Source organism: Allocellulophaga tsushimaensis, from assembly GCF_055383085.1.
Genome location: NZ_AP039451.1, coordinates 3,979,327 through 4,036,997, shown reverse-complemented (window position 1 = coordinate 4,036,997; position 57,671 = coordinate 3,979,327). Strand labels below are relative to the sequence as shown.

The 57,671-nt window shown below is 31.4% G+C and carries 47 protein-coding genes (1 of these 47 running past the window's edge); 15 read left to right on the top strand and 32 right to left on the bottom strand.

Annotated elements, in window-relative coordinates; translation table 11 throughout:
* The 5 genes from ACZ451_RS17275 to ACZ451_RS17255 all read right to left on the bottom strand — a co-directional run.
* A protein-coding gene (locus ACZ451_RS17275) for a 3-hydroxyacyl-CoA dehydrogenase/enoyl-CoA hydratase family protein (protein ID WP_464214658.1) crosses the window boundary here: on the bottom strand, positions 1–735 show its 5' portion. 1,671 nt of this gene lie to the left of the window's left edge; 735 of the gene's 2,406 nt are visible here — the first part of the coding sequence; the start codon lies at positions 733–735; its stop codon lies off the left edge, out of view.
* 14 nt (positions 736–749) lie between these two features.
* A complete protein-coding gene (locus ACZ451_RS17270) occupies positions 750–1,196 on the bottom strand; it encodes a MarR family winged helix-turn-helix transcriptional regulator (RefSeq protein WP_464214657.1) in 447 nt (148 codons plus the stop codon).
* Between the two features lie 134 nt (positions 1,197–1,330).
* On the bottom strand, positions 1,331–1,567 hold the full coding sequence (locus ACZ451_RS17265) for a hypothetical protein (protein WP_464214656.1): 237 nt from the start codon (positions 1,565–1,567) through the stop codon (positions 1,331–1,333).
* A 32-nt stretch (positions 1,568–1,599) separates the two neighbouring features.
* Entirely contained in the window at positions 1,600–3,372 is a 1,773-nt protein-coding gene (locus ACZ451_RS17260) for an AMP-dependent synthetase/ligase (RefSeq protein WP_464214655.1), read from the bottom strand.
* Positions 3,373–3,717: 345 nt separating this feature from the next.
* On the bottom strand, positions 3,718–5,460 hold the full coding sequence (locus ACZ451_RS17255) for a helix-turn-helix domain-containing protein (protein ID WP_464214654.1): 1,743 nt from the start codon (positions 5,458–5,460) through the stop codon (positions 3,718–3,720).
* Between the two features lie 359 nt (positions 5,461–5,819).
* Here ACZ451_RS17255 and ACZ451_RS17250 point away from each other — a divergent pair, with 359 nt between their 5' ends.
* Positions 5,820–7,028 carry a serine hydrolase domain-containing protein gene (locus tag ACZ451_RS17250; protein WP_464214653.1) on the top strand — a complete coding sequence of 403 codons (1,209 nt, stop codon included), beginning with the start codon at positions 5,820–5,822 and terminating at the stop codon, positions 7,026–7,028.
* Between the two features lie 64 nt (positions 7,029–7,092).
* On the top strand, positions 7,093–8,277 hold the full coding sequence (locus ACZ451_RS17245; RefSeq protein ID WP_464214652.1) for an alpha/beta hydrolase-fold protein: 1,185 nt from the start codon (positions 7,093–7,095) through the stop codon (positions 8,275–8,277).
* A 132-nt stretch (positions 8,278–8,409) separates the two neighbouring features.
* Here ACZ451_RS17245 and ACZ451_RS17240 read toward each other — a convergent pair whose 3' ends face one another.
* Both ACZ451_RS17240 and ACZ451_RS17235 read right to left on the bottom strand, forming a co-directional pair.
* On the bottom strand, positions 8,410–10,716 hold the full coding sequence (locus tag ACZ451_RS17240) for an ATP-binding protein (protein WP_464214651.1): 2,307 nt from the start codon (positions 10,714–10,716) through the stop codon (positions 8,410–8,412).
* Between the two features lie 413 nt (positions 10,717–11,129).
* Positions 11,130–12,860, bottom strand: coding sequence for a helix-turn-helix domain-containing protein (locus ACZ451_RS17235; protein ID WP_464214650.1), 1,731 nt, complete (start codon positions 12,858–12,860; stop codon positions 11,130–11,132).
* 296 nt (positions 12,861–13,156) lie between these two features.
* Here ACZ451_RS17235 and ACZ451_RS17230 point away from each other — a divergent pair, with 296 nt between their 5' ends.
* Positions 13,157–14,581, top strand: coding sequence for a serine hydrolase (locus ACZ451_RS17230; RefSeq protein WP_464214649.1), 1,425 nt, complete (start codon positions 13,157–13,159; stop codon positions 14,579–14,581).
* 11 nt (positions 14,582–14,592) lie between these two features.
* On the opposite strand, the gene ACZ451_RS17225 is transcribed toward ACZ451_RS17230, so the two are convergent.
* The 3 genes from ACZ451_RS17225 to ACZ451_RS17215 form a co-directional block, all read right to left on the bottom strand.
* On the bottom strand, positions 14,593–15,249 hold the full coding sequence (locus ACZ451_RS17225) for a mycothiol transferase (RefSeq protein WP_464214648.1): 657 nt from the start codon (positions 15,247–15,249) through the stop codon (positions 14,593–14,595).
* Positions 15,250–15,278: 29 nt separating this feature from the next.
* Positions 15,279–18,977, bottom strand: coding sequence for a phosphoribosylformylglycinamidine synthase (purL, locus tag ACZ451_RS17220; protein WP_464214647.1), 3,699 nt, complete (start codon positions 18,975–18,977; stop codon positions 15,279–15,281).
* A 98-nt stretch (positions 18,978–19,075) separates the two neighbouring features.
* Positions 19,076–20,287 carry an RsmB/NOP family class I SAM-dependent RNA methyltransferase gene (locus ACZ451_RS17215; protein WP_464214646.1) on the bottom strand — a complete coding sequence of 404 codons (1,212 nt, stop codon included), beginning with the start codon at positions 20,285–20,287 and terminating at the stop codon, positions 19,076–19,078.
* 143 nt (positions 20,288–20,430) lie between these two features.
* On the opposite strand from ACZ451_RS17215, the gene ACZ451_RS17210 reads away from it, so the two are divergent.
* On the top strand, positions 20,431–21,603 hold the full coding sequence (locus tag ACZ451_RS17210; RefSeq protein WP_464214645.1) for a cytochrome-c peroxidase: 1,173 nt from the start codon (positions 20,431–20,433) through the stop codon (positions 21,601–21,603).
* A 48-nt stretch (positions 21,604–21,651) separates the two neighbouring features.
* A complete protein-coding gene (locus ACZ451_RS17205; RefSeq protein ID WP_464214644.1) occupies positions 21,652–22,674 on the top strand; it encodes a WD40/YVTN/BNR-like repeat-containing protein in 1,023 nt (340 codons plus the stop codon).
* A 133-nt stretch (positions 22,675–22,807) separates the two neighbouring features.
* Here the strand turns inward: ACZ451_RS17205 and ACZ451_RS17200 are convergent, their stop codons facing one another.
* From ACZ451_RS17200 to ACZ451_RS17165, 8 genes are all read right to left on the bottom strand, one after another.
* Positions 22,808–23,260, bottom strand: coding sequence for a hypothetical protein (locus ACZ451_RS17200; RefSeq protein ID WP_464214643.1), 453 nt, complete (start codon positions 23,258–23,260; stop codon positions 22,808–22,810).
* The gene (locus ACZ451_RS17195; protein WP_464214642.1) at positions 23,247–23,780 is read right to left on the bottom strand and encodes a hypothetical protein; all 534 of its coding nucleotides are present in this window, start codon (positions 23,778–23,780) and stop codon (positions 23,247–23,249) included. Before ACZ451_RS17195 ends, ACZ451_RS17200 begins: the two co-directional genes overlap by 14 nt.
* 5 nt (positions 23,781–23,785) lie before the next feature.
* A complete protein-coding gene (locus ACZ451_RS17190) occupies positions 23,786–24,328 on the bottom strand; it encodes an RNA polymerase sigma factor (RefSeq protein WP_464214641.1) in 543 nt (180 codons plus the stop codon).
* Between the two features lie 114 nt (positions 24,329–24,442).
* Positions 24,443–26,263 carry an ABC transporter ATP-binding protein gene (locus tag ACZ451_RS17185; RefSeq protein WP_464214640.1) on the bottom strand — a complete coding sequence of 607 codons (1,821 nt, stop codon included), beginning with the start codon at positions 26,261–26,263 and terminating at the stop codon, positions 24,443–24,445.
* 4 nt (positions 26,264–26,267) lie between these two features.
* Positions 26,268–27,974, bottom strand: coding sequence for a phospho-sugar mutase (locus tag ACZ451_RS17180; RefSeq protein WP_464214639.1), 1,707 nt, complete (start codon positions 27,972–27,974; stop codon positions 26,268–26,270).
* Between the two features lie 20 nt (positions 27,975–27,994).
* Positions 27,995–28,972 (bottom strand): glycosyltransferase family 2 protein, encoded by a 978-nt coding sequence (locus tag ACZ451_RS17175; RefSeq protein ID WP_464214638.1) that lies wholly within the window; start codon positions 28,970–28,972, stop codon positions 27,995–27,997.
* 30 nt (positions 28,973–29,002) lie between these two features.
* Entirely contained in the window at positions 29,003–29,527 is a 525-nt protein-coding gene (locus ACZ451_RS17170) for a DUF4199 domain-containing protein (RefSeq protein WP_464214637.1), read from the bottom strand.
* Between the two features lie 75 nt (positions 29,528–29,602).
* On the bottom strand, positions 29,603–30,103 hold the full coding sequence (locus ACZ451_RS17165) for a DUF4199 domain-containing protein (protein WP_464214636.1): 501 nt from the start codon (positions 30,101–30,103) through the stop codon (positions 29,603–29,605).
* A 166-nt stretch (positions 30,104–30,269) separates the two neighbouring features.
* Here ACZ451_RS17165 and ACZ451_RS17160 point away from each other — a divergent pair, with 166 nt between their 5' ends.
* From ACZ451_RS17160 to mtaB, 3 genes are all read left to right on the top strand, one after another.
* Positions 30,270–30,524 (top strand): type B 50S ribosomal protein L31, encoded by a 255-nt coding sequence (locus ACZ451_RS17160; RefSeq protein ID WP_464214635.1) that lies wholly within the window; start codon positions 30,270–30,272, stop codon positions 30,522–30,524.
* A gap of 85 nt (positions 30,525–30,609) precedes the next feature.
* On the top strand, positions 30,610–31,785 hold the full coding sequence (locus tag ACZ451_RS17155; protein ID WP_464214634.1) for a GlmU family protein: 1,176 nt from the start codon (positions 30,610–30,612) through the stop codon (positions 31,783–31,785).
* 222 nt (positions 31,786–32,007) lie between these two features.
* Entirely contained in the window at positions 32,008–33,333 is a 1,326-nt protein-coding gene (mtaB, locus tag ACZ451_RS17150; protein ID WP_464214633.1) for a tRNA (N(6)-L-threonylcarbamoyladenosine(37)-C(2))-methylthiotransferase MtaB, read from the top strand.
* Between the two features lie 104 nt (positions 33,334–33,437).
* On the opposite strand, the gene ACZ451_RS17145 is transcribed toward mtaB, so the two are convergent.
* Complete coding sequence (locus ACZ451_RS17145; protein ID WP_464214632.1) at positions 33,438–33,731, bottom strand: GNAT family N-acetyltransferase; 294 nt, start codon at positions 33,729–33,731, stop codon at positions 33,438–33,440.
* 170 nt (positions 33,732–33,901) lie between these two features.
* On the opposite strand from ACZ451_RS17145, the gene ACZ451_RS17140 reads away from it, so the two are divergent.
* Both ACZ451_RS17140 and ACZ451_RS17135 read left to right on the top strand, forming a co-directional pair.
* Positions 33,902–34,579, top strand: a complete 678-nt coding sequence (locus ACZ451_RS17140) for an alpha/beta hydrolase (RefSeq protein ID WP_464214631.1) — start codon at positions 33,902–33,904, stop codon at positions 34,577–34,579.
* 28 nt (positions 34,580–34,607) lie between these two features.
* Positions 34,608–35,549, top strand: a complete 942-nt coding sequence (locus ACZ451_RS17135) for a lytic transglycosylase domain-containing protein (RefSeq protein WP_464214630.1) — start codon at positions 34,608–34,610, stop codon at positions 35,547–35,549.
* A gap of 7 nt (positions 35,550–35,556) precedes the next feature.
* On the opposite strand, the gene ACZ451_RS17130 is transcribed toward ACZ451_RS17135, so the two are convergent.
* Entirely contained in the window at positions 35,557–36,126 is a 570-nt protein-coding gene (locus ACZ451_RS17130; protein WP_464214629.1) for a DUF2892 domain-containing protein, read from the bottom strand.
* 207 nt (positions 36,127–36,333) lie between these two features.
* On the opposite strand from ACZ451_RS17130, the gene rpmH reads away from it, so the two are divergent.
* The 3 genes from rpmH (at position 36,334) to ACZ451_RS17115 (ending at position 41,011) form a co-directional block, all read left to right on the top strand.
* Positions 36,334–36,495 carry a 50S ribosomal protein L34 gene (gene rpmH, locus ACZ451_RS17125; RefSeq protein WP_084696363.1) on the top strand — a complete coding sequence of 54 codons (162 nt, stop codon included), beginning with the start codon at positions 36,334–36,336 and terminating at the stop codon, positions 36,493–36,495.
* A 100-nt stretch (positions 36,496–36,595) separates the two neighbouring features.
* Positions 36,596–39,451 (top strand): carbamoyl-phosphate synthase large subunit, encoded by a 2,856-nt coding sequence (gene carB / locus ACZ451_RS17120; RefSeq protein ID WP_464214628.1) that lies wholly within the window; start codon positions 36,596–36,598, stop codon positions 39,449–39,451.
* Positions 39,452–39,685: 234 nt separating this feature from the next.
* Positions 39,686–41,011: a hypothetical protein gene (locus ACZ451_RS17115; protein ID WP_464214627.1), complete on the top strand. Its 1,326-nt coding sequence runs from the start codon at positions 39,686–39,688 to the stop codon at positions 41,009–41,011.
* Positions 41,012–41,264: 253 nt separating this feature from the next.
* On the opposite strand, the gene ACZ451_RS17110 is transcribed toward ACZ451_RS17115, so the two are convergent.
* From ACZ451_RS17110 to gndA, 7 genes are all read right to left on the bottom strand, one after another.
* Positions 41,265–41,483 carry a DUF6515 family protein gene (locus ACZ451_RS17110; RefSeq protein WP_464214626.1) on the bottom strand — a complete coding sequence of 73 codons (219 nt, stop codon included), beginning with the start codon at positions 41,481–41,483 and terminating at the stop codon, positions 41,265–41,267.
* A gap of 68 nt (positions 41,484–41,551) precedes the next feature.
* Positions 41,552–42,193, bottom strand: coding sequence for an HAD family hydrolase (locus ACZ451_RS17105; protein WP_464214625.1), 642 nt, complete (start codon positions 42,191–42,193; stop codon positions 41,552–41,554).
* Between the two features lie 20 nt (positions 42,194–42,213).
* Positions 42,214–42,915, bottom strand: a complete 702-nt coding sequence (locus ACZ451_RS17100; protein ID WP_464214624.1) for a hypothetical protein — start codon at positions 42,913–42,915, stop codon at positions 42,214–42,216.
* A gap of 383 nt (positions 42,916–43,298) precedes the next feature.
* Entirely contained in the window at positions 43,299–46,034 is a 2,736-nt protein-coding gene (locus ACZ451_RS17095; RefSeq protein WP_464214623.1) for a DEAD/DEAH box helicase family protein, read from the bottom strand.
* A 10-nt stretch (positions 46,035–46,044) separates the two neighbouring features.
* A complete protein-coding gene (locus tag ACZ451_RS17090) occupies positions 46,045–46,617 on the bottom strand; it encodes a hypothetical protein (protein ID WP_464214622.1) in 573 nt (190 codons plus the stop codon).
* A 92-nt stretch (positions 46,618–46,709) separates the two neighbouring features.
* Positions 46,710–47,792, bottom strand: coding sequence for an SGNH/GDSL hydrolase family protein (locus ACZ451_RS17085; RefSeq protein WP_464214621.1), 1,083 nt, complete (start codon positions 47,790–47,792; stop codon positions 46,710–46,712).
* Positions 47,793–47,883: 91 nt separating this feature from the next.
* Positions 47,884–49,296 (bottom strand): NADP-dependent phosphogluconate dehydrogenase, encoded by a 1,413-nt coding sequence (gndA, locus tag ACZ451_RS17080; RefSeq protein ID WP_464214620.1) that lies wholly within the window; start codon positions 49,294–49,296, stop codon positions 47,884–47,886.
* Between the two features lie 212 nt (positions 49,297–49,508).
* On the opposite strand from gndA, the gene zwf reads away from it, so the two are divergent.
* Both zwf and pgl read left to right on the top strand, forming a co-directional pair.
* Positions 49,509–51,047 (top strand): glucose-6-phosphate dehydrogenase, encoded by a 1,539-nt coding sequence (gene zwf, locus ACZ451_RS17075; protein ID WP_464214619.1) that lies wholly within the window; start codon positions 49,509–49,511, stop codon positions 51,045–51,047.
* A gap of 37 nt (positions 51,048–51,084) precedes the next feature.
* Complete coding sequence (pgl, locus tag ACZ451_RS17070; RefSeq protein ID WP_464214618.1) at positions 51,085–51,795, top strand: 6-phosphogluconolactonase; 711 nt, start codon at positions 51,085–51,087, stop codon at positions 51,793–51,795.
* An 89-nt stretch (positions 51,796–51,884) separates the two neighbouring features.
* On the opposite strand, the gene ACZ451_RS17065 is transcribed toward pgl, so the two are convergent.
* From ACZ451_RS17065 to ACZ451_RS17045, 5 genes are all read right to left on the bottom strand, one after another.
* Positions 51,885–52,430, bottom strand: a complete 546-nt coding sequence (locus ACZ451_RS17065) for an acyl-CoA thioesterase (RefSeq protein ID WP_464214616.1) — start codon at positions 52,428–52,430, stop codon at positions 51,885–51,887.
* A gap of 257 nt (positions 52,431–52,687) precedes the next feature.
* Complete coding sequence (locus ACZ451_RS17060) at positions 52,688–54,013, bottom strand: DNA recombination protein RmuC (protein ID WP_464214614.1); 1,326 nt, start codon at positions 54,011–54,013, stop codon at positions 52,688–52,690.
* Positions 54,014–54,559: 546 nt separating this feature from the next.
* The gene (locus tag ACZ451_RS17055) at positions 54,560–55,354 is read right to left on the bottom strand and encodes an ABC transporter ATP-binding protein (RefSeq protein WP_464216937.1); all 795 of its coding nucleotides are present in this window, start codon (positions 55,352–55,354) and stop codon (positions 54,560–54,562) included.
* Positions 55,355–55,420: 66 nt separating this feature from the next.
* On the bottom strand, positions 55,421–56,452 hold the full coding sequence (locus tag ACZ451_RS17050) for a FecCD family ABC transporter permease (RefSeq protein WP_464214612.1): 1,032 nt from the start codon (positions 56,450–56,452) through the stop codon (positions 55,421–55,423).
* The gene (locus ACZ451_RS17045) at positions 56,453–57,598 is read right to left on the bottom strand and encodes an ABC transporter substrate-binding protein (protein WP_464214611.1); all 1,146 of its coding nucleotides are present in this window, start codon (positions 57,596–57,598) and stop codon (positions 56,453–56,455) included.
* Between the last annotated feature and the right edge of the window lie 73 nt (positions 57,599–57,671).

Sequence of the window (57,671 nt, the reverse complement as noted above, 5' to 3'; positions counted from 1 at the left end):
CCTTCCAATTACAGGACCAGTTAATTTATCTACTTCTTCAACCGTCATGCCAAGTTCTTTTACCATATGGAAAAGACTTTGAATACTAAAAATTCCTATTCTGTTTCCTATAAAAGCAGGAGTATCTTTAGCAACTACTGAAGTTTTTCCCAAAAACTGTTCACCATAAGAATTTAAAAAATCTAAAACTTCTGGTGAGGTTTTTGGTCCTGGAATTATTTCAAATAATTTTAAATATCGGGCTGGATTAAAAAAGTGTGTTCCACAGAAATGTTTCTGAAAATCATCACTTCTCCCTTCACTCATAAATTTTATGGGGATACCAGAGGTATTAGATGTTATTAATGTGCCTGGTTTTCTGTGTTTTTCAAGATTTTCAAAAACTATTTTTTTGATGTCTAAGCGTTCTACTACCACTTCAATAATCCAATCTACCTCGGAAACTTTAGCAATATCGTCTTCTAAATTCCCCGTTGTAATTCTACTAGCAAATTTTTTATTATAAATAGGAGAGGGCTTGGATTTTAAAGCTGCCATTAAAGAACCGTTAACTAGTCTATTGCGGACTACTTTACTATCTAGTGTAAGGCCTTTTGCTTTTTCTTTATCATTTAATTCTCTAGGGACAATATCTAAAAGTAGAACTTCTACTCCAATATTTGCAAAATGGCAAGCAATACCGCTTCCCATAATTCCTGAACCTATAACGGCTACTTTCTTAATATGTTTGTTCATCTAATTTGTAGAAATTAATTGGTTGTTTTTGTATGTATTTTTTTTTCAGAAACCAAAGTATTTATAGTATTCATGACTTCAAAAAATGTATCTAATTTTTCTGGAGTTACACTATTTTTAATCATATCGTTAAATCGCAACACTGTACTTTTTGAGTCATTTCTTTTTTCAAGACCATATGCCGTTAAATAGATCAATACACCTCTACCATCTTTAGGATTAGGTTTTCTTTCAATTAACTTTAGTACTTCCATTCTTTTTAAAATTCTAGAAAGACTAGTTGCTTCCATCCCCATTTTTGGACCAAGAGCCGTAGAAGGTGTGCCCGTTTTAGGATCTATACTTAGTAATGTAAAGCCTACGGCCATTGTAGAATCAAATTCTTTAGCCTCTTCATTATACATTCTAGCCACAGCCTGCCAAGTTGCTCTTAAAACATAGTCTATTGTAATATCTTTCATAAAATAGTTGTAGGTCTTCAAATATAATAAAATTTATTATGCACGCATAATAAATTGAAAGAAAAATTTAAAGACTATAGATATTTTATAAATTGGTATAAAATAATAATTGAACTTGTTTAAGCGGTTTAGAATTACTGATTTCTTTTCTGTAACTCTGTTTTTAATTTAGAGATATACAGAATAGGCAGATAAGTGAGTGGCGCAATAAAAATAGGAACTGTTAATGGTAGCATTACATTATTTTTACCCTTTGTTATTAAATACAATGAAATAGCAATTACAATACAAGCAATAATAAGTGCAGTTATAGCTAGACAAATACATAGTTTAATTCTTTTTTTAATTTGTGGAGTGGTTAGGTTTTCCATTTTTTTTGTTTGAATAATGATAAAACCCTTTTTTAATGACCATAGATGTCATTATACAAATCTTTATAAATTTCTTTAATTACCTTACGCTTTAATTTCATGGTAGGGGTAATGTGCCCACCATCTATACTCCATGCGTCTGGTGTTAACCTAAATTGTTTTACTTTTTCCCATTTAGCAAAACTTTCGTTTGCTAGATTTACTTCTTCTTGATAACGGGCAACTACTTTTTCATTTTTAACTAAATCCACATCATTAGAAAATGAGATATTGTTCTTTTTAGCCCACTCAGATAAAAATTCAAAATCTGGTTGTATCAATGCTGCTGGCATTTTTTCGCCTTCACCTACAACCATAAGCTGTTCTATAAAACGTGATTGTTTAAATCTATTTTCTAAAAGTTGTGGTGCTACATATTTACCTCCAGAAGTTTTAAACATTTCTTTTTTACGATCGGTTATTTTTAGGAAGCCTTCAGCATCAATTTCTCCAATATCACCAGTTAAAAAATACCCATCTACTAATACTTCTGCTGTTTTTTCTGGATTTTTATAATAGCCCATCATTACTTGTGGTCCTTTAATACAGATTTCCCCATCTTCAGCTATTTTTACTTCTGTTCTTGCAATAGGGATACCTACGGAACCTATTTTAAGTCCATTTTTACGCATATCATTAACAGATACTACTGGTGATGTTTCTGTTAATCCATACCCTTCCATAAGTCCAAATTCTGCAGCATTAAATATACGCGCTAGTCTAGGTTGTAGTGCAGCACTTCCTGAAGCTATTAATTTAAGATTACCTCCTAAGCCTTCTTTCCATTTGCTAAATATTAACTTTCTGGCTAAAGCTAATTTACGCTCGTACCACCAACCGTTTTGTCCATATGGTTCATACTGCAATCCTATTTCTACGGCCCAAAAGAAAAGTTTCTTTTTAATACCAGTTAGGGCAGCTCCTTTTGCAATAATTTTATCATATACTTTTTCTAATAGTCGGGGTACAGCCGTCATTACATGTGGCTTTACTTCTTTTAAATTATCACTTATGGTTTCTATAGATTCTGCATAGTAAATACTAACCCCTCTAAGTTGATATAAATAGATGAGCATGCGCTCGTATACATGGCATAATGGTAAAAAACTAAGCGATTTTGTTTTACCGTCTACAATGGGGAAACGTGCTGAACTTTCAATAGCATTAGAAACTAAATTATCATGAGATAGCATTACACCCTTAGGTTTACCTGTTGTACCAGAAGTATATATTAAAGTTGCTAAATCTGTAGGTTTTACTGTTTCTTTAAGTTTCTCTACTTCGTCTTGATTAGAATTGTCTTCACCAAGAGTTAAAACTTCTTTCCAGTTTTTACAATTTTCTAATTCATCAAAAGAATACACTTCTTTTACATTAGGTATTTGATCTCGTATTGCTTGTATCTTTTCATAAACCTCTAGACAGGAAACAAAACAATAACTAGCTTCAGAATGATTTAAAATGTAAGCGTAATCATCTTCTGAAATTGTTGGGTAAATAGGTACATTTTGTGCTCCTATTTGTAAAACGCCTATATCAATAATATTCCACTCTGTTCTGTTTGTAGAAGAAATTACAGCAATTTTATCATTTGGCTTTACATTAAGTTTTAGTAATGCCCTACTGATGGTATTTGCTTTATCTATATATTCTTTAGTAGACATAGCAACCCATTCTCCATTATATTTTGTGACTAGCGATTTTTCTAAGTTAAATTTTTCTAGTTGATAGTAGGGAAAATCGAAAAGACGAGTTATACTTTGCATATCTAAATTTCTGTATTATCACCGCAAAATAAGAAAAGGGAATGGGATTTTTATAAAGCAAGTTAAAATAGTTGTCATAAATTCCTAAAATGCTACTAAAATATGCATTTGATCGAAAAAAGAAATTTACTTACAATAAAATAATAATAACTCAAGTTTTGTTTAATAAAGTAAGAAAAGTATTGTTATAATTTTCGTTTCATATCTATTAGAACTAATATAATATGACAGAAAAATAATAGTACACTACTTAAATTTCGATTTTTAAATTGAGTTGCCAACTCGAGATACCCCCTTAAGTTATTTTTTAAATAATTGGGGGTATTTATATTGATAACAATATTACTAGGTATATTGTTTTTCTATTTCTTTTACAAAAAAGGAGGGATAAATGCCTGTAGTTTTATAAAATGATTTTGAAAAAGCTTCTGTGGTATTAAAACCAATTTCGTTTGCTATAGCTTTAATGGTGTATTTTCTAAATTTAGAGTTGGTTTTTAATTCTTCTACGATATAATGAATGCGTAGCTCATTAATGTAGTTCGTAAAACTTTTATTTTTATAAGTGTTTATAATTTTAGAAAAGTATTTGGAGTTAGTATTGAATTCTTTGGCTAAATGTGATACTGATAAATCTAAATTTAGAAAGCCCTTATTAATTTCAAATTTCTCTAATTTGTTTAAGATGTCATCAACAATATCTTCTGGTATTCCCAAATCTGTTTTGGCGCTAGTTTTTTTGACCAATTGTGTTTTCCTTGGTTGCGTTTCTTGGAGTAATTCTTGAAATCGTTTTTTGTAGGTTTTCTGTTTTTTGTAATTATAAATAAGTAATAGAATTAATCCGACTGAAAAAAGGGAAAGTAAAATCAAGATTATCTTTCTTTTACTTTTATCTTTTTCTAATTTAGTAATGAGTTGTTGCTTTTCTCGGATTAAATTTGGGCTATCATAATCAATATGTAATTTCTTAGATACATAAGTCTCATCTTTATCTAAAATACTATCAACTTTAATGAGCCTATTGGTAAAGAATAATTGTTGCTTTGTGTCATTTTTTTCTTTGTAGTAACTGATTAAAAAACCGTATATTTCTCTTAATTCACTAGCAAAAAAAGAATCAGCAAATGCTATAGAATCTATCTTTTTAAGGTATGGAAGTGCAATATCTTTTTGTCCTTGTTTAAAATAAGTATTTCCAAACCCAAGGGCAATCCGTAATTCAGTACCAATTCTCATTTCTTTATTTTTAGAAATAGCTTGGTATTTTTTTAAACTATCTAGACTAGATTGATATGCTCCTTTTAAATTGAGCGAATTAACAGAAGAAAGAAGAATTCTACTATAAAGTAAACTATCTTTTAATTTTAAGGCCATAACCATAGCCTTTTTCATGTAGGTTAATGAAGAATCTGGTTGTTTTAGATCACCGTATTGACTTGCTAATGCGTATATTGAAAATAAGTATTTACGATTATAAGTACTGTCTTTAAGAAACTTTTTTTTGCGGTAATCTACGGTTTCTTCTAATAAAAAAAAGGCTTCTTTATATTCGCCAACGTTGTTTTTTAATAGCGAGATAAAATATTTTATATCGTATTGTTGATCAATATTATCTGTTTTACGTGCATAGTCTTCAGCTATTGTCAACAGATCCATTGCTTCTGTAAAATTAGTTTGTGCTCCTTTAATATTTGCTTTTAAAATAAGCGCCTGCGCAGGAAATTCATAGTTATAGTTATCTTTAGAATATACTATAGCAGAATCTAAATAAGTTAATGCTTTATTTAAGGCTAAAGCTTTGTTGAGATTTTGGGCAATTATATAATATCCTTCCGCTTTTTTTAAGTTATTATTTTCTCGCTTTGCCTTTAGCAAAAAAGCCTCTGTAAAAGATTTTGCTTTAGTATTATCATCTTTTGAAGCTTCATATAATTCTAAAAGATTTTCATAACTATCTTCAGATAAGAATTCTATATTTTTCTCAACATTATTTTGAGAATAAACAGATTTCAGTATAGATAGCAGTAAGAAAATAACAAGAATAATTTTATCCTTTTTATAGTGTTGAGTAGTTAAATTCTTCAATAAGTTGATATGTTTTTTTGATATTAGGTATCAATTCTTCTTTTTATTGCGATATGCTATATAAATATATCAAATCTATCTCCTTTTTGTCACTATACCATTAATTAATATTTTGTTTTTATTATTAAGTATTTAATAATCAATATTTTATATTAAATAAGAATAAAGAGAATAATAGCTTCTACGCTTTTTATGAATAACTGTTTTCCATGAATACGGGGTGTGTATTCCTGAAAACAGACTATATAGGTTTGTTTTCTGATAGCACTATCTCTTACTTTTGGACAAAGACTAAAACAAAGTAATTCGTTAAATATAATTACCAACAAACATAACAGTACAAACTAAAATCCCAGAAAATGAAAAATACAATTTTTATTACATTATTAATTTTATGTTTCTCATGTAAGAACAATAGGAGTGTTAAGAAAGAAGTTAACAACGTATTAAACACTTCTTTACAAACTGAATTAGATAGTTTATATGATATTGGTGTTTTTAATGGATTTACAGCCACTATTGTGGACACAACAGGAATAGTTTATAATAAAGGATTTGGCTATGCAGATGTAGTTGCCAAGAAAAAATACACTGCAAATACAATTATTAATATTGCATCTGTTTCTAAAGTATTTATTGGAGTTGCACTTTTAAAAGCGCAAGAAATGAAACTTCTAGATTTAGATGATCCCATTAATAAACATTTGCCTTTTAAGGTAATCCATCCAGACTATCTAGATGAAGTCATTACAATTAGGCAATTAGCAACCCATACCAGTGCTATTATGGATACTGATATCTATATAGAAACATGTTATGTAAATAAAGATGATACTCCTATAGCTGAAAACCTTATAGAAAAATATGGTACATATTATCAAAATCCATCAAAAAATTGGATGCCATTAGCGGAATATTTAAATAAAATTTTACAGAAAGACGAAGTGTTTTACGATGCTTCTACTTTTGCAGACAGAAAACCTGGAGTTTTATATGAATATAGTAATATAGGAGCTGCTCTATGTGCTTTAGTGATAGAATCTGCTGCTAAAAAACCATTTAATAGGTTTACAGAAGAACACATATTTAAACCATTAAAAATGTCTTCAACTAGTTGGGTTTATGAAGAAGTAGATAGCACTAAGCATTCAAAACTATATGCCGATGATCAAGAATTACCTTATTATAAAATTCTTTCTTATCCAGATGGTGGACTTATTACTTCTAGTACAGATTTGAGTCAATTTCTAATCGACTTAATAAAGGGTTACTCTGGAAATGGGAATATTCTGAAACAAAATAGCTATCAAGAATTGTTTAAAGCGCAATTAGAACGAAAAGCTTTTTCAGAGCATAAAAATAAAGGATTTAATCTAGGTATATTTTTAGAATTAGAAGCTGATTATAATGTAATTGGACATACTGGTGGCGATCCTGGAACAAATGTTTTTATGTATTTTAATACAGAAACTAAAAAAGGGAGAATTCTTATTACAAATACTGATTCTAATAAAGAAAATAGTATGGATGTATTTTTGGGGATATGGAATACCCTCGATAAATATTAAAAAAAGTTAGTACTTAGCATCTAATTGAAAATTTAATGGCCTGAAATATAATATGGTAATTATTATGAGAAAACTTATTATTTTATTTACGCTATGCGTCTTTTCAAATATATCTTATGGACAAGTTCAGAAAGATATTATCATCGGAAAAAGATTTTCAATAAAATCTAAAATACTTCATTCAGATAGAGAAATTTCTATAGCACTCCCTGACACCTATGAAGATAATAATTATACAAACTACCCTGTACTATATCTTTTAGATGGCAAAAAGTATTTTCATTCTTTTTCAGGAGTAATTGGGCAATTAAGTAGTGATGCCAGTCCGCAGATTCCTGAAATGATTGTAGTAGGGATTACGAGCCAAGACCGAGTTAAAGATTCTTCTCCTACCAAATCATTAATTGGGTATACTGGTAAAAAAGAAAAAGGATATGAAGTTAGTGGAGGGGCAGATGATTTTTTAAAATTTATTAAAAAAGAACTAATCCCTTATATAGATAAGAATTACAGAACTAATTCTTATCGCACTTTTGTTGGGTATTCGTTTACAGGTCTACCTGTAGTACACGCTTTATTTTCAACTCCAGAGATTTTCAACTCTTATTTGGTTATTGATTTTAGTGCTTGGTGGGATAATGAAATAATGACAAAACGACTTAAAGATTTTTCTACAGCATATAAAGGTGCCAAACGAGATATCTTTTTCGCTACTGTAGATAGGGTATCTAATACGGTATTTCCTGAAAAGTATAATTCAGGATGGGCTTTTATTCAAGAATTTGAGCAAAATCCTCCTAATAATGTCAGTTTTGACTATAAAAAGTATCCCTATAAAGTAGAAAACCATCATTCTATGCCTTTGATTTCATTTATAGATGGCCTTAAATATATTTTTAGAGGTTATATGGTACATTATGATACCATGCTAACCAATCCAACTTTACTAAAAACACAGTTTTCTAAATTATCAGATAGGATAGGGTATCATATCTATTTACCAGAAGAGCTTATTAATTTTCACGGTTATTTATTTTTGTATAATCAACCGGATATTGAAAAAGCGCTTTTCTACTTTCATTATAATACTCAGAATTATCCTTTATCAAGCAATGCTTGGGATAGTTTAGCAGAGGCTTATAAAGTGAAAGGTGATAAAAAGAAAGCCATAACATTTTATGGTAAAGCATTAGAATTAGATCCGGAAAATATGGGAATAAGAAATAGATTAGATGAACTAAAAAAGTAAATTGGTATAATTATTACGCCACCAAGTAAATCACAAATTTCTAATTATAGAAAATAACAAATATAGCATCAAACATTAATTGATTAAGACATCAAATTTGTAAAATTGAAATTCCTTTTTGAACTTGAAATTCTATCCAGAATTTTTAAGTCTATTACGTTCACTACGTTTATCTATAAATAGATTTTCGACTATAGTTTGCTTAAATATGTCTATATCATAAGGTTTTAATATAATATCATTCATTCCAGATTCATAAATTTTATATTTCTGTTCTTCAATTTCTACTGCCGTTAAAGCAATTATTGGTATAATATTATTAAAAGTTCTTATCTCTCTGGAGGCTTCAATACCATTTTTTACTGGCATATTAATATCCATTAGAATCAAGTCATAATTGCCAGTTCTTACCATAGAAACAGCTTCTTCTCCATTTTCTGCAATATCACAATTTACATTAGACGTTTTTAAGATTTTTTTAGTGACTATTTGGTTGATACGATTATCCTCAACAATAAGGATGTGTTTTTTAGCTAATTGAGAAGTGTCTTTTATAGATGATGATGTCTCTTCTTCATTTTGTGAGGCAACTTTTAATTTTAAGTTAAACTTGAATGTACTTCCTTTTCCAGATTTACTTTCTAGAGCGATAGAACTATTGGCTTGTTTCAATAATTTTTTAACTATAGGAAGTCCTAAACCAGATCCTTGATATGTTTTAGTTGAAGAATTAATTTGAGTGAATTCATCAAAAATACCTTTAATCTTGCTTTCTTCAATTCCGGGACCATTATCTTTTATAGTAAACGCAATAGTAGCTTCTTCTTCATCTTTACTAACTAAATTGATCATAACATCAATAGTACCGTTTTCGGTAAATTTGCAGGCATTACCAATAAGATTCATTAGTACTTGAGAAAGCATAATTGAATTGCCTTTTAAGTACTTTGGTACATCATCACTTATTAAAAGTTTAATTTCATTTTTGTGTTGTAATCTTATATATTCAAATGAAAAAGTAATAGTGTTTATAAGGTCTTTAAGGTTAAAAATGGTTTCTTCTTTTGTAAAACCTTTATTATCAATCTTATTCATTTGAAGCAAATCATTTATCAATGCGAGCAGATAATTTGCAGAAAATTTAAGGGAATTTAAATCTTTTTCATGTTTTTTGAGTTCTACATTTTCTAATAAAATACTACTCAATCCAATAACACCATAGAGAGGAGTTCTTAATTCATGACTTACGGTAGCAAAAAACTTAGCTTTAGATTTTGCTAGTTGCTCACTCTCTTCTTTAGCAATTAAATACTGTTTGTTTTTAGCTTGTAAATCCTTAACAAGTATTTTTCTTTTCTTATATGCAAAATAGATAATGCATAATATGACAATAAGAAAAATACCTAATGCTAAAACACTAAGAAAAAGAATATTTTTACGTTCAGCTTTTTGGGTTAATAGTTGTTTTTCAAGTTCTTTAGATTTAATTTGATCTTTATAGCGTTCTACATTTAGTTTTGCTGATACTGCATCAGTAATATTTTTAGCCTCATCCTTATCCTTTTTTTCTTCGTAAACTTCTAATTTTTTATTTATTTGGTAGACCCCTTTATAATCTTCCTTCATTTCCAGGGCCTCTTTATAGCCCTGATACCCTTCTACAAGTGCATCAACAAAATCGGTGTTTTCACATATTGCAATAGTTTGTTTAAATTTTTCTATTGCTTTGTCTGGCTTGTTTAATAATAGGTACATTCGTCCCTCATTATGTAGATGACTTGCTTTATAGTGGGGAGGATTTCCAATTAGATTTAAATATACTTCAGTTTTTTGTATTTGAGACTTACTTTTTTCTGGTTGATTTGTTTCATTAAAAAGTCTTGCCAAATTATGGTGCATAACAAATAGACGAGTAGTGTCTTTTAACTGTTTTGCAATTTTTATACTTTCAAAATACTTATCAATAGTTTTATGTTTAAACCCTGGAGTATAATAATACACGCTTGCCAGATTACCTATTGCTCCTAATATGGCTACACTATCATTAGCTTTTTTTGCTTCTTCAAAAGATTTTAAAAATATTTTTTTTGCACCTGCTGTGTCATTTACACGCATCATCGTATGACCTATAATTGATTGTGCACTTGCAACATATTTGCTGTTACCAGTCTTTTTTGCAAGATAAAGACCCTTTTCTGCATAGATTAGAATTTGTACATAGCTAGATTTATAATGCTCGGTATTCATCCATTCAATCATCGCTTTAACATGTTCTGATAATTCTGATTGCGTAGAATCTTTTGAGATTTTTGGTAGAATTTCAGAGATGATCGTACTTTGACTATCTTCTAAGGTTAAATCTGGATTTTGATTCTGGCTATGTAAGGATATACAAATAAAACAAGCAAAAAGAATTAAAGCGCTATTTAAATGTTTCATAGTATAAATGTTTCCTTTTATTTCAATGAAAATATAACGTTAAACACGCATATTTATTACTTAAAGAATATTATTATTATTAATAAATGTGTTTTTTAAGATAAACCCTAAAAACAATACTTATTATATCAAACTCCTATTAATGGAGTCATTAAAGTAAGAAAAAGAATTGTAATTAAGAAGAATAAATTTAATTATGTAGTTATATTCTTTCAAATTAAAGATTATTTAATCTCCTTAATATTAATTTCTAAATAATTAGTTTATCAATATAATATGAAACAAATATTTTTTTAATGTTTTAATTTCTGAGGACTTAATTCTCCGAGGCTTGCCTGATATTATAAAGAAGAAAGTTTGAAATTAACACTAATAATTAGTGATAGTTATATAATTTTTTAAATAATATTTGATTAGTTTGTTGCTTTAAAAGATTCTTGTTTTTCAATTTGTTTCATAAAGAAAGAGGGATAGATACCTGTAGTTTTATAAAAAGATTTAGAGAATACTTCAGTAGAGTTAAACCCAACTTCATTTGCAATTGCTTTAATGGTGTACTTTCTAAATTTAGAGTTGTTTTTTAATTCTTCTACAGCATAGTTGATACGTAATTCATTAATGTAGTTGGTAAAGCTTTTATTTTTGTAGGTATTTATAACTTTAGAGAAATATTTGGAATTGGTATCTAGTTGTTTTGCTAAATTTGCTACCGTAAGATTCATTTTTAAGTACCCTTTTTTGCTTTCAAAAGTTTCTAACTTTAAAAGAATATCATTTATTGTCTTTTCAGAAACATCATTATTTTTTGATTGACCTGTTGTTGTTAAAGTAGTTTTTTTTGTTGCCGATTCTGTTTTTTTAAGTAATTCCTGAAAACGTTTCTTGTATAATTTTTGTTTTTTACGATTCCATAGAAATAGGAAAAGTAAGGAAATAAAAGAAACAAGGAAAAATACTATAGTTCTACTTTTACTCTTTTGCAAAGAATCAATAATACGTTGTTTTTCCAAAATTAAATTTGGAGTGGTGTATTCATTATTCATTTCTCGCGATAGATATTTAACGTTGTTATCCATTATACTATCAACAGCTAAAAGTCTATTAATATAAAAAAGTTGTTTTTTGTTATCGTTTTTTCTTTTGTAATACTGAATTAGAAACTCATAGTTTTTTCTTAAATCTGGGGGAAAATAATTTTCAGCAAAAACAAGAGAATCTACTTTTTTAATATGTTTAATAGCTAATTCTTGTTTTCCTTGTTCATCATAAATTTTTCCCAAATAATAATTTATAGTAACCTTGGCACCTATCCGAGTAGTCTTATTTTGAGTTACTTTTATTGATTTTTGGATGCTATCAAGACTCGATTTGTATTCTTTTTTTAAGTAATGTGTAATAGCTGAAGACAATAATATCCTATCGTAAAGAATGCTATCTTTGCTTTTTAAGCTTAATAGTGTAACTTTTTTATTAATAATAGAAGCTGAGTCAATCTTTTTAAAATGATTAAGGCCACTACTATATGCATATAATGATAATATATAATCATCTTCATAGCTTTTATCGTTAAGATATTTTTTTTCATAATAAGCAATTACCTCTTTTAAAATTTTTATGCTTTTCTCATATTCTCCTAAATTTTTCTGTAATTGAGCAAAAAGATATTTTATTTCATATTGTTGATCTTCATTGGTAGTAATATTTGTGTATGTATTAGCCTCTGCCAATTCATCCATCACTTTTTGATATTTACTTTGTGACCCATAGATATTTGCTTTAAGGATATGAGCTTTTGCTGGATGTATAAAGTCATTTTTATTTTTTGAAAAAGTAATGCTAGAGTCTAAATAAATTGTAGCCTTATCGTAGTTCGGAATTCTACAAAGCATTCTAGCAGTTAAGTAATACCCTTCGGCTCTTTTTAAAGTATCATTTTCTTTTTTTGCCTTTAAAAGATATGCTTCTGCATAAAGCTTTGCCATTTTAATATCATCTTTAGAATCTTCAAAGACTTCAAATAGGTTTTCATAGCTTTTATATATCAGTAATTGTGTGTCTTTTTTTAAAGCACTTTTTTGAGCATGAATTTGTTGGTAATTCAATATAACTAAGAAAAGAACAATGATAATTTTGATACCTTTCATTTTATAGATCACTATAATTTTAATTTATGAACTCTGAAATGTAATACTTTTTGAAAAATACCAATTAATTATCATTTAAATATCAATATGCATCTCTATGTATTGAAAAATCATTCACTTGAAATGGTATAATATTGATTATTAGCGATTTGTGTGATTTTGAAAAAACTTTTTTCATGAAATCACTAGTCTTAATTCATGGAAAATAGATAGTGTTCACTTGCATTTAAGTTGTGTTTTCTAATATGTTTGTGACAACTTAAATAAACGGATTTAAAAATCTATTACTAAAAATTATGAATTTAATTAATAGTCTTAAAAATATAACCTTCTGTATTCTTGTAACAGTTTTTTGTAGCTGTAATAGTGAAGGTGATACTTCAAAAAATCAATTTGAATTTGTTCAGGTTATAGATTCTTTAATGATAAAATCTTATGAAAGAGATTTATTTAATGGTAATGCGCTTATTGTAAAAAATGATACAATTGTTTATCAAAAATCATTTGGTTATACAGATGGTACCCAACAGATAAAATTAAACAGTAATTCTATTTTAAATACAGGCTCAATTGCCAAGCAGTTTAATGGTGTTGCCATAATGATGCTTCAAGAAAGAGGTTTATTAAACATACATGATACTATTTCTAAGTTTAATTTAGGATTGCCACATTGGTCTAATAAAGTTACCATTAACCACTTATTAAATTATGCAAGTGGCATACCAAGAATAGACCCTATAGAACCACCTAATGATGCTGAAGCATGGAAAATTATAAGAAGTGTTGATACACTTCTTTTTGAGCCAGGCACTCGTTTTTTGTATGACAATAGTAATGTGTTTTTACAAAGAAGAATTATTGAAAAAGTAACAGGCAAGTCATTTCAAGAATTTGTTACAGAAAATATCATTAAACCTTTAAAAATGACAAACGTAGTTTTTGACCCAAAAGCAAATTATCCAAAAAGAACTTCTTGTTTTGATTCTAATAAAGTGCAATGCCCAGAAATGAAATTTATTAGTGGTTGGTTATGGCTAGATATAAATGAATTGTACAAATGGGTTAATGCTATGAATTCTAATATGCTGATATCTCAAGAATCCTTTAATACCTTGCTTATAAATCCATATGCTAAAGATATGGCATCATCATTAGGCGAATATTTTGAAAAAGAGCAATTGCAAAGATATAATGGAACATCCTATAAATTTAGATCCATGTTATTAAATGATTTTAAAAATGACTTGACTATAATTTTACTTTCTAATAACGGTGGTCTTGCATTTGAACTTGGGGAAATGATACACAATGTGATATTAGGAAGAGAATTTGAAATTCCAAAAAAATCTGTTCGTAAAGCTTTGGAAAAGGTTTTTATGGAAGATGTAGCTAAAGGAATAGCGGCCTATCAAGATTTAAAACAAAAATATCCTGAGTTGTATAATTTTGATGAACAAGCTGAACTTAATAGATTAGGCTATACTTTATACAGACTTGAAAAAAATATAGATGAAGTGATTAAGTTTTTTGAGTTTGCAATTTCTCAATTACCTAATAGTGCTAACCTTCATGATAGTTTAGCCGAGATGTATTTTAATAACAAGCAATACAATTTAGCTTTGAAAAGCTATAAAAAAGCAATTGCATTAGGGGGGACTAGAGGTAATGCTAAAATGATGGTAGAAAAGATAGAACTTTTAAAGAAAAGCATTGCCAATTAATTTAATATTACTTATGAAATTCGGGACTTAATAAACTTAAACTGTCCGTTATGGTTAGACTCATGTTCGCAAACATGAAACCATTTACAGTAATTATTTGTTGGTCCCCATGGAAAATTATTGTCCACTGCCATTAACCATTTATCATCACGGTTTTTAAATTCTTTTAAAGTGTTTTCTCTTATTTCGGAAAGTTCATTTAAATAGAAATCGTAATTATTCCCTTTTATTTTTTTTCTTGCCGCTTCACCTAAACCAGAGGCTACAGACCATTTTTCGGAATCTTCTTTAGACCAGTCACCCCACGTTTTATTTTCAAATGTGTGAATTTGATAGAAACGCTCTGTAGCTGCTAAATGCATTAACATAGCACCAATACTATTTGCATTTTCGTCAACTAAGAAATCTAAATCTGATACGCTCATATTCCGTACTGGAGATAATATAACCATTCGCATCCAATTCATCATAGAGACTAGTGTTCCTATTTGAGGCGTATAACCTTCTTTAGGGCCAACAATATTAATATCACTTTCTTGAGTAAAATTACCCAAAGGTTGAAGGTGTGGAGCAGCCAGTAAGCTACTAGTACCGAAGGCACCTAAAGTTAATAAAGATGATTTTTTAATAAAATTTCTACGATTAACTGCATTGTTTTGATTGTCCATGATGAATATATTTTTCGTCAAATTAACACTTAATTCTCTAGAATCCAATTCTTTGCATTTACAAAAGCTGCTAACCAAGGCGAAACTTCATCATTTCTATCGGTAGGGTAGTGCGCCCAATTCCATGGAAAAATACTTCGCTCTATGTGCGGCATAGTTACTAAATGTCTACCTGTTTTATCACAAAGCATGGCCGTATTAAAATCACTACCATTTGGATTTGCAGGGTAAGCATCATAACCGTATGTACCCACAATATTATAATGATCTTCTGAAAGTGGCAAACTAAATTTACCTTCACCATGCGAAATCCAAACGCCAAGTTTGGCACCTTCTAAATTTGAAAGCATTACAGAATTATTTTTCTGAATTGCTACAGAAGTAAAATTACTCTCGTGTTTATGAGAATCATTATAAGTCATTTTACCATGCGTATGGTGGTCTGGATTGATAAGATCTAATTCCATAAATAACTGACACCCGTTACAAATTCCTATAGATAAAGTATCTGGTCTGGCAAAGAAGTTTTTAATAACGGTATTTGCTTTTTCATTATATTTAATAGCACCTGCCCACCCTTTAGCACTTCCTAGTACATCAGAATTAGAAAAACCACCAACGGCTCCTAAAAACTGTATGTCTTCTAAAGTTTCACGACCAGAAATTAAATCGGTCATGTGAACATCTTTTACATCAAAACCTGCTAAGTACATTGCGTTTGCCATTTCACGTTCAGAATTACTTCCTTTTTCGCGAAGAATAGCTGCTTTAGGTCTCCCTTGACTTTGTCTACGCTCAGTCACTGAATTTATTCCCTGAGCGGAGCCGAAGGGAACTACGGTTCCATCAAAGTCTATAGGGAAAATATACTGTAAAGGTTGCTTTTTATAATTATCAAACCTGTCTTTTGCTAATCCGTTAGCGGTTTGTTTGTTGTCTAATAAATAAGATGTTTTAAACCAGGTGTCACGTAGAGAAGAAATAGTTAAACCAAGTTCCATACCTGCATTTTTAATACTCAATGTAGGTTCTGAAGTAACCTCTCCTATCTTTTTAAAATCGATTTTAGCAGCACTTAATATAGCTTCAACAGAACTGTCTTTAGATTGAAAAACAATAGCACTATTTTCTGCAAATAATAGTTTAATACTGTCTGCTTCTCCTAAACTTGTTAAATCTAATTCTGCTCCTAAATCAATATCAGCAAAACACATTTCTAGTAAAGTTGTAATTAATCCGCCAGAAGCTACATCATGGCCAGCAACAATTTGGTCATTTTTAATTAACTCTTGTATGGTATTAAAAACTGTTTTTAAATATGCAGCACTTTTTACAGTAGGCGCTTCATTTCCTATAGCGTTTAAAATTTGAGCAAAAGAAGAACCTCCTAATTTATAAGAATCTTGAGAGATATTAATATAATAAATAGCACCACCATCTTTTTGTAAAACAGGTTCTACTACCTTGCTAATATTATTACAATTTCCTGCAGCAGAAATAATAACGGTACCAGGAGAAATTACATCACCGTCTTTATATTTTTGCTTCATGGAAAGCGAATCTTTTCCAGTAGGTACATTGATTCCTAAAGCTATAGAGAAATCTGATATAGCTTGTACTGCTTCATACAAACGTGCATCTTCCCCTTCGTTTTTGCAAGGCCACATCCAATTTGCAGAAAGTGAAACCGATTGTAAACCATTTTTTAAAGGTGCCCAAACAAGATTTGTTAGCGACTCTGTAATACTATTTTTACTTCCTGCCGACGGATCAATTAGTCCAGAAATAGGAGAGTGTCCAATACTTGTAGCGATACCTTCTTGTCCTTTGTAATCTAAAGCCATTACACCACAGTTGTTTAAAGGTAATTGTAATGGACCAGCACATTGTTGTTTAGCAACTTTACCACCAACACATCTATCTACTTTATTGGTTAGCCAATCTTTACAAGCTACAGCTTCTAGTTGTAAAATTTGTTCAAGATAATCATGGAAGAATTCTAAAGAATAGTCAGGGTTTTCATAATTTCTTTGAATAGTTTTATCTGTCATGATGGTTTTTGGAGAACTTCCAAACATATCTGCTAAATCAAAATCCATAGGTTTATCACCATTGGTTGCAGATTCAAAGGTAAATTTATGATCTCCAGTTACATCACCAACTTCATACATTGGAGAACGTTCTCTTTCGGCTATTCTACCGAGTAAATCAATATCTGTAGCACCAATAACAAGCCCCATACGTTCCTGAGATTCATTCCCAATAGTTTCTTTAGCAGATAGAGTAGGGTCTCCTACAGGAAGTTTATCTAAATCTATTTTCCCTCCAGTATCCTCCACTAACTCAGATAAGCAGTTAAGGTGACCACCAGCTCCATGATCATGAATAGAAACTATAGTATTGATATCACTTTCTACCATTCCACGAACTGCATTAGCTGCTCTTTTTTGCATTTCTGGGTTAGAACGTTGTACTGCATTTAATTCAATAGCAGAGCTTAACTCGCCTGTATCTGCACTAGAGACTGCTGCACCACCCATTCCTATTCTATAATTGTCTCCACCGAGAATTACAATTTTATCCCCTTTTTTTGGAGTGTCTTTTAGTGCTTGTTCAGTTTTTCCGTAACCGATTCCGCCAGCTTGCATAATCACTTTATCATAAGCAATTCGTCTACCTTCTTCTGAGTGTTCAAATGTTAATACAGAACCAGTAATTAATGGTTGTCCAAATTTATTTCCAAAATCAGAAGCTCCATTAGAAGCTTTTATTAAAATATCCATTGGAGTTTGGTATAGCCAATTACGTTCTGGCATTCCATTTTCCCATGTACGACTCTCTTCTAATCTAGAATATGCTGTCATATAAACAGCGGTTCCTGCTAAAGGCAAAGAACCTTTTCCACCAGCAAGTCTGTCTCTAATTTCTCCCCCTGCACCAGTTGCAGCTCCATTAAAAGGTTCTACGGTGGTGGGGAAATTATGCGTTTCTGCTTTTATAGAAATGACAGATTCAAATTCTTTTTCTTCATAATAATCAGGTTTATCTGCACTTTTAGGAGCAAATTGTATGGCTTTAGGTCCTTTTATAAAAGCTACATTGTCTTTATATGCAGAAACAATATCATTAGGATTTTCTTGTGACGTTTTTTTAATCAGTTTGAAAAGTGACGACGGCTTTTCTTTTCCATCGATCACAAAAGTGCCATTAAAAATTTTATGTCTACAGTGCTCTGAGTTTACTTGGCTAAAACCAAATACTTCTGAATCCGTAAGTTTTCTATCTAATTTTGTGGCAAGTTTTTCTAAATAGCTAACTTCTTCTTCACTTAAAGCCAAACCTTCTTTCTGGTTATAAGCAGCAATATCATTTATTTCTAAAATAGGTTCAGGATTAATTGCAACCGTAAACATATCTTGAGATAAACCATTGAATTTTTGTGAAATCATTGGATCAAAATCCGTAAAGTCTTTTTCAACAGTTACAAACTCTTCAATTCTAATGATCCCAGAAATACCCATGTTTTGCGTAATTTCAGTAGCATTGGTACTCCAAGGTGTAATCATTGCGGCACGTGGACCAACAAAAAAGGCGTCTATAGACGCCGTATTTATTTTAGCTTGGTTGCCAAACAACCAACTTAATTTTGAACTATTTTCTTCTGAAAATTCAGTTTCTGTCTGTACTGCAAAAACTTTAGTGCTGATATCCCCGAAAAAGTGAATCATGGAATGTATGTATTGTTAGGTTTTTGAAAGCGCAAATTTACGTTTTTTTAACCTAAAAAATCTATAGAAGTAATCAACAATTCTCTAAAAATTGTTGATTACTTTTTCGCTAACAATGCCATATAAAAACCATCAAAACCACTTTCTGAGGCGAAGATTTTCTTTTCTTTGATCAATACAAAATCCTTACCCTCATCAGAAGATAGGAAAGACTTGACTTGATCAGTATTTTCTTCTGGTAATATAGAACAGGTTGCATACACTAATTTACCATCTGGTTTTAGCATTTTACTATAACTCCGTAAAACTTCTTGCTGCGTTTTTTTAATTTTTTCTAAAAACTCTGGTTGCAGTTTCCATTTGGTATCAGGATTTCTTTTAATTACACCAAGCCCTGTACAAGGAGCATCTATAAGAACTCTATCTGCCTTGCCATATAGTTTTTTTATGACTTTGGTTGAGGTGATTACGCGAGGTTCTATATTAAAAGCAGCATTTCTTTTCGCTCTAGTTTTTAGTTTCTTTAGCTTACTTTCATATATATCCATGGCAATAAGCTGCCCTTTATTTTCCATTAAAGCAGAAAGGTGTAGGGTTTTACCTCCTGCACCAGCGCAAGTATCTACAACTTTTTGCCCAGGTTTAACCTCTAAAAACTCGGCTACTAATTGTGATGATGCATCTTGGACTTCAAAATACCCTTTTTGGAAAGCCTCTGTTTTAAATACATTTGCACGCTCCACTAATTTTAAAGCACTCTTATGTCCTTTTATCGGTTCACAATCTATCCCTTCTTCTAATAATTGTTTGCGTAATGCTTCTTTGGTGGTTTTTAGGGTATTTGTTCTTAAAATAACATCAGCTTTTTTGTTTAAAGCGCTAATTTCTGCGGTCCAACGTTTTTCTCCAAGTGCTTTAAGGCCAATTTCATCTATCCAATCTGGAATAGATTCTTTAAATTTCCGAGTCTTAGAAAGTTCATCAAATCGTCCTTTAATTTTTCGGGCTGGTACAGCTTCTAATTGTTTCCAGTCTGGTAAATCTATACCCCTCAATACTGCCCAAACTACAAAAAGTCTAAATAAATTTGGTCTGCTATATGGTGCTTTTACCTCTGCAATTTCGGTATACAAACGTTTGTAACGGACCATTTCATAGGTGGTTTCAGCAATAAAACCTCTATCTCTAGCTCCCCAACGCTTATCAAATTTTAATACTTTTTGTATTACTTTATCCGCATACTCATCTTCATTAAAAATAAGATTAAGGGCATCTATAACAGCAAAGACTAGGTTTCTGTGTAATTTCATTTTTTCCTTTCGTTTGGGCAGCAAAGATATCTTTTCTTTTTTATCTGCTTTTAAATTAAACCTTTTTTTAATCTGTTGGTCTAACAATAAAACCAGTATCTATTCGATTATACTTTTACCCAAACCTTAAACCTTAAATTTATATGAAAACCTTTTTTAGTAAAAATTTGGTGTTATTTCTTTTTTTAGTCATTGTTTCTTGTGCTAAGGATGAGTATGTGGCACTTCCATTAGATGAAGATCAAACAGAAACCCCTACCATTACTACGCTAACATTAGAAAATGTAGTGCTACCAGAAACGCCATATGTGTATTCTGAAACTGAATTCCCTGCTTTTTTTCTTGATGCAAATGTAATAGAAGAAGACAATACACCTGCGAACAACCCTATTACAGATCATGGAGCAACTTTAGGACGCGTTCTTTTTTATGATAAAAAATTATCATTAAATAATACAATTGCCTGTGCCAGCTGTCATATCCAAGAGAATGGATTTTCGGATCCTAAACAATTTAGTATTGGCTTTGATGGCGGCGAAACCTCTAGAAATTCAATGGGTTTAGCAAATGCTAAGTTTTATGAAAACGGACAATTCTTTTGGGATGAGCGCGCTGCTACTTTAGAAGCACAAACTTTGCTTCCCATTCAAGATTTAACTGAAATGGGATTAACACTTGCAGCATTAGAATCAAAATTAATGGAAGAAACTGATTATGAGATTTTATTTAGCAATGCTTTTGGAGATGAAACTATTTCTAGTGAAAGAGTAGCGCTAGCACTAAGTCAATTTATACGTGCTATGGTCTCGTATGATGCTAAGTATGATGAAGGTTTAGCACAAGAGAATGATCCTAGGCAACCTTTTCCTAATTTTACTGCTTCAGAAAATAGAGGAAAACAACTTTTTTTTAGTAGAGAAACACAGTGTGCGGCATGTCATCATACCAATGTTTTTGTTGGAGATAGAGCTAGAAACAATGGATTAGATGCTACGATTGTAGATTTAGGGGTAGGCGGTGTAACGGGTAATAACAATCAGGTAGGACAGTTTAAAGCACCATCTTTGCGAAATATTGCAGTAACAGGCCCTTATATGCACGATGGTAGATTTGAAACTTTGGCAGAAGTTGTGGAACATTACAATAGTGGGGTACAAAATAGTGCTACTTTAGACAATAGATTAAGAGTTGATAATGGCGTAAGACAATTAAATTTATCTGATGCTGATAAACAAGCCTTAGTAGATTTTTTACATACACTAACTGATGATAATTTTTTAACTGATGAAAAGTATAGTAATCCTTTTTTAGAATAATTTTTAAATGAAGTAATACGCATTCTTTTATTATACTTATTTTTAAGCATGCGTTATTTTCCTTTTATTTTCTTTTTTAGTTTAATTTTTTCATGTGCAGAAAAAGAAGCGATGCCTTTTACTTCTGTTACTATTCAAAATGTATATGAAGATTCTCTAAGTATTAGAGCAATAACTTTAAACAATAATAGTTTAGCTTTTGCAGCTAATAAGGGAACTTTTGGTACTATTGATTTTAAACAACAAAAGGTACGCGCTAATGTAAAAAAATACCATACAAGTATTCCTGAGTTTAGATCAGTAGCGTTTACAGATACCGATTTTTTTATGCTATCTGTGGGTAATCCTGCTTTGCTTTATAAAACAGAAGATGGTGGTATGGAATTGGTGTATATGGAAGAAGGAGAAGGTGTTTTTTATGATGCAATGACTTTTTGGAATAATACAGAAGGGATTGCTGTAGGAGATAGTGTAGAGGGGTGTTTGTCCATTATTATTACTAGAGATGCTGGGCATTCTTGGCAAAAATTACCATGTGATGATTTACCAAAAGGATTAGAAGGAGAAGGTGCTTTTGCAGCAAGTGATACCAATATTAAAGTAATTAAAGACAAAACTTGGATTGCAACAACCAGTGGTCGCATATATTTTTCTCCAGACAAAGGAAAAACATGGCAAATACAGGAAACTCCAATAATTAAAGATAAGCCCACGCAGGGTATCTATTCTATAGATTTTTATGATGAAAATTTAGGTTTTGCTATTGGTGGTGATTACACAAAACCAGAAAGTACTACAGCAAATAAGGCAATTACAAAAGACGGTGGAAAAACATGGGGTCTTATTGCGGATCAAAAGGAGCCAGGTTATAAAAGTTGCGTTCAATTTGTACCTAATTCAATTGGAAAACAAATTGTAGCAGTGGGTTTTACAGGTATTTCGTATTCTAGTGATACAGGTGTTACTTGGAAAAAGCTATCTAAAGAGTCTTTTTACACCTTACGTTTTAAAAACGATTCTGTAGCCTATGCAGCAGGTAAAAACAGGATTTCAAAATTAACTTTTAGATAGGTATAGGGGATATATTCAATTGTATTCAATACTTAGAAAGTTAACGATTTAGCTATCATGTTCCAATGTTATCGTCTGCGCTCAAAGTGACATTGCTTTTTAGTATTTAAACTTAATCACTCAAAACTTAAAATTACCTTGGTCCTGGGCCTCTTTTACCATATTGTTTTAATAATTGTTTTTTAAAATCTTCTTCAACCCGTAATAATAAAAGTGCTTTTTTTACGGTTATTTTTTTTGAAACTTTAGTTAAAAAGTCTCTTCCCAATTGGTCTTCCTCTTCTTTAAGATTCATAAAAGAATTTAATACTTGCTGGGCTTCTTGTTCAGAAAGTGTTTCTATGGTTCGTATTTTACTGCGAATTTCTCTTCGTCTTTTTCTACGCAACTCTTCTCTTTTTTTATCATACACATTATAAATAGGCCAGAAACCCTCTGCTTCTTCACTATTTAAATCTAATTTATCAGTGATAAAAGCAATTTTTAGAGCTCTTATTTTCTCATGATCCTTTGGTTTTCTTTGCCCAAAAAGGACAGTTGTTCCTAATAATGTAAGAACAAGCAATATTGTTTTAATATGTTTCATCATCTTGTAAATTTAATTCTTCAAAGTCTTCTGTAGTATTATTTATATATTCTAAAATATCTTCTTCTTGTAATGGGTTTTCTATAAAATCACTTAGTTCTACTTCGTTTATACTCATAACATCAGCAATTTCATAAGAACTGTAGCCTAATTCGGCATCATTTAAATAGTTTTCAATATCAGTACTTGCTAAATCATCAAAACTTATCTTGTCTTCTTTCTGATTGAAAATTCCAAAAAACAAAATTAAAACTGCAGCTACTGAAGCTACCATATAATAGTATTTCTTATAACTTTTTAAGGTTATTACTTTTGGTTCTTCTTGATTTAATTTTTGTTGAATATTTTCATGTAGGGTATCAAAATAGTTATCCGGGACTTTAAAACCATCTTGTGGATTAGTATCAGCATTAGAAGAGTTTTCTTCTTCACTACCTAAACTATGCATTAGTTTTTCAGTAAAGTTTTCAAAATAACCTTCTGGAATACTAAAATCGGTATGTTTTTTATTCTTTTTCATACTATTTAATTTTGAACTAAAAATGACTCAAGTTTCTTTACTGCCAAATGGTATGAGGCTTTTAAAGCACCAACAGAAGTATCCAAAATTTCTGACATCTCGTTATATTTTAATTCTTGAAAATATTTCATATTAAAAACCATACGTTGTTTTTCTGGTAATGTAGCAATTGCTTTCTGTAATTGTAATTGTATTTCATCACCTTCAAAATAGACATCAGCTTCTAAGTTAGCAATCATTTTATCTTGCAATTCTCCATCACTTATATTCATTTTTTTGGACTTCTTTTTCAAAAAAGTAAGTGATTCGTTGGTTGCTATTCTATACATCCATGAGTATAATTTACTGTCTCCTTTAAAATTTGTAATACTTCTAAATACTTTTATAAAAGTATTTTGCAATACATCATCGGCATCATCATGATTCAGTACAATTCTACGCACATGCCAATACAAACGCTCTTTATAAGTATGTACTAATACCTCAAAAGCCTGCGCTTGAGTACTTGCTGTTTGTAATTGTTTTACTAATTCTTGTTCAGAGAGCAATCTATATATATTATAATTACAATTCTTTGACTATAAAAATAAGAAAAGGTTTAACTGCTTATGATAGATTTATTTATAGAATAATTTTTTAAGAAGTTTTCAGCAGTTAAAAAACTATAAGGATTGCATAGAAACCAACTTTTTATACATACCGTTTTTAGCAATCAATTCTTCATGAGAACCTTGCTCTACAATTTCTCCTTTTTGTAACACTACAATTGTATTTGCATTTTGTATGGTTGATAAGCGATGTGCAATAACAATAGAAGTTCTGTTTTGCATCATTTTTTCTAAAGCATCTTGCACCAAACGTTCACTTTCCGTGTCTAGGGCTGAAGTAGCTTCATCTAAAATCATGATAGGCGGGTTTTTTAATACAGCACGAGCAATTGACAAACGCTGTTTTTGTCCACCACTGAGTTTATTACCACTATCGCCAATATTAGTGTCGTAACCATTTGGCAGTTCTGAAATAAAATCGTGTGCATTGGCAATTTTTGCGGCAGCTATAATTTCTGCTTCAGTAGCATTTTCTTTTCCTAAACTGATATTATTTTTTACAGTATCATTAAAAAGAATAGAATCTTGCGTTACAAGCCCAGTTAAGCCTCTGAGTGATGCTTTACTCATATCTTTGATATTGATGCCATCAATTTTTATTTCTCCTTGGTTTACATCATAAAAACGAGTCACTAGATTAGCAATCGTACTTTTTCCGCTCCCGGATTGCCCAACAAGCGCAACAGTTTCTCCTTTAGGGACAGTTAAGCTAAAGTTTTTAAGTACATCATCATCTTCATATTTAAAGCTGATATTCTCTAATGTGAGAGTCTTATCAAAACTAGTTTTTTCTATAGCATTCTCTTTTTCTACTATTGGATTTTTAGTTTCTATAATTTCTAAAACGCGTTCTGCAGCGGCATTTCCTTTTTTAACGTTAAAAGAGGCTTTGCTCATTACTTTTGCTGGGGTTAATACTCCATAAGACAATCCCATATAGGTAATAAACGAAGCAGCATCTAATGTTCCGTCTACTAAAACCATTTTACCTCCAAACCATAATAATACACCTATGGTAAGAATACCTAAAAATTCCCCACTGGGAGAGGCAAGATTTTGACGGTTTAGCAGAACATTTGAAAATTTAAAAAAACGTGTAGTAGATTTTTTAAATACAGTATAAAATTTTGATTCGGAATTAAAGGCTTTTATCACTTTTAATCCGCCTAAAGTTTCTTCAATGATAGATAAAAATTGCCCTTGTTCTTTCTGGACATTGTCAGATTGCTTTTTTAAGGATTTACCGATCCAAGAAATAATGAGTCCAGAAATTGGAATAAAAATAAAAACAAATAAAGTAAGCTGTGCACTGATTAAAAACATGACTATAATGGTAAATAGAATAGTCAGTGGTTCTCTTACTAATAGCTCTAAAACTGCTAAAAAAGAATGTTGTATTTCTAAAACATCGGTTGTTATTCTTGCGATGACATCTCCTTTGCGTTTTTCAGAATAAAAAGAAATGGGTAATTCTGTTACTTTTTTATACATGGTATTACGAACATCTTTTAAAACGCCGTTTCTCAAGAATGTAATAAAATACATGGCAATGTAATTGAAGATATTTTTTAATAAAAACATTACAATCACTAAGCCAATAACCAGAACTAGACCTTTCATTTTATCATCTGCGGCATATTGGGTAACCTGGTAATTCATGTAATCCATGAAATATTCCTTTAACTGCGCTATTCCATTGTATGTAGGTAGCTCATATAATGGTTTGTCTTTTTCAAACAAAACATTAAGCATAGGCATTAATGCAGCAAAAGATAATGCACTAAACAATGCATAAAGAATATTAAAAAAAATATTCAGGTAGCCATATTTGGCGTAGGGTTTCGCAAATCGAAGGATTTTTTTAAAATAATCCATGAATTTATAAGTTCAACTCTTTTAAGATACGGTCAATTTTGGCGTTTAATTGCTTGTCTATAGTTGCAAAATCTGCAATATCATCTAAGCTAGTATTGGTACTGATATAGAATTTTACTTTAGGTTCTGTTCCACTTGGTCTAGCAGCTACTCGCGTACCATCTTCGGTTTCATAGATCAATACATTAGATTTTGGTAAGTCTATTGTTTTTTCTTCGCCTGTTAATACATTTTTTGCAATAGAAGTATTGTAATCTTCAATCCATTTTACTTTAGAACCAGCAACGCTAATTACTGGATTTTCTTTAAAATCTTTGAGCATTTGCTTAATCTCTTCAGCGCCAGACATTCCTTTTTTTGTGATAGAAATTAGTTTTTCTTTATAAAATCCATAAGCTGCATAGCAAGAAATTAAATCTTTATAAAATGAGCTTCCGTTTGCTTTTGCTTGGGCAGCAATTTCACAAGCGAGTAGGGTAGCGGTTACGGCGTCTTTATCACGAACAAAATCACCTACCATATAACCAAAGCTTTCTTCACCACCGCCAATAAAATTAGAATCTGGAAAATCTTTAATCATTTTACCAATCCATTTAAAGCCAGTTAATGCTGTTTTGTATTCAACCCCAAAACTTCTGGCCATTACTTCCATCATAGGAGTAGAGACAATAGTAGTAGCAATAAATTCATTGCCTTTAAAACCTTTTGTTTTTTGTTGTTCTAAAAGAAATTTTGTCATTAAAACCATCGTTTGGTTTCCATTTAAAATTTCCATTTGCCCCTCTAAATTTCGGACAGCAATACCTAAACGATCACTGTCTGGGTCTGTGCCTACCACCATGTCTGCACCAATTTCTTCTGCTTTTTTTATAGCGATTGATAATGCTTCTGGCTCTTCTGGGTTTGGAGAAACAACAGTAGGGAAGCTGCCGTCTGGTTTTGCTTGTTCTTCTATTACAGTTACATTGGTATAGCCCGCACGTTTTAAAACCTCTGGAATAGCGGTAATAGATGTACCATGTAAGGAAGTAAAAACAATTTTAAAATCATTTTTATTAGCTGCATTAAAACTTCCATTTTTTACGGAGGCTGTAATAAATGCTTCATCTACATTTTCATCGATCAGTTCAATTAATGTATGGTTTGCTTTAAAATTAATAGCTTCAAAGGAAAGCGAATTTATTTCAGCTACTATTTCAGCATCCTGAGGTGGTACTATTTGCCCACCATCAATCCAATATACTTTGTATCCATTATACTCTGGAGGATTATGAGAAGCGGTTAAAACAATTCCGGCATGGCATTTTAAATGACGTACTGCAAAAGAAAGCTGTGGTGTTGTTCTTAGGTCCGAAAATAAAAACACTTTAATTCCATTTGCAGAAAAAACTTCTGCTACCGTTCTTGCTAAAGTATCACTGTTATGACGGCAATCATAAGCAATAACCACTTTTAATTCATCATCAGGATATGCTTTTTTTAAATAATTACTTAGTCCTTGTGTGCTTTTCCCCAAGGTGTATTTATTTATTCTATTGGTACCTACGCCCATAACACCACGCATACCACCAGTACCAAACTCCATATTTTTGTAGAAACGATCTTTTAATTCTTCCGTATTATGGTCAATAAGATCTTGTACTTCTGCTCTAACTTCAGCATCAAAAAAATCTGTCAACCAACTTTTTGCAGTATTTAAAATGGAATCCATAAGGTAATCAGTTTATGTTTTTATAAAGAAATTGTTTCTTCTTTTTTGGTTTTTATATTTAAAGTATTCGAAATTTTATAACGTGTTTCATTTTTTCTGGAACGTACCATAATCTCACCTAAAAACCCAGCTAAGAATAATTGTGATCCAATAATCATAGAAGCAAGTGCTATAAAAAATTCAGGCCTGTTTGTTATTAAACGTCCAGCTTTATCTATAAGTAGTTTGTCAATACCTAAGTAGATAGAAAAGCTAAAACCTATAGTAAACATGAGTACACCTAAAGCGCCAAATAAGTGCATAGGGCGTTTCCCAAATTTAGACACAAACCAGATGGTAATTAAATCTAAAAAGCCATTAATAAAGCGTTCCATACCAAATTTGGTTTTGCCATATTTTCTAGCTTGGTGTTGTACTACTTTTTCTCCAATATTTCCAAAGCCTGCATTTTTGGCTAACACTGGAATATAACGGTGCATTTCTCCTGAAACCTCTATGTTTTTTACAACATCTTTACGGAATGCTTTTAAACCGCAGTTAAAATCATTAAGCTGTACACCAGAAGTTTTTCGGGCTGCCCAATTAAATAATTTTGAAGGTATATTTTTACTCAGAATAGCATCATAACGTTTCTTTTTCCATCCAGAAACTAAATCATAAGAGCCTTCTGTGATAAGATTGTATAATTCAGGGATTTCATCAGGGTTATCTTGTAAATCAGCATCCATAGTGATAATAACATCACCATTTACAGCTTTAAAACCAGCATGCAAGGCTTGCGATTTACCAAAATTCTTTAAAAAACGAATTCCTTTTACATGGGTGTTTTGTTGGGAAAGGGTATGGATAGTATCCCAAGAATGGTCTGTACTACCATCATCAATAAAAAGAATCTCATAAGAAAAACTATTGGCTTGCATTACTTTAACAATCCAATCATGAAGTTCCTTAAGAGATTCTTCTTCGTTTAAAAGAGGGATAATTATGGATAAATTCATTAATTTTTACTGATGTTGCTCTTGCAAATATCAGTTAAAATTTTCGTTCTTCTTTAAAATTAAGGCAGGGATTAATGAATAAATGAAAGAAGTTACCAAAATAAATATAAAACCAAAAGCAGCTTGTACCCCCGGAGTAGAGAATTTTTTGCTGAATTCTAGTTGCGCTTCTATTTGATTGCTATCTAAATTTGAATTTTCTTCTAATTGAATTCTCTGATATTCCATGGATTTAGTCATCATTTCTGGATCGATAACATTTCCTAAAATTAATTGAAATACGATACCAATAATACCAGCAAATAATCCAATGCCCATACCTATTTTTAAAGCTTGTCCAAAGCTCATAAAACCACCATTTTCTTTTTTAAATTGTAACATTCCTAAGACAATAGTAGCTATAGATATTAATGCAGATATTCCAAATACCATCCATCCTCCCTGATAATGCATATCTTGAGAATAAAGCATAAACACAAATATGATCCCTATAGCAGCAGATAGTGATCCATATGTTAATATTATTTTTCCGACTTTTGGTTGGTTGTTTTCCATTGTAGCGTAGATTTTTAATTGTTTATTTACTGTTAGTATTCACATACTAAAATTTGTTACAAAATTGTATTAAAATTATTTATTTCTAACAATACTGCCAACTACAAAAGAAATAAGTAGTCCACTAAAAGAAAATTTTAAGATGCTTATAAAAATGGCAAACACGGCGCTATTATTTGCTTGGTTAGTATTTATTTTCTCTTTTACTTCAGCTACTTGTCCATAATATTCTGCTAATTCAAATGCTTTCTCTGTTTGAAAGTTAGAGTCAATGTATGCATCATAAATATAAGAACCTAAAGCAAAAAAAAGCCCCACAATAACCATAAAAGTAACCCCTGTAACTAAAGCCTCTTTTAAATCAATTTCTCCACCATTGTATTTTTTCACTTTCTTTATTAAATAGTGGATTAAAAAGGCTTCTAAAATAAAACCAATTAAAAAAGTACTATAAAAAGTGATGGCATTTGTATCTAAAAGTTTTGGAATGATATCTAATAAAATTCTAAAAACTCCAAATATAATTGCTGTTGGGAGTATAAGCTGTTTTATAGATTTTGGTTGATTTTGTTCCAATTTGTTTGAAGTTTTATGAAATAAAAAACAAAAATAAACTTTTATAGTGAGGGTAGTTTGTATTAATTCTATTTTTGATTAAAATTTTAATACTTAAAAATTGTAGATTTAAGAAAAAAACGTAAATTTGCAGCCACAAAAATAGATTTTACAAAGGTTTTTTAAGATGAAAAAAGGTATACACCCAGAAAATTATAGATTAGTTGCTTTTAAAGACATGTCTAATGAAGATGTCTTCATTACAAAGTCTACTGCAAATACAAAAGAAACTTTAGAAGTTGATGGTGTTGAGTATCCATTAATCAAATTAGAAATATCAAGAACGTCTCACCCTTTTTATACTGGTAAAGCTAAATTAGTAGATACTGCAGGACGTATTGATAAATTTAAGAACAAATACAAGAAGTTCGATAAAAAATAATCGAGATTTCTTTACTTTATATTTAAGTCACAAACTATACAAATTTAGTTTGTGACTTTTTTTATTTTTACATAAAACTACAGCAATGAATTTTATCCTTTTTGATGGTACCGTCCGGAAAGCACTTTTACCTTTTACTTTTACGAGACCTGTAGCAGATATTAGAGTGGGTATTTTTACCATTAGAGAGAAATGGGAGCACTACTTAAAAAGCACAACCACTACTATAACAGAAGATTATTTGTCTGATAAATATCCAATGGTTGAGTTAGAAGAGAATATTTTAATCAATGCTTCTTTTTTACCCAATCAAGAATTAGTAACCTTGTTAAAAGGTTTAAAAGAGAATCAAGCTGTTTTTAAAGGAGAAGATGTTATTGCTTTTTATACCAAAGAAACGCAAGAAGAAGTAGACTTAGCATCTTATGAAGCCATAGAATTTTCTGGTGAGGTACTCCAAATAGAAAATACATGGGATATTTTTTCTAAAAATGCTGAAGCCATACAAGCAGATTTTGATTTTATTACTGCAGGAAGAAAAAGCCAACCAATATCGACTTCTAATACCGTAATCAATCAAGAAAATATATTTTTAGAAGAAGGAGCTATAGTAGAGTGTAGTATTCTAAATGCTACAGATGGTCCTATTTATATAGGGAAAGATGCTGAAATAATGGAAGGCTGTATGATTAGAGGAGCCTTTGCACTTTGTGAGCATGCTATTGTTAAAATGGGTGCAAAAATATATGGTGCTACTACAGCTGGGCCACATTGTAGACTTGGAGGAGAAGTGAATAACTCGGTCTTATTTGCATATTCTAATAAAGGACATGATGGATTTTTAGGAAATTCTGTTTTAGGAGAATGGTGTAATCTTGGTGCTGATACTAATAACTCTAATCTAAAGAATAATTATGATGGTGTTCGCCTTTGGAATTATGAAACAGAGCGTTTTGCAGCAACTGGACTTCAGTTTTGTGGATTAATGATGGGAGATCATAGTAAATGCGGTATCAATACCATGTTTAACACAGGAACAGTAGTTGGTGTAAGTGCAAACATTTTTGGCAGTGGATTTCCAAGAAATTTTGTTTCCAGCTATAGTTGGGGAGGCGCTTCTGGTTTTACAACCTACTTGCCAAAAAAAGCTTTTGAAACCGCTAAAGTAATGATGGCAAGACGTAAAGTCGATTTTGATGAAAAAGAAGAAGCCATCCTAACACATATTTTTGAAGAAACGAAGAAATGGCGTAAAGGCTAGGGGAAGTTTAAAAGTTTATGCTTCGCTAGTTTATGAGTTTATTTATAGTATTTTCCCCTTGAGGGGACTTTAGGGGTGTAGAAATTGTAGTTAGTAAGTTTATAATAAGTACTAGGTAAATAGTATAAAGTATCAAGTAAAAAAAGTAATTTTTTAAAAGCGAAAAGCGAAAAGCGAAAAGCGAAAAGCGAAAAGCGAAAAGCGAAAAGCGAAAATAATTTAATGAAAAAAAAAGTCGCATTTTATACCTTAGGTTGTAAACTAAATTTTTCTGAAACCTCTACTATTGCTAGAAGTTTTACAGAAGAAGGTTTTGATCGTGTAGATTTTTCAGAGCATGCAGATATGTATGTGGTAAATACGTGTTCGGTTACTGAAAATGCAGACAAACGTTTTAAAACTATTGTAAAGCAGGCTCAAAAAGTAAATCCAGATGCTTTTGTAGCGGCAATAGGTTGCTATGCACAACTAAAACCAGAAGAACTAGCAGATGTAAATGGTGTTGATTTGGTTTTAGGAGCCACAGAAAAATTTAACTTAACAGCCTATGTAAATGAACTTTTTGCTCGTCCTGATAGGAGTGAAGGAAGAGGCGAAATACATTCTTGTGAAATAGAAGATGCCGATTTTTATGTGGGTAGCTATGCTATAGGCGATAGAACCCGTGCCTTTTTAAAAGTACAAGATGGTTGCGATTATAAATGTACCTATTGTACTATTCCGCTTGCAAGGGGTATTTCTAGAAGTGATACGCTACAGAATGTTTTAAAGAATGCCGCTGAAATAGCTGCTCAAAATATTAAAGAAATTGTATTAACAGGTGTTAATATTGGCGATTACGGAAAAGGAGAATTCGGAAATAAAAAGCACGAACATACCTTTTATGATTTGGTAACTGCTTTAGATAAGGTAGAAGGGATTCATAGACTTCGGATATCGTCCATAGAGCCAAATTTGCTAAAAAATAGGACAATAGATTTTGTATCTCAGAGTACTTCTTTTGTGCCTCATTTTCATATTCCGCTGCAAAGTGGTAGTGATGTTATTCTTAAATTAATGCGGAGGCGTTATTTAAGTAATTTGTATATCGATAGGATTAAAAGAATAAAAGAAGTGATGCCACATGCCTGCATAGGGGTAGATGTAATTGTAGGTTTTCCAGGAGAAAGCGACGAGCTATTTCTAGAAACCTATCATTTTTTAAATGAATTAGATATCTCGTATTTACATGTATTTACCTATTCAGAAAGGGCTAATACAGTAGCTGCAGCAATGGAAAACCCAGTTCCTAAAAATGTAAGGGCTAAACGTAGTAAAATGCTACGTGGTCTTTCCGTAAAGAAAAGAAGAGCTTTTTATGAAAGCCAATTGGGAACTACCAGAACGGTTTTATTTGAAGGCGAAAATAAAGAAGGTTATATTCATGGGTTTACAGAAAACTATGTAAAAGTAAAAGCGCCATGGAATCCGGAATTGGTAAACGAGTTAAAACAGGTAAAACTAACTGAAATTGATGAAGATGGTTTGGTACGGTTTGAGTTTATATGAAGAACTTATTTGGCTTTAGAAATGAAATGTATCATTTTGTTTTAAACCACAAAAAACCTCTTAATATTAAGAGGTTTTGTAATTTTTAGAAAAAGATCAATCTTTTAGATGCGAATACCAACAGGTAACATTTCTTTGTATTTTCTGTTTTTTCTTAAGAATCCTGCAATTTGAGGGCTAGTAGGAACTACTCTTAAGTTTTTGTCTTGAATGTTATGAAGAACAGCTTCTATAAATTCTTCTTTAAAACCTTCTTTAGACACTTGTTCAGGAATGATGAGTTTTGTTAAAAATATTTTTCTTTCCTGAGAAGAATATTCAATCTTTGCTAAATGACCTTGAACAGTGGTCTCATACTGACGCAGAAAATCATTGTCCTTAATTTCAATTACATTCATATAGTTTTTGATTTTTTAAATTAGGTAAAATAAAACAGTTCCATTGTTCTCAATAATGGATAATTTTTTTACATTTAATTGCTTCTTAAAGTTATCGTAAAAAATAACAAAGCCAGAATGTAAAAGTACAAAAAAGTATCTTAATTTCCTAGTTTTTAACGCCTTTGCTAATGAATGAATCAAAAATACCTGTTTACTTTATGCCCGGAATGGCGGCTTCGCCATCTATTTTTAAACATATCCAATTACCTGAAGAACAATTTGAGATACATCTGCTAGAATGGTTTGTGCCTCAGAAAGGAATTTCTTTAACCGCATATGCAAAATTAATGTGTAAAAAGATAACACATCCTAACCCAGTTTTAATTGGGGTTTCATTTGGAGGCATGCTAGTACAAGAAATGGCAAAACATATGGCATTACGTAAACTTATTATAGTTTCTAGTGTAAAATCAACGACAGAGTTACCAAAGCGAATGCTTTTTGCAAAATATACTAAAATCCATAAGTTATTGCCTACAGGTTTAGTTAATAACGTAGAATTGCTCGCAAAATATGCTTTTGGAGAAACAGTAACAAAACGTTTAGAATTATACGAACAATATTTATCGGTAAGAGACAAAAATTATATCGATTGGTCTATAGATCATATTGTAAATTGGAAAGAAAGTGATCCAATCCCCGACCTAGTACATATCCATGGAGAAAAAGATAACGTATTTCCTATTTCTAATATTAAAAACTGTATAAAGGTTAAAAATGGCACGCATACCATGATTATTCATAGATTTAAATGGTTTAATGAGCATTTGCCTACAATTATTTTAGAAAACGGAAGTTCTATTTAATATATTTGATTACTTAAAAGATAAGATGATGAAATTTATAAAAAATATATTGATGGTTTTTGGGGTATTGTTTATTGCAAGCTCCTTAATTTTTGCTGTACAAAGCTCTAATGGAGATGAGGTGGCGACTAAGGAAACCATTAAAACTGTAGAAAATTCATATAGTGTTACACCAATTACAATTCCATCAAACTTAAATTTTGCTGGTGAGATGGTTCCTGTTGCTGATCCTGAGGTTAGGGAACGCGTAGATCGTGAGTTTTTAGTAAATACGTATTGGCAATCTAATGCATTGCTTTTAATGAAAAGAGCTAACAAATATTTCCCTATCATAGAACCTATATTAGCAGAAAATGGTATCCCTGATGATTTTAAGTATTTGGCAGTAGCAGAGAGTGGACTTCAAAATGTAGTGTCTCCAGCTGGAGCCAGTGGTTTTTGGCAAATTTTAAAAAATACAGGTAAAGAATATGGTTTAGAAGTAAATAGTAATGTAGATGAACGTTATCATATCGCTAAAGCAACAAAAGTTGCTTGTAACTATTTAAAAAAATCAAAAGAACGTTTTGGTAATTGGACATTAGCTGCTGCATCCTATAATGCAGGACCTTATGGAATACAAAAATTCATGAAAGCTCAGCAAGCTAAGAGTTATTACGATTTGCTATTGGGTCAGGAAACAGGGCGTTATGTATTTCGTATTCTTGCGATAAAAGAAATTTTATCGCATCCAGAAAAATATGGTTTTGAGATTGAAAAAGATGATCTGTATAAAAAGGTTCCTACGTACGAAGTTGAGTTAGATAAGCCAGTAACTGATTTTGCAGAGTTTGCGCAGCAGTACGACATTAATTACAAAATACTTAAAAGACACAATCCTTGGTTAAGAGAACCTCATTTAAATAATGCTTCTAAAAAGAAGTATATATTGGAGATTCCAAACAAGGGATATTATAGCATGGTTAGATAATATCTATCTATCTTCTTCTGCCACCTCGTTGTTGAGTACCAAAATGCTGATTAGGCATAGAAGAAGCTTTTTTCATTTGTTGTTGCATCATCTTTATTTGCTCAGTCAACATATTTTGTTTGTCTAACTTCTTTGCTTCATTTAGTAATGTAGTAGCTTCCCTTTTTCGTTGTTTTTGCATAGCAATACCTGCTAAGCTAAGTTTAGCCATTGCCAGATCATAATCCATCGTTAGACCAAGTTTTAAGGCTTGTTTAAAATACTTTTCTGCTTTAGTAAGGTTTGTTTGCGAAAATATAATACCATGTAAGTAATTGTAATAACCTTGTTGTTTTACAGTAAGTGCAGCCTGAGGGTTTTTAATTTTACTTAACCATTTTTCGGTACCAGCCATATCTTGTTTACGCATTCTAAGAAAAGCAAGTAAAATAATTTCGTTTCTATAGTATAAGAAAATAAAAATACAAGCTAATAGTAGTAAGAAGATACCATTACCAATTTCACCTTCAGTAAATTGGTATACCGCATAAGCAATAATTAGTGCTGCTATAATTAATTTAAAAATTTTATTAAACATGTTTTTTGTCCCTTTTGAGCTTTATAATTTGATTAAATTTGAGTGCTATATTTTAATCGTGCAAAAGTAGTAAAAACAATCTAAAATATTTTTTAATTTAGATTTGTCAAAGCGAAAACTCTTTGTATATTTGCGCCCAGTTTTGGCTAGGGTTATTTGTCAAAATTCATACAATAAAGGTTTTAAGCATTATAAATATATTTTAAGATGAGCAAAAGAACGTTTCAACCATCAAAAAGGAAAAGAAAAAACAAACATGGTTTTAGAGAACGCATGGCGTCTGTAAATGGAAGAAAAGTTCTTGCTAGAAGAAGAGCAAAAGGAAGAAAAAAGTTAACTGTATCCTCAGAGCCAAGACATAAAAAATAATGATTGAATTTATTTTCAACAGATTAAGGTGTTACTTTTTTTAAAGTAACACCTTTTTTTTTGAAATTTACAAATAGAACACTATAAATACATTGTACCCATGCCAAAAAAAGAAGATTTAAAATCGATATTAATCATTGGATCAGGACCTATCGTTATTGGACAAGCTTGTGAGTTTGACTATTCTGGTTCTCAGTCTCTGCGCTCTTTGCGTGAAGATGGAATTGAAACGATCTTAATTAATAGTAATCCAGCTACTATTATGACAGATCCTACTATGGCCGATCATATTTATTTAAAGCCATTAACTACAAAATCGATTATAGAAATTCTTAAAAAACACCCTAATATAGATGCTGTACTACCAACTATGGGAGGGCAAACTGCTTTAAATTTATGTATTGAAGCAGATGAAAAAGGAATTTGGGAAGATTTTAATGTGAAGCAAATAGGGGTTGATATTAATGCAATTAATATTACGGAAGATAGAGAGAAATTCCGTGAACTGATGGGGCAAATTGGAGTGCCTATGGCACCACAGGCTACCGCAACTTCCTTTTTACAAGGAAAAGAAATTGCACAAGAATTTGGTTTTCCACTATGTATTAGAGCCTCCTACACTTTGGGTGGTGCAGGTGCTGCAATTGTATATGAAGAAGAAGACTTTGATAAGCACATGCGTAGAGGCCTAGAAATATCTCCAATCCATGAGGTAATGATAGACAAAGCCATGATGGGTTGGAAAGAATATGAATTGGAATTATTACGCGATAAAAACGATAATGTAGTTATTATTTGTTCTATTGAAAATATGGACCCGATGGGAATCCATACTGGCGATTCTATTACAGTAGCTCCAGCAATGACATTATCTGATAAAACCTATCAAAAAATGCGTGATATGGCCATCAAAATGATGCGTAGTATTGGCGATTTTGAAGGCGGATGTAACGTGCAATTTGCAGTTAGTCCAGATGAGAAAGAAGATATCATAGCTATTGAAATTAACCCACGTGTTTCTCGCTCATCAGCATTGGCAAGTAAAGCTACAGGATACCCGATTGCCAAAGTAGCTACAAAACTTGCAATAGGTTATACTTTAGATGAATTAGAAAATCAGATTACAAAATCTACATCTGCTTTATTTGAACCTACTTTAGATTATGTAATTGTAAAGATTCCACGTTGGAACTTTGATAAGTTTGAAGGATCTGATAGAACTTTAGGCTTACAAATGAAGGCTGTTGGTGAGGTAATGGGAATTGGGCGTTCTTTTCAAGAAGCCTTGCACAAAGCAACACAGTCTTTAGAAATAAAACGAAATGGTTTAGGGGCCGATGGAAAAGGCTATAAAGATTACAATCAAATTATAGATAAATTAAAATTTGCCTCATGGGATAGAGTATTTGTAATTTATGATGCAATTGCTATGGGAATACCATTGAGCAAAATCTATGAGATTACCAAAATAGACATGTGGTATTTAAAGCAATACGAAGAATTATTTCAGCTAGAAAAAGAAATTTCTACCTATACCATAGATACCTTAGAGAAAGATTTATTATTAGAAGCTAAGCAAAAAGGCTATGGAGATCGTCAGATTGCTCATATGCTTGGATGTTTAGAAAGTGAAGTTTATAACAAAAGAGAAGAATTAAGTGTACAACGTGTTTATAAGCTTGTCGATACCTGTGCAGCAGAATTTACGGCAAAAACGCCTTACTATTATTCTACTTTTGAAAGTGAAGTAACCAGTGCTTCAGGAGAAACCTATGTGCATAATGAAAGTGTGGTTACCGATAAAAAGAAAATTGTAGTATTAGGCTCTGGACCCAATAGAATAGGACAGGGGATAGAGTTTGATTACTGCTGTGTACATGGGGTTTTAGCAGCAGCAGAATGTGGTTACGAAACTATAATGATCAATTGTAATCCAGAAACCGTTTCTACAGACTTTGATACGGCAGATAAATTATACTTTGAACCTATTTTCTGGGAACATATTTACGATATTATTCGCCATGAAAAACCAGAAGGTGTTATTGTTCAGTTAGGGGGGCAGACCGCATTAAAATTAGCTGAGAAATTAACCAAATATGGTATAAAAATTATTGGAACAAGTTATGAAGCTTTAGATCTTGCCGAAGATAGAGGAAGTTTTTCTACACTATTAAAGAAAAACAATATTCCTTATCCAGAATTTGGTGTTGCAGAAACAGCAGATGAAGCGCTAGCCTTAGCGGATGAATTAGATTTTCCAATTTTAGTAAGACCTTCTTATGTACTTGGTGGCCAAGGCATGAAGATCGTAATTAATAAAGAGGATTTAGTAGAACACGTAGTAGATTTATTGCGCAAGATTCCTAATAATAAATTATTATTAGATCATTATTTAGACGGTGCTATAGAAGCTGAAGCTGATGCCATTTGTGATGCAGACGGGAATGTTTACATAATTGGTATTATGGAGCATATTGAGCCTTGTGGGGTACATTCAGGCGATTCTAATGCCACATTACCACCATTTAACTTAGGGAAATTTGTAATGCAGCAAATTACAGACCATACCCATACTATTGCTAGAGAATTAAATACAGTAGGATTAATAAATATTCAGTTTGCTATAAAAGACGATGTAGTCTATATTATAGAAGCAAATCCAAGAGCCTCTAGAACGGTGCCTTTTATTGCAAAAGCGTATAAGGAGCCCTATGTAAACTATGCTACAAAAGTAATGTTGGGCGCTAAAAAAGTAACAGATTTTAATTTTAATCCACAGTTAGATGGTTATGCAATAAAACAACCCGTATTCTCCTTTAATAAATTTCCGAATGTAGATAAAACATTAGGGCCAGAAATGAAATCTACAGGAGAAAGCATTTTGTTTATTGATAGTTTAAAAGATGATGATTTTTACAACTTGTATACCAAACGTAAAATGTATTTGAGCAAGTAGATTTTAATCACTTTATTAAATTCATAGCATATTAAAACCTTCAAAGTATTATAATTTTTTTATAATATTTTGAAGGTTTTGTTATTTTTAAGCTAATATGTAAAAGCTAAATAGTTAGAATTTAGATTAAACTTGAATAAAGAATAGAACATATTTTTATTTCTGTACTTTTAGAGATATAGAATTTAATGGCATTTTTTTTGATAATCTTTAATCGTATTTAACGCTAAAAAAATGAAAAATATCTCTAAAATATCTATTATAGTGATCTGTTTTTTGTTCACTATTTCTGTTTGTTCTCAAAAAAATTGGGACAAATCTAAGAACGATCATTCTTTAGTCTACACGCCCAAAAACCTTAGCAAAAATGAAATTTGTAAAGTTAACTTTTCCATTACAAATTCATTAAATGGACAAAGTCTAAAGGAATGGTTTAGTAGTACTGCTAAAAAGCAACAATTAAAATTAGGAAAACCCATTAAACCATGGATTGTAAAAGCAGGTAAAAATGATATTTGGAGCCTTAGCAATTCATATTTAGATAAATCAGGCAGAGAAATGACAATAGGGTACCAAGCCGGAAAATTTGCTAATGGTGATATATACATATTACAAATGATTATGAAAATTGGTATCGGTAAAATGATACAATACGGAATGCAATTGGATGGCTTAATTAAAGATGCTGAAGTAACTTTTAGAGAAGACGCTACTTTAACGAAATTAAAAAGTAATATACCTAAACAGGTGGTTAAAAAAAGCACTGTATTAAAAGGTAAAACAAAAATGACGGCTAAAGAAAAAAGAATTGCTGTTGAACGTCGCATACGTATAGAAGCAGGTAAAGGCGTTAAAGCTTCGCAAATTCATGCATTATGGATAGATACTGGTTTTGGTGTGATTTCTGGTGGGATAGATGTTGATACCTATTTATTATTAAAAGATGGTTCTGCGTATAAAGGTTGTGAAATACCACCAAATGAACTTAATATGGATGCCTCAAAGAAATTACAAGTAGCGGGAGAAATTTATAAAAAATCAAAATGGATGCGTTGGCGCAAGTCAGGTTCTGACTATCAGATTAAAAAACCTGGAACTACAACGTGGATAAAGTTAAAGGGGAATAAGGTATTTATGCCAAATAAAAATGAGCGCTTAGAAGGAAAATTTATCTCTACTGGCGGGAGTCAGTTTTCAGGTTCATGGAAATATTTTATCACTTTTAAAGCTAATGGACGCTTTGAAATGAGTTCTAGCACATTTAAAGACAACTCAATGTTAGGAGGAGGCGATAATGGCCCACTAGTTTCTATAATTAGAAATAGTGATAAAGAAGGAACTTCAAGTGTTACTACTATATCAGGATCTGGCGTTGGAGGAGGAACAAAAGGCGTAATTAATGATGGAGATAAAAATAAGGGTTCATACCTTATTAATGGTTATACGATTACGCTGAAACATGATAATGGAGATATACACAATGAGTTGTTTTATTTTGATAAATCCACTAAAAATTCCTTCATTTATGGAGATAGAAAATATTGGATTCCTAAGAGATAATCCATTAGTGAAATTCAATGTTGAGAAGTTTATAAGACGTATTTAAAAGAGATAGTTGAACTTATTCTGCTTTTTAAGCGGAATCTTGGTTGAATAACCTTGACCTCTGGGGCGATTTCTTTTATCGAGTTTGGGGCTTGCCTTAGGGTTTTAATACCTTAGTTAGAATATGCTATAAAACAGCTAATAAAGCACCAAATTTTGATTCATTAGATTTGGTGCTTTTTTGTTCAACTCAAAAATCAGAACACTATTAAATTCGAACAAAAACATAACCTCTATTCGTTTTTCTATAATGATTTCCATTCCAACGATAGTATCGTTTTCCTTTTACATTTACTATTTTATAGGTTGCTGGTCTAGTTTTAACAATAACTCCTCTTGTGGTATTTGGTCTTACTACACTTCTTCCGCAAGAAGCCGTACTAAAAAGACCAATTGTAAATAAACAAATTAAAAAATATGATTTCATACTATTAAGATTTATGGGTTTTATAGTATGACTATTAAAATGGGGTAAGGTTTAAAATAGAATTTATTTTATACAAATTTCACTAAACTTTTAAAGTTATTTATGATGTAGGTAGGTTTCTGTTTTTCTAGTTGTTCTCTTGTATTATTTCCGTAAGTAACCCCACAGGTATCCAAATTTGCTCTTTGTCCCATTTCAACATCAAAAATGGTATCTCCTATAACTAAACACTCATTTCGTTGATAGTTATGTTGCTCAATGATAAGGTTTATAATGTCTGGAGCTGGTTTTTTATTTTTCGCATCTTCTTCACCACCTACAAATGAAAACAGATGATAGATATTTTGCTTTTTAAGAATCTTAATTAGAGCTTCTTTTCCTTTACTTGATGCAATGGTTAGCTGTATTCCTTTATCATGAAAATGTAATAATGTGTCTTTTACATCATCAAAAAGAGAAATGGTGTTAATAGCAATTTTATTATAGTGTTTACGATAAATAGTGGTAGCCTCTTGCATCAACTGTTCGTCTAATAAAAATGCTTTTTCGAAAGTAGTTTTTAGGGGTAATCCAATTAAACTTTCTATGTGGTTTTGATCAAAATTTTTAATATGGAAGCTATCTGCGACCACTTTCATGGTGTTTACAATACTTTCCTTAGTATCAGCTAATGTGCCATCAAAATCTAAAATAAGTGTTTTATATTTCATTGTAGCAGGTTAGATCTTTGCTATCCCTTTATTTCTTCTTTTATTCTTTTTTGTACTTCTATTACCTTTTCTTCAATTCGGTCATAAAATTTCATAATATAACTTCTGTTTTCTTGAATTTTCATTAAATACAATAAAAATATTTTTTTTTCGTCACCAGAAATTTTTAGAGGGAGCTCTATACCATTTAGTGTACCTTCAGCATTGAATTTAAAATTAGGGGCTAACATCTTATTTATTTCCTTAAAATAGCTTTCTTGAAATTGCATTTCAGCATATTCTTCTTCTAACTTTCTTAAAATTTGATACTCAAACTCATATAGCGAAATCACCTTTAATCGTAAGGTGTCGTTTTTTATCAATTCTAAGCCTCTTGACTTAAGCGTTTCATACCCTGCAGTATTTTGAATAGAAATGAAGTCTCTTGTTAAACCGCGATAGAATATTTTTAAAGAATCTTGACTTAAATTTTTATCTGTTAATGCTTTTTTAAAGTAATTACAGGCTAACATTCCATATTTGTGTCCAAGTTTATTTTGTTTGACATCTTCTAGGTCTTTTTCTAAACCATTAGCAATTTCAATTAGAATTTTATTTTCAGACTTATCCGCTTTTCTATTTTCATTCCAATTATTTAAGGCAAAGGCAGAAATAACAGCAATAAATATAGAAAGAAATTCAAATCCAGATTTTTTCCATTTCTTAGATTTATTTTTTTTCATATAAATAAAGGCTATTGTATGTTACCCAAAATGGGTGATAAATGATGTGCTTTGTATTAGAACTAGTCCAAATATAAATATTTTACTTTTATCCTATAAATAACCTATCCTTATGGTCCATAACTTTACAAATCAAATTGATCTTTAGACTAAGATTAAAACTGCTAGGTCTTTCGTATATGTAAATTGGTTCAGCTTCTTTATTAGAATAATAATACTCAACATAATTGTTGAAAAATATTTTAGGTCTTTTTTGAGCTGTACTATTTAATGAGTATAAATAAACATCTTATTCTTTCAGTAATAGCACAATCTATTCGTTTTTAAGGATTGTAAAAATGTCTTTATTTTTAATGAGATTTTTGGATTTAGTAAATTTTCATTCACCTCCATTTATTTATTCTTTCGGTCTTTTCTTCAAATTCTGAAGCAAGTGATTTAATTCTTGATTTAAGAAGTAGTTTACGTCCTTCAATTGTTCTGGTATAAACCAATTCACATGTTCCTACAAATTTACTCCATTGTACTTCAAAATATTCTGCAAATTTTTTATTGCTACCTATTAAATTCGGTAGCGAATGGTAGTCTTTTTGAGAAAAAATATTTACAAAAAAACTCTTGCGAATAATAACATAACGTGGATTATCAACTACTCCAATAATTTCTTGTATGCATTTAATAAATGTTGATTTTTCATATGTTGTTCCACCTTTCAGATGACAATAAATAGCTCCATCTTTATCAATATGAGTAACAACAGATAGTTTTGAATCATCAGTTTTGATTATTCCAATTTTTAGTAATGATTGTAATAAAGCTTCTCCAATTTGGTGAAAATCTTTTGAAATATCTCTGTATTTAACATAAGATTTGAACGCTTTATATGCTAGTCCAGCAAATATAATTACTCCAACACCTACAATAAACATTAACCAATAAAGCAATTCTTCTATGCTGTTTATAAACCTAGCTGCTCTTGCCGAACTTTGTAAAACTTGGAAGCCAAAATAAACTAACCCAGTACTAAGGATGCTAAACAGATATTTAATGGTACGATTATAATACAGTGATTTTATTTGTTTATATTTCTTGTTATCAGGAAAAGACACTTTAATTTCTTCTATTAACGAATCACCATTCTTAAGTGCTAGTTGCCATTTTTCTTTTAGTTGGTCTCTTTTTTTTGCACTATTTAGTATTTGATTGTTTAAACTGATGATTTCCTGATCTGTTGATAATTGATCTGGAATTTCTAAGCGGCCCATTCCATTTTCTATGCTGACTTGCTCACGGAATGATACTCCAACAAATGCCTTAAAGCGTCTTTTAAGTAGTTGTATGTCATTACCTCCATCGGTTGCAGTTGGATCAATACAAACTAAATGCCATATATTTCCTGTCTTCTCCGAATTTTTACGTTCTGTACGAATTGCACGACCTCTCATTTGATTAGAAAGAACGTATGAACCAACAAAACTTGCTAGGATTAACGAATTGATTGAAGGCGCATCCCATCCTTCACCTAACAATGATTTCGTACCAATAAGAACTTCTATTTCTCCATTTTGAAAAATTTGGGTAATAATATTTACGATATAATTTTTTATTTTGTTTTCTGTATTTATAATTACATATGAACTATCAAATTTAAGTGGAGTAGTGTTCATATTATTAATATGATACTTTTTAAGTATCTCATTAAAAATATCAAGAGCAGAAATTGGGATAATAATCAGTGAACCAGTTAATACTCCAATTTTTATTTTTCGATTATTATTTCTTCTTAATTTCTCAAAAATTGGTAAAACTCCATTTTTATTTAATTCAAGGGTGTTTTTTTGTGTATCAACGAGAAATTCTTTACGAATGTAATCCGTAAGAATAACCATTCTTAAATCCTGCTTTAAATGGCTATGTTCAAAATCTACAATTTTACGTATACTTTCTAACTTACTTATACTTGAACTAAGAAAGTTATTAATCTTACGGTTGTACTTAAAATTAATAGAACGCCTTTCAATAATCCCACTTCTTTTTAATTTATTGATTAGTTTTTCTTGATGATTTTCTAATCCTTTAAAATATTCAGAATCTTTGTATAAATAAAATGTGAGCAAAATTTCAATCCACTCATAATTTAATTCTGGAATAGTAAATTTTTTGTCACCTATAATTTCCAGATGCTCAGTACTTATTTTTTTTCCTGTGGCATTGAGAAAAATTAACGTCGCGGAGTAAAACTGAAGGTTTGTGTAAATCCAATCTAGTTCGGTATCTGGAGTTTGATAAATTGGGTGTTTTTCTAAAGCTTCAATCAGTATTTTGTCAGTTTTTATATCCTCAAAAAGAATATCAATTTTTTTTCGATATTCAGTAATCTTATAAGTTTCTTCATCTGTTGGTTTTGAAAAGTAAATATAGTCTTGATGGGGACAAAGATCTCCTTCAACTACTAACTCCGGAACTGAAATTTCTGCATCAACAGGCCCATTTAATTCAATATATCGTTGCCATTCAGTATATGATACATCATAAGGTGGCGTAGCTGTAAGGCCAACAATAGTTGGATTCAAAGCTTTTTTTATTTCTGATAAAGATTGCCACCATGCATTTTTAAGATGATGTGCCTCATCAACTACTATAGTTCCAATTTTTAGAGCTTTTAATATTTTAATTATTGTATTAGTTTTTTTGCTATCCTCTTTTTTTTGTCTGGGATCACCTAATTCTTCTTCTTTTATATTATCATCCTTTTCTATAATATCTGAGCAAGCAGCATGCAATCCTTGATATGTAGAGACGGTTAAAAACTTAGGATTTTTAATATCTATAGAAATCCAATCTGGTGTTGTATCTGTTTGTAAAAAAAGTTCACAGAACCTCTGTATCCACTGATTGCGTATTGCTATTGTTGGAGCAAAAATTAATGTAGGTTTGTTAAGTCTTATCGCAACTTCAAGTCCAAGAATAGTTTTACCAGAACCTGGTGGTGCTATAATATGTAGATGATTATCATTTAGGTGATCCTCTAATTCGTTAAGAACACGCTTTTGATATTTTCTCCATTCATATTTAAATTGTACATTTTCTGGAAAACGGTTGAATATTTTTTGTGACACTTTTTTTGTATTATTCCCTATTCTTATATAATTCAATTGCTTTTAAGAATTTTATTCCACCATCTTTTGTTTGGTTGTATATGAATCCATTTAATTCTGGATGGTTTTTGTCAATCCAGTTTAAGAGCATAGTTCTGTTTCTTTCCCAAACTTTATCATTAAAAACCACGTTACTATTTCCAAAACTAATTATTTGATTAGCATCAAACCGAATAATTGAATTCCATACTGTGGGTTCCCCATGAAGGAAAAGAATTCTCTTATCTATTTTAGAAATCTTTGCTTTAACAATATCATTTTCTAATTTCATCTCAATAATTTGATAAGTAGGGTCAAATATTGAATCCCATTTTAACCAGTTTTCTAGGTATTCATGCTTTGAAAACGTTTGCTCATAATCATAATCTGTTTCTTTGCTTATAAGGCTATCAGCTAACAAAATCTTCAAAGCAATTTCATCTGAACTATTAAGCGCATTGTAATATTGGGTTGCAATTTCTAATTTATCAATTCCTTTTTCAGTGGTTTTACAGGATAAAAACCCAAAGGTTAAAAACAATAATGACATTAAAATTTTATGCATTCCTATTTTATTTTATGTCTTGTTTTAGAGCAAAAGTATTCCTAAATATAGTTGATATTACTCATTATTTTGTTATTAAAATAAAAATGCTTTTACCAAATTTGATTTTGTTCTATAAAGGCAATTAAACTATCCGCCATACGTCGTTGTTCTTTTACAGAAGGATGCCCTGGCGTATTTTTATAAGGAATAAAATGGGTGTAGATTTTTGGGTCTTCTAATTTTTGTACGGCTTGTTTTACATAGTTTGGCCAAAGGGTATTCTTTGTAGCATCCATACTCCCAAGGATACAAATAATTTTGGCTTTGGTATATTTTGCTCTTAAACCAGCCACAAAATTGGCATAAGCATTTATAATAAAAGCATCTGTAGGCGGAGTATTGCCAAATCTTCTTTTAAACTCTTCATGATCCGTACGTTTTACAATCCATGAGTCGTTCTGACATAAATTGACCACCACCACATCTGGTTGATACAGTGAAAAATTATATTTGCTATTTACATTTGTAGGATTTAAACGATCGTATAACTCTGGCATTATTTGCGGAAACCAACTAGCCATAATTCCAATACCACTTCTGCATATAATACGATGATCTGCATTAAAATGCCTAGCGGTGATAGCAGCATAACTTTTATAGCTATTGGTTAAATTTCCTTTTGGAGAATCATTTCCAGTAGTATCATTAACTGCATAAGCAGCGGTGATAGAATTGCCATAGAACTCTATTTTCCGTTCTTTTTCGAGGTCTTTAGAAAGTACTTTAGGATTTCCTTGTATCTGAAAACCATAAAAAGAAGTTTTTCCTCTTGTCCACTCACTTCCCTTGTAAATTTCTACACTGTGTTTGCCTTTAGAGAGATGATCTGCTAAAGAAATGTATTTTTTTGCATTTGGTTGAATCAGATAGGGCTCTTGATCATCAACGATAACACTATAATAATTATCAGCATTTTTATCTTCCAATAATGCTTTAATGGATTCTCCTTCAAAATTTATTTTAATACTACTGCTAGACCAATATAATTCTGCCGCTTTAGTAGTTGTAGTATCTATTCTACCCATATAACTAATATCTGGACTATAGTAGGGTACTATTAAGGCTTTTTGAGGTTTACAGGAAATTAGAACTATAAGAAATAGGCTAAAAAGGATAAAGGTTGATTTTTTCATGATCGTAAATCTTAACTTTTAAATGTAAAGAAAAAAGACCAAACACAAATGGTGTATGGTCTTTAATATATTAATTGTATTTATGTAACAACTATGCGCCCCATTCTGTATGGAAAATACCTTCCATATCATTTCTTTCATAAGTATGAGAACCAAAATGATCTCTTTGCGCTTGTATTAAATTTAGTGGCAAATGACCAGAAGTATACGCATCAAAATAGGTTAGTGAATTTGATAAGCCAGGTACAGGAATTCCACTTTTAGCAGCATGAGCAACCAGTTCACGTACTGCAGGTACAGCTTGTTGCACTTTAGAAACAAATAAAGGCGATAAAAGCAGATTTGGTAACTTTTTGTCTGCTGTAAATGCATTAGAAATATCTTCTAATAAACCTGCTCTAATGATACAACCTGCACGCCATATTTTAGCGATAATGGACAGATCTAAATCATAAGCGTATTCGGCTGAGGCATCTGCCAATTGATGTAAACCTTGTGCATATGCAGTGATAAATGAAAAATATAAGGCCTCTTCCGCTTTTTCAATCAATGCAGCTTTATCAATTTTTGCTGGTTCTGGTCTACCATATAAGGCATCTGCTTTTATACGTTCTTCTTTTAAAGCAGAGATTTCGCGCATACTTACTGCGATATCAATTGTTGGTACTGGAATTCCTAAATCCATTGCATTTTGCGAAGTCCATTTTCCAGTTCCTTTTTGCTTAGCCTTATCAAGAATTTTATCCACCAAATGCCCATCGCCTAGGTCATCTTTTTGCTTAAAAATTTCTGCTGTAATTTCAACTAAGAAAGATTGTAGTCTTCCTTTATTCCAACGACTATAGACCTCATGTAATTCTTCGTTAGATAATCCACAAGATTTTTTTAAGAGGTCATAGATTTCAGAAGTTAATTGCATCATACCATACTCTATTCCATTATGTACCATTTTTACATAATTTCCTGCAGATTTTGGTCCTAAATAAGCAACACATGGTTCTCCTTTAAATTTAGCTGAAACGGCTTCAAAAATTGGTTTTACATGGGCGTACGCTTCTCTATTACCTCCAGGCATAATACTTGGACCTTTACGAGCGCCTTTAGCACCACCGGAAACCCCTGATCCAAAAAAGTGAATCCCTTTTTCCTGTAAATACGCTTCTCTACGATCGGTATCTGTAAAAAAAGAATTTCCACCATCTATAATAATATCATCTTTATCTAAATGCGGTAAAAGGTTTTCAATTACGATATCTACCACTTTACCAGCAGGAACTAATAACATAATCTTTCTGGGTTGCGAAAGCGATGCGACAAAGGTTTCCATTGTGGTACTTGCATTTACTTTATTTAAATCGCCACCTTCTTCTTTTAAAGCATCAACTTTCTCTTGATCTAAATCATAGCCAAAGGCTTTAAAATCATGATCTGCTACATTTAAAATAAAATTACGTCCCATTACGCCTAAGCCTACTAGTCCAAAATCGTAATCTGTATACTCCATATTTTTGTTTTGTTGATCCCTAAACATTCTTAGGTAATCTTGTGTTAAGTGTATTAGAAGGCTATTTTAAATATAAATAAACCCTATTTTTGCATAAATTTTGTCAAAATTAATTTAAAATATCCACTTTTAGGCTATTGTTTCTATAAACTAAGAACAATGGTTTAAAATGTCACAAACAAAACAAATTCAATACAAACAACATCATATTCATGAATAAAACATCAAATCAATTGCTTGTTATTTTTGGAGCCTCAGGAGATTTAACAGCAAGAAAATTGATTCCTGCTCTTTTTGATTTGTATAAAGGAGGGCATCTTCCTGAAGATTTTACTGTTTTGGGTGCTAGTAGAAGTGCTATGACTGATGGAGAATTCAGAAAAAAAGTTGTATTTGAAAGTAGTCACCTTGCAAACGATACGAATGAAGCTCAAAAATTAGAAAAAAATAATTTTGCCAATAAATTGTTTTATGAGGATATCGGTGATGATTATGATACGGATTATGATAAGCTGAGCAAACGTATTTCGGATTTAAATACGAAATATAATGCAGGTCATAATTTTATGTTTTACTTATCTACTCCGCCAAGTTTGTATGAAGCTATTGCTAAAAACTTATCTGATGCAGGCTTAACAAAAGAAAAAGTAGGTTGGAAACGTCTTATTGTAGAAAAACCATTCGGTTATAGTTTAGGTACCGCTAAGGAATTAAACTTAGGTTTACAACGTTACTTTAAAGAATCTCAGATTTATAGAATTGATCATTATTTGGGTAAAGAGACCGTTCAGAATTTATTAGTTACCCGTTTTGCAAATTCAATTTTTGAACCACTTTGGAATAGGAATTATATCCGGCATATAGAAATTACAAATGCAGAGACGGTTGGAGTAGAAAAACGAGGTGGTTATTATGATAAATCTGGCGCTTTGAGAGATATGTTCCAAAGCCACTTGTTGCAAATTGTTTCTTTAATTGTTATGGAACCGCCAATTAATGCTAGTGCTGATGAGATTAGAAATGAAAAGGTAAAAGCATTAAAGTCGCTTCGTATTATGCGAGACAAAGAAACGCTTTGGGCCAATACTATAAAAGCACAATATGTAGCATCTACTATTGATGAAAAAAAAGTGAAAGGTTATAGAGAAGAAGATGGTGTAAACCCAGAGTCTACTACGGAGACTTTTGCTGCCATTAAATTTTTTGTAGATAACTGGAGGTGGAAAGATGTACCTTTTTATGTGCGTACGGCTAAGCGTATGCCTACAAAAGTAACAGAGGTAGTGATTCATTTTAAATCGCCACATCACCAGGTGTTTAAAGATCAAGATTTAAATTTAAATAATAAAGACAATAAGCTTATTATAAGGATACAGCCAGATGAAGGGGTTCTCATAAAATTTGGCGTAAAAGTGCCAGGGCAAGGTTTTCAAGTAGAACGTGCTAATTTAGACTTCTACTATTCTAGCTTAGAAGAAAATAATGTAATGGCAGCTTATGAGCGTCTTTTACTAGATGCTATGCAAGGTGATGCTACACTATATGCAAGAGCAGATGAGGTAGAAGCTGCTTGGGATTTTGTAGATCCAATTTTAGCCTATTGGGAAAATGATAAAGATGCCCCAACATATGGCTATGCAGCTGGGGTATGGGGACCAGATAATGCAGATGATTTATTAGAAGGTGATTATACATGGCGTAATCCTGGGCCGCGCTTAACTGATGATTCTGGTTTCTGCGTGATTAGCTAAAAAAGTGCCTAGTAGTACTATTAATTATAACGAAAGAATGAAAATAAATAGATACGATACCAAACAAATAGTAGCCCATAAATTCTCTGAATATTTTAGAGATCTAACACAAACAGATCAGAAAATACACATAGCGCTTTCTGGTGGTAGTACACCTAAAATTGTTTTTGATGAATTGGCTGCTTTATATAAAGATGAAATTAATTGGAAAAACGTATGTTTTTATTGGGGAGATGAGCGTTGTGTAGTACCTACAGACAATGAGAGTAATTATAAAATGACGGTGACTCATTTATTATCTAAAATTACAATTCCAGAAGAAAATATTTATCGAATACTAGGAGAGAACTCCCCAAAAGAAGAAGCAATACGCTATAGTGAGGTTTTAGCTAAAGCACTACCAAATGTAGATGGTATTCCACAATTTGACTTGGTGATTTTAGGAATGGGAGATGATGGGCATACCGCTTCTATATTTCCACATGAAATAGCACTTTGGGATTCCGAAAACAATTGCGAAGTGGCCGTACACCCAGATTCTGGCCAAAATAGAGTTTCTATTACTGGAAAAATTATTAATAATGCTAAAACGGTAGCCTTTTTAGTTACTGGGGCTGGTAAGACCAAAAAAGTAAAAGAAATTATCAAAAAAGAAGGTGATTTTAAATCATATCCGGCAACTTTTGTTGCCCCTAAAACCAAAGATTTGATTTGGTTTTTAGATGAGGAAGCTGCTGCAATGCTATAAGATAAATTGTAAAACTTTAGAACTTCTATATTCACATGAATTAAAGTTCTAAGATTTCTTAGTTTCAAAGTATTCTTGTGATAAACGAACTATTTTAACTCAATCTGAATATTTTCATCTTTTAAAACTTCTAAATATTCTTCTATTTTAAAATTAGCAGATTCAAAACGAGTATTTCTGGATAATGATTCTTTTTTTCTTTGAATACTTCTAGAAAATCTGCGCACACCTTGTTCACTAGTAACGATAAGGCCTGGTACTTGTACCGTTTTGCCATCTGCACCTTTGGCTACCATAGTAAAATAAGAAGAATTGCAGTGTTTCTTTTTGCCAGTAGTAATATTTTCTGATTCTACACGGACACCAACTACCATTGAGGATCTACCGGTATAGTTTATTGAAGCTTTTAAGGTAACCAATTCCCCAACATCAATAGGATTTCTAAAATCTACTTTATTTACAGATGCTGTAACACAATAACAACTAGAATGTTTAGATGCACAGGCAAAGGCAATCTGATCCATTAAATTTAAGATATAGCCTCCGTGTACCTTTCCGCCAAAATTGGAATGCGATGGTAACATTAACTCTGTAATAGAAACTTTAGATTCACTGGCTGTTTTATATGTTTTCATATGTAGTTTATGCTTGTAGTAGTTTAAAAGGTGAATACTTTACAATACTAATGGTTTTCTTATGCTAGTTTAAAAGTTTATTCGCTGCGCTGGTTTATGAGTTTATAAAAGTCTAAGAGTTTAGAAGTTTATCCGCTGCGCTGGTTTATGAGTTTATGAAAAAGTTTAAGAGTTTATAGGTTTAATAGTTTAGAAAAATTATTTTGATCTAGTGTCTAGTGTCTAGTGTCTAGTGTCTAGTGTCTAGTGTCTAGTGTCTAAATTTCATCATCTTCTTCAGCCCTTTTTAGAATGGGCTCTGGAATAGATTTTTTTGCTTTAGCGCCCATTTTTTTAAGTTTTTCTATACTCGTTATAATATTACCTCTACCTTCAACAAGTTTATTCATAGCACCTTTGTATTCTGTTTTTGCCTCGTCCATTTTTTTACCCACTTTGGTTAAATCTCCAACGAAGCCTTCAAATTTGTCATAAAGCGCTCCAGCTTGCCTTGCTATTTCAATAGCATTACGTTGTTGCTTCTCATTATTCCACATGGTATCTATAGTCCGTAAAGTTGCTAATAGGGTAGCAGGAGTCACAATTACGATATTCTGTTCAAACGCTTTGTTGTAAAGCGAATTATCATTGTTTATAGCTACAGCAAAAGCTGGTTCTATAGGAACAAAGAGCAAAACAAAGTCAGGACTTTCCATTTCATATAGATCCTCATATTTTTTGGCAGATAACTGGTCTACATGCCTTCTGAGCGAATTGATATGGTCTTTTAAATGCTTTTCCTTCAATTCATCTTCAGCATTTACATAGCGTTCATAATCTGTTAATGAGACTTTAGAATCTACGATCATTTTTTTACCATCAGGTAAATTAATGATCACATCTGGTAGTACTCTTGAACCATCTTCTCTCGTAAAACTCTGTTGAACGCTATATTCTCTATCTTTTTCTAAGCCCGACTTTTCTAAAACACGCTCTAAAACCAATTCGCCCCAATTCCCTTGCATTTTACTATCTCCTTTAAGCGCTTTGGTTAGGTTTTCTGCTTCTTGCGTAATCTTTAAGTTTTGAAGCTGTAAATTGGCCAACTGCTCTTTTAGAGCAGAATGCATGCCTACACTTTCTTTTTGACTTTCTTCTACTTTCTTTTCAAAAAGTTGAATCTTTTCTTGTAGTGGTGTTAAGATATTTTTGATGTTTTCTTTATTCTGTTCGGTGAATTTAGAACTCTTTTCATCTAGAATTTTATTTGCTAAATTTTCAAATTCTTTGGTAAATTTTTCCTGTAATTTCTCTACTTCCTGTTTTTGCTCTGTATTTTTTACTTGTAAATTTTCTAAGTCTGCTTGGTATTTTACAATCTGATTGCCTAAATATTCTTTTTCTTGCTGTAAATGTGTTTTGTATTCTTCTGCATCTATTAGCTTTTGTTCAGCATTTGTTAAATTGGTTCGTAGCTGCTGCTCACGCTCCACTAAAGTACTCTGACTAGATTTCGTTTTTAAATTTTGGATATAGGTGCCCAAAAAATATCCAATAGCTAAAAACAGAAATCCGATGAGTACATATATCAAGTATTCGTTCATGCAATTAAAATTTTACTCGATAATCGAGATTTAAAATGCTCCTAGACTTGTGTCAAAATCAATGTTAATTTTTATTTTAATGTCTTGCGAGCTTGTTCTAAGGTTTTCTAATGTAAAAATAACTAAAATAAGGAGGTGTTGTGCCTTTTACTTTTTAAAAATATCGAGTAATTACATCTCTTTTACGATAATGTGTTTGCCCATAAAATACACTTGTCGGATAAAAGAAACCGTTTACCATAGCCTTATGTTATACAACCTGAAAATAAAGGGTTTTCGTCGATATATAGCTTCATTCTAAAAATACCTCTCCTATCTTTACCAAAGCAAAAGGATACTTTAATAACTTTTGCGGATCATTAGAAAAGTAAAAAAAATATTATGGCTTCAGCAATCTTCACAGTATTTATTTTAATCATTTTTATGCGAGTTTTAGCGTTTGTAAGAGTATTGATGTCTAAGATGTTTGTTATGCTTCTTACTCCTGTTCCTACAGCAAATAGAAATAAAAAAATGCCTTATAGAAACCGTTAGTTCGTACAGTTTTTATTTCTTTACCTTAAAACTCCCCGTTTTCGCATCAAAAGAAATTATATCTGAGGGGAATAAATTTTCAAAACGTTTTTCTGTGATTAATTCACAAGGTTGTCCAAAAGCAGTAGTATCTTGCTCTAAAATCAACATTTTATCACACAACTGAATTGCTATTTCTATCTCATGAGAGGTGAAAAGTATCGTTTTATTAGTCTTATGGGCTATTTTCTGGAGTAGTTTTAATACTTGTACTTTATGGTATAAATCTAAATGAGAACTAGGCTCGTCTAATAAAATAAGAGAGGTGTCTTGTGCTAACGCTCTTGCAATTAATACTCGCTGTAGCTGTCCATCACTTAATTCTGAGCATTTTTTGTGTTGAAGTGCTTCAATTTCAACTAGCGCAATAGCTTCTTTTATTTTTTCAATATCTGTAGCAGCTAATGTGCCAAGCCAATTGGTATAAGGCTGTCTTCCTAAAGCTATAATTTCTAAAACAGTTAAATTTTTAGAAGCTATGGGTTCCGTTAAAACCACACTTATTTGAGAAGCTAAACTTAAGTCTTTATAGCTGCTAATTGGTTTATAATGCAATAAAATGGTACCAGATAATGGTTTTTGTAGGGTGGCAATTGTTCGTAAAAGTGTAGATTTTCCTATTCCGTTTATCCCAACAATAGCGGTTAATTCACCAGCATTCACAGAAAAGTTAATGTTTTTTGCTATACTAATAGCAGTCTTTTTGGTTTGATATCCAATAGCTAGGTTTTCTACTTTTAGCGCAATATGTTTTTTGATGGAATCGATAAATTATATGGATATTTTATGTTTATAAAAATACGAACTAAATATTTTTAAAAGCACATCTGAATTTTAAAAAGTCATTTTTCTTTTTCGTACCAATAACCAAATTACAACAGGTGCACCAATGATGCTTGTAATGGCATTAATAGGTAATACACTTGCTGAACCCGGTAGCTGTGCTATAGTATCGCAAAGCAACATTAAAATTGCTCCAGATAATAGCACTGCAGGGATGAGTGTTTTATGATTGGTGGTATTAAAAATTTGTTTTGTTAGATGTGGTACTGCTAAGCCAACAAAAGCAATTAGGCCAGAGAAAGCAGTAATACTACCCGCTAATAATCCTGTGGCTATAATAATTAGAATTCTATACTTTTTAAGATCAACGCCTAAACTCTTCGCATAGTTTTCGCCTAATAATAAGGCGTTTAGTGGTTTTATAGTAAGGATACTTAATAGAATCCCCGCGCAGACTATAATGGCTAAAAGAAGTAGTTGCGACCAGCTAAGGTTGCCAACACTCCCTAAAGACCAATACATATATTGCTGCAATTTTTCTGCACTTGTAAAGTAGGATAAAAGGCTTACTACAGCTCCTGTGATGCTTCCAAACATTAAACCAATAATAAGTAAAGCCATGGTGTCTTTTACTTTTGTAGCTACGGTGATAACAACCAGAAGCACTAAAAAACTACCTAAACTGGCGGCTATTGCTAAAGCAAGGTCTGATGCAAAATTAATAACCACAATTCCAGTAAATAAAGAAGACCCCATAATGAGGAGTGCAGCTCCTAAACTAGCTCCAGAACTTATGCCTAATACAAAAGGACCTGCTAAAGGGTTTCTAAATAAAGTTTGCATTAATAAGCCGCAAAGCGCTAATCCGCTTCCTACTAATATGGCGGTTACTGCTTTTGGTACTCTATAATTCCAAATAATATAATCCCAGGAAGTACTTGTTGTTTCTCCACCAAATAAAGTGCTTAGTGTATCTAAAAAGGGTATTGCAACAGAACCTAAACTTATGTTTATGATAAATACGACTATCAATACTATAAAAAGTAGTAGAAATGGAGTTTTATATGTTTTTAAGCCTTGCACTTATTTCAAAGGTTTAAAAAAGAACAGTTGATGTTTGGGGAGTATTTCTGGATGAAAAATATGGATAAGGTCTTTTAAAACCAAATCGGGTCGTAATAACGCTAATTCATAAAATAATATCCCACCTGTAGCACCTTTTGTAATGGTGTTTGTATAAATTTTTTTATTTGCAAAGGCGTCCAGTTGTGTATAATGTGGGTTAGCTTCTTCTAATGCGGCATACGAAGTATGTATGGAGGGGTTTAACCAAAAATCTGCATTTTTTGCTTTATCTAACACGGTTTCTAAACTGGTAGCAATTCCACCTGTTTCTGTAGTTTCAGACCATAAATAATCTACTTGTGCATCGTTTAAAAATTGTGCCATCCAACTTTTTCCTCCAGCTACATGCCACACATCTTTATATAAACCACCCGTAACTACAGTCGGTTTTTTAACAATGTCTGCTACTAATTCTTTTGCTGTATGGTAGTTTTTTTCAATAGTATTGAAATAGTGATCTGCTTCCTTTTCTTTCTGAAAAAATGGAGCAAAAAATTTAATCCACTCTGCCTTTCCTAATGGTGTTTCTTCGGACCAATCGCCATTATAGACTACCGGAATACCAGAACGTTCTAATGTTTTGTAGGCTTTATTCTGATTATTTATTCCAAAACCTATAATTAAATCAGGTTGTAATGAGAGTGCTATCTCGGTATTTAGAGATTCGTTATTACCCAATTCTTGCACTTTTTTTGACTCAATATTTTTTCTGGTTTTTTCTGATGATACAAATTGCGTATTAGGGAAACCAACTAATTTATCTTCAACACCTAAAACTTCTAACGCAGGAATATGTGTTGTAGAGGTTACAATTACTTTTTCTATAGGAATTGTAACAATAGCTTCATAATCTTCTTTGTTTAGAGTAACGGTATTTACTAATTCTTTAGGCACTAACGCATAGGTGAAAGAAGTTTTAGCATCTGGCCATGGTTTGGTAATGGTCATAATACACACACCATTCGCTAATTTTTCAATAGAAAAACCTTTTGCATAAACAATAGGAATCTGTGCTGTTTTTTCAGAGAAAGATAGTGGTTCTTTTTTTTCTTCTTTGCAACCAAAAAATACGATAATACTTAATAAAAGGAATAAGCGTTTCAACTAGTTTTTCTTTAATGTGTGTTCAAAAGTAATTTAAATTATTAACACCTCATTTTAAATTAAATTGGAAGTA

What these genes read in the sequence shown, in the direction of transcription:
- ACZ451_RS17270 (WP_464214657.1), bottom strand. Translation starts at nt 1,196, where the DNA reads ATGAAAGATATTACAATAGACTATGTTTTAAGAGCAACTTGGCAGGCT.
- ACZ451_RS17265 (WP_464214656.1), bottom strand. Translation starts at nt 1,567, where the DNA reads ATGGAAAACCTAACCACTCCACAAATTAAAAAAAGAATTAAACTATGT.
- ACZ451_RS17260 (WP_464214655.1), bottom strand. Translation starts at nt 3,372, where the DNA reads ATGCAAAGTATAACTCGTCTTTTCGATTTTCCCTACTATCAACTAGAA.
- ACZ451_RS17250 (WP_464214653.1), top strand. Translation starts at nt 5,820, where the DNA reads ATGAAAAATACAATTTTTATTACATTATTAATTTTATGTTTCTCATGT.
- ACZ451_RS17245 (WP_464214652.1), top strand. Translation starts at nt 7,093, where the DNA reads ATGAGAAAACTTATTATTTTATTTACGCTATGCGTCTTTTCAAATATA.
- ACZ451_RS17240 (WP_464214651.1), bottom strand. Translation starts at nt 10,716, where the DNA reads ATGAAACATTTAAATAGCGCTTTAATTCTTTTTGCTTGTTTTATTTGT.
- ACZ451_RS17235 (WP_464214650.1), bottom strand. Translation starts at nt 12,860, where the DNA reads ATGAAAGGTATCAAAATTATCATTGTTCTTTTCTTAGTTATATTGAAT.
- ACZ451_RS17230 (WP_464214649.1), top strand. Translation starts at nt 13,157, where the DNA reads ATGAATTTAATTAATAGTCTTAAAAATATAACCTTCTGTATTCTTGTA.
- ACZ451_RS17225 (WP_464214648.1), bottom strand. Translation starts at nt 15,249, where the DNA reads ATGGACAATCAAAACAATGCAGTTAATCGTAGAAATTTTATTAAAAAA.
- purL (WP_464214647.1), bottom strand. Translation starts at nt 18,977, where the DNA reads ATGATTCACTTTTTCGGGGATATCAGCACTAAAGTTTTTGCAGTACAG.
- ACZ451_RS17215 (WP_464214646.1), bottom strand. Translation starts at nt 20,287, where the DNA reads ATGAAATTACACAGAAACCTAGTCTTTGCTGTTATAGATGCCCTTAAT.
- ACZ451_RS17210 (WP_464214645.1), top strand. Translation starts at nt 20,431, where the DNA reads ATGAAAACCTTTTTTAGTAAAAATTTGGTGTTATTTCTTTTTTTAGTC.
- ACZ451_RS17205 (WP_464214644.1), top strand. Translation starts at nt 21,652, where the DNA reads ATGCGTTATTTTCCTTTTATTTTCTTTTTTAGTTTAATTTTTTCATGT.
- ACZ451_RS17200 (WP_464214643.1), bottom strand. Translation starts at nt 23,260, where the DNA reads ATGAAACATATTAAAACAATATTGCTTGTTCTTACATTATTAGGAACA.
- ACZ451_RS17195 (WP_464214642.1), bottom strand. Translation starts at nt 23,780, where the DNA reads ATGAAAAAGAATAAAAAACATACCGATTTTAGTATTCCAGAAGGTTAT.
- ACZ451_RS17185 (WP_464214640.1), bottom strand. Translation starts at nt 26,263, where the DNA reads ATGGATTATTTTAAAAAAATCCTTCGATTTGCGAAACCCTACGCCAAA.
- ACZ451_RS17180 (WP_464214639.1), bottom strand. Translation starts at nt 27,974, where the DNA reads ATGGATTCCATTTTAAATACTGCAAAAAGTTGGTTGACAGATTTTTTT.
- ACZ451_RS17175 (WP_464214638.1), bottom strand. Translation starts at nt 28,972, where the DNA reads ATGAATTTATCCATAATTATCCCTCTTTTAAACGAAGAAGAATCTCTT.
- ACZ451_RS17170 (WP_464214637.1), bottom strand. Translation starts at nt 29,527, where the DNA reads ATGGAAAACAACCAACCAAAAGTCGGAAAAATAATATTAACATATGGA.
- ACZ451_RS17160 (WP_464214635.1), top strand. Translation starts at nt 30,270, where the DNA reads ATGAAAAAAGGTATACACCCAGAAAATTATAGATTAGTTGCTTTTAAA.
- ACZ451_RS17155 (WP_464214634.1), top strand. Translation starts at nt 30,610, where the DNA reads ATGAATTTTATCCTTTTTGATGGTACCGTCCGGAAAGCACTTTTACCT.
- mtaB (WP_464214633.1), top strand. Translation starts at nt 32,008, where the DNA reads ATGAAAAAAAAAGTCGCATTTTATACCTTAGGTTGTAAACTAAATTTT.
- ACZ451_RS17145 (WP_464214632.1), bottom strand. Translation starts at nt 33,731, where the DNA reads ATGAATGTAATTGAAATTAAGGACAATGATTTTCTGCGTCAGTATGAG.
- ACZ451_RS17140 (WP_464214631.1), top strand. Translation starts at nt 33,902, where the DNA reads ATGAATGAATCAAAAATACCTGTTTACTTTATGCCCGGAATGGCGGCT.
- ACZ451_RS17135 (WP_464214630.1), top strand. Translation starts at nt 34,608, where the DNA reads ATGAAATTTATAAAAAATATATTGATGGTTTTTGGGGTATTGTTTATT.
- ACZ451_RS17130 (WP_464214629.1), bottom strand. Translation starts at nt 36,126, where the DNA reads ATGTTTAATAAAATTTTTAAATTAATTATAGCAGCACTAATTATTGCT.
- rpmH (WP_084696363.1), top strand. Translation starts at nt 36,334, where the DNA reads ATGAGCAAAAGAACGTTTCAACCATCAAAAAGGAAAAGAAAAAACAAA.
- carB (WP_464214628.1), top strand. Translation starts at nt 36,596, where the DNA reads ATGCCAAAAAAAGAAGATTTAAAATCGATATTAATCATTGGATCAGGA.
- ACZ451_RS17115 (WP_464214627.1), top strand. Translation starts at nt 39,686, where the DNA reads ATGAAAAATATCTCTAAAATATCTATTATAGTGATCTGTTTTTTGTTC.
- ACZ451_RS17110 (WP_464214626.1), bottom strand. Translation starts at nt 41,483, where the DNA reads ATGAAATCATATTTTTTAATTTGTTTATTTACAATTGGTCTTTTTAGT.
- ACZ451_RS17105 (WP_464214625.1), bottom strand. Translation starts at nt 42,193, where the DNA reads ATGAAATATAAAACACTTATTTTAGATTTTGATGGCACATTAGCTGAT.
- ACZ451_RS17100 (WP_464214624.1), bottom strand. Translation starts at nt 42,915, where the DNA reads ATGAAAAAAAATAAATCTAAGAAATGGAAAAAATCTGGATTTGAATTT.
- ACZ451_RS17090 (WP_464214622.1), bottom strand. Translation starts at nt 46,617, where the DNA reads ATGCATAAAATTTTAATGTCATTATTGTTTTTAACCTTTGGGTTTTTA.
- ACZ451_RS17085 (WP_464214621.1), bottom strand. Translation starts at nt 47,792, where the DNA reads ATGAAAAAATCAACCTTTATCCTTTTTAGCCTATTTCTTATAGTTCTA.
- gndA (WP_464214620.1), bottom strand. Translation starts at nt 49,296, where the DNA reads ATGGAGTATACAGATTACGATTTTGGACTAGTAGGCTTAGGCGTAATG.
- zwf (WP_464214619.1), top strand. Translation starts at nt 49,509, where the DNA reads ATGAATAAAACATCAAATCAATTGCTTGTTATTTTTGGAGCCTCAGGA.
- pgl (WP_464214618.1), top strand. Translation starts at nt 51,085, where the DNA reads ATGAAAATAAATAGATACGATACCAAACAAATAGTAGCCCATAAATTC.
- ACZ451_RS17065 (WP_464214616.1), bottom strand. Translation starts at nt 52,430, where the DNA reads ATGAAAACATATAAAACAGCCAGTGAATCTAAAGTTTCTATTACAGAG.
- ACZ451_RS17060 (WP_464214614.1), bottom strand. Translation starts at nt 54,013, where the DNA reads ATGAACGAATACTTGATATATGTACTCATCGGATTTCTGTTTTTAGCT.